The following is a 56,086-nucleotide window of genomic DNA, read 5'->3' as shown; positions in this document are numbered from 1 at the left end:
CGGCGACCATGAGGGCGAGCGCCAGCCAGAGCGCGGCCACCAGCGGCAGAAGAGTGTCCCCCAATTCCGCATGCTCCTCCACGAGGGAAGACCTGGCTACTTGATCTTCCAGGTGTTCCCCGCTTTCGGTGGCCAAGGGGATTACCAGGACGGTGACAGTGGCCAGCCCGAGAACCCAGGGGGCCAGTAGTCGTCGCGCCCTGGGCCATAGGGCCGTCGTCATTGCGGCCAGCACCGTCAATGGCACCAGAAAGACCACAACGTGGACGATGAGCGGATGGGCGGGAAGACCCCAGACAGTGGTCGGCATTCTCGACCTTTCAGGTGACCGTTGATCCGACGATCATGTCCGGTATCCGGGCCGAGCCACTACCTTCGTCCGGACATTCAGAGAGTTCTCATAGAACCCGCCCGCCCCTGGCGGTCACTCCCCGGCGGTGGCATCGGGGTCTCGGTCCAGTTCGAGGTCCTGGTAGGAGCGGGGATCTTCGAGAGGCTCGACGTGGGTGAAGACGGTGGCGTGCGGCAGCGAGCGGCGAACGTCGTCCTCCACGGCCTCGGCGAGGTCGTGGCCCTGCTGGACGGTCCAGTCGCCGGGGACGAGGATGTGGAACGAGACGAACGCGCGGCGCCCCGACTGCCGAGTGCGCAGCGCGTGGAAGTCGACCCCGTCCCGCGTGAAGGACGCCAGCACGTCGTTGACCAGCCGCCGCTCGGCGGAAGGGAGGGCGCGGTCCATCAGGCCGCCGGCGGAGCGGCGGATCAGCATGGTGCCGGTGTAGACGATGTTGACGGCGACGATGATGGCGATGACGGGGTCCAGGCGCTGCCAGCCGGTGACCGCGACGGCGGCGACACCGGCGATGACGCCGACGGAGGTCCACACATCGGTCATCAGGTGCTTGCCGTCGGCCTCCAGGGTGATCGACCGGTGGCGGCGTCCGGCCCGGATCAGCACCAGCCCGACGGCCAGGTTGATCAGTGAGGCGACCGCCGACACCGCGAGGCCGACGCCGACGTCCTGGATCGGCTGCGGGTGGAGCAGCCGGTCGACGGCGGTGCCGACGATCCCGATGGCGGCAACGAAGATCATCATGCCTTCGGCGCCGGCGGAGAAGTACTCGGCCTTGGTGTGCCCGTAGGCGTGCTCCTCGTCGGCGGGCCTGCCCGCCCACCGCAGCGCGACGAGCGCGACGAGGGCGGCGACCAGGTTCACCACCGATTCGAGGGCGTCCGACAGGAGTCCGACCGAACCCGTCAGCAGCCAGGCACCGGCCTTCAGGGAGATGGTCGCGACGGCGGCGCCGACCGACAGCCACAGCAGCCGCGTCAACCGCCGCTGCCGGTCGGCGGCGCCACCGGACGGAACCGTGAGTGAGGCGCCCAACGAGTGCTCCTTGGTACTTGGTACTTGGTAGGGCCGCACCGCTCCGGTGAATCGAGCGGCCGTTCATGGACGTGCAGGCGGGACCTTCGCCCCTGAAGGCCGGTGCTCGGTCGCCCTACGCTGGGCAGTGACAGCGCGAACGCCGGCCTCCGGGCCGTCTGCCCGGGGCCGTGTGCCGCACACGTCCACGGGAAGGAGGGGCCATGCCCCCGCACTGCGACTCACTGGATGGACCCGTCGTCACCGCCGCGCGCCAGGCGTTGGAATCCGATGACGTGCGGGTGGTCCTACCGTACGTGCCCCTCCGCGACGAGGACGAGATCCGGTCGGTGTTCGAGAGCGTGCGCGAGGCCCGAGGCTCGGACGAGCCGGCTCGCGACGTGGCGGACCGCCTGTTCTTCGAGACCGTCGTCCGTCTCCACCGCATGGGCGAGGGCGCCCCGTACACCGGGCTCAAGCCGGCCGGGCTGTCGGTCGGGCCGGTCATTCCACTCGCCGAACGCGCCATCGAGGCCGACTCGCCGAAACCCGTGGCGGAGTACCTCACCGAGGCGCTGAACCAGCAACTGGAGCGCAGGCTCGCGGAAGTGTCGAGGCTGGCCTCCGTCAAGGACCGGTCCATCGCCGATGCCCGGGCCTACGTGGAGGCGATGCTGGGCTTCCAGGTCTACAGCCACCACCTGTGGAAGGCGATGGAGGCCCCGGCGCACAGCGAGCACAACGGCGCCGGACACTAGCGGGCTCGGGCCGTCCCCCGGCCCTCAGCTGGTATTTCGTACGTTTCCGGCGGGGCGGACGGGACAGGTTACGGCCTGTGGGGCAACCCATCAGGGGAGGGAACATGCTGATCAGCAACGTGTACCGGCCGGGCGTCCTCAGCTGCCGGGCGGAGGACCGGCTGGACCAGGTGGCGCGGCGGATGGTGGAGGACGACGTCGGCGCCCTCGCCGTCCTCGACGGTGAGCGGGTCGCCGGGATCATCACCGAGCGGGACATCGTCGGCGCGCTGGCCGCGGCGGCGGACCCGGCGTCCCGGGCCACGGCGTACGCCTCGACCAGGCTCAAGACCGCCGCGCTGGACGAGGACTCGCGCGAGGTCGCCCGCCGGATGCTGGAGGAGGGCATCCGCCATCTGCCGGTCGACGACCACGGACGCCTGGTCGGCATGGTGTCGATGCGCGACCTGCTCGCTCTGGAGACATGGGCGCTGTGACGTCCGGCCGCGACGCGGGCGCCGGGCACGGAGACTTGTGCCTGGTCACGGGCGCCAGCGGCTACATCGGCGGGCGGCTGGTCCCCGAGCTGCTGGACGCCGGTCGGCGGGTGCGGTGCATGGCCCGTTCGGCGCGGCGGCTGCGCGACTACCCGTGGGCCGGGCGGGTGGAGATCGTGGAGGCCGACGCCACCGATCCGGAGGCGACCCGGCGTGCGCTGGAAGGCGTCGACGTCGCCTACTACCTGATCCACGCGATCGGCGGCGCGGGCGGTTTCGCCGAGAACGACCGCCGGGCGGCCCGCACGTTCGCCGGCGCGGCGCGGGACGCGGGGGTGAGGCGGCTGGTCTACCTCGGCGGCATGACTCCGGAAGAGGAGCTGTCGCCGCACCTGCGGTCCCGCGCCGAGGTCGGCAAGATCATGCTGGACAGCGGCGTGCCCACGGTGTGGCTGCGCGCCGCGGTGATCATCGGCTCGGGTTCGGCGTCGTTCGAGATGCTGCGCCACCTCACCGAGCGGCTGCCGGTGATGGTCACGCCGCGGTGGGTGCGCACCCGGATCCAGCCGATCGCGATCGGGGACGTCCTGCACTACCTCGTGGCGTCCGCGGACGTGCCCGCCGAGGTGAGCCGCGGCTTCGACATCGGCGGACCGGACGTGCTCACCTACGCCGGCATGATGCGGCGGTACGCCGCGGCGGCCGGGCTGCGCGGGCGCGTCATCGTCGCGGTTCCGGTGCTGAGCCCGTGGCTGTCGAGCCTGTGGGTGGGGGTCATCACCCCGGTCCCCGGCGCTCTCGCGCGTCCGCTGGTGGAGTCGCTGCGCAACGAGGTCGTGTGCACCGAGAACGACATCGCCGGGTACGTCCCGCCGCCGCCGGACGGGCCGACCGGGTTCGACCGCGCGGTCGAACTGGCGCTGCGCCGGGTCCGCGAGGCCGATGTGGCGACCCGCTGGTCGTCGGCCAGCACCCCGGGCACCCCGAGCGACCCGCTGCCGACGGACCCGGACTGGGCCGGCGGCAGCCTCTTCAGCGACGACCGCTCCTGCCGGGCGGACGCCCCGCCGGAGCGGCTGTGGGAGGTCGTCGAGGGGATCGGCGGAGAACGCGGCTGGTACTCCTTCCCGCTCGCCTGGCGGGCACGGGGCGTCATCGACCGGCTGGTGGGCGGGGTGGGGCTGCGGCGGGGCCGCCGTGACCCGCGCCGGCTCCGCATCGGGGAGACGGTCGACTTCTGGCGCGTCGAGGAGGTCGAGGCCGGGCGGCTGCTGCGGCTGCGCGCCGAGATGCGGCTGCCCGGCCTGGCCTGGCTGGAGTTCAGGGTGGCGGCGGAGGACGGCCGCGCCCGGCTGGAGCAGCGGGCGCTGTTCCACCCGCGGGGCCTCGCCGGCCACGCCTACTGGTGGGCGTTGCGGCCGTTCCACGACCGCGTCTTCGGCGGGATGTGCCGGGGCATCGCCCGCGCGGCCGGGCCACCGCGGCCGGACGGGCCCGCCGGGCCGCGCCGGCGTGTGCGCGCGCGGACGCATTCCGCACCGTAGCCCCTGGACGGCTGGGAGACCTGGACGGGCGGCACACGGGACGGACGGCACACGATGTCGTTCGTCCTCACCACCGACGCTGTCGACCAGGTTCGGCTCACCGGCCGGGCCATCAACGCGGAGTACTGCCCCTGCCCCCTCACCCGCCGGGGCGCGTGAGGGGGCGCTGCCGCACCGGCGGCACACCGGCCGCGGCAGTCAGCACGGAGTCGATCAGCATGTGCAGGTGGGAGCGGAACCGGTCGACGGCCTCCGGGGTGCGGCGGGTGCGGTGGCCGTGCGGCAGCGGAGTCGTGCCGCGCCAGCCGGCGGACGTGTCATCGTCGCCGGGGACGCCGTAGGTGACGAAGCCGGTCATGGTCCAGACCAGCGTCCACAGCATGTAGTCGACATCGACGCTCGGCGGCATCAGCGGCCGTACGGCGTCGCCGACCAGGTTCGTCAGCGGCCGATGGTACTGGGCCTCCAGATCGGCGCTTCCGGCGGCGTCGCCCAGCCACCGGTGCAGCCACAGCCGCGGGATGTGCGGATGCGACAGATGGAAGTCCAGGTAGGCGTCGAAGAAGTCGTGCAGGCCCTGCAGGGTCAGCGGCACGGTGATGGCCACGTCCTCCAGCATCGCCCGTTCCGCCTCATGCGCACGGCGCATGATGGTGTGGTAGAGCTGGAGCGTGCCGCCGGTCAGTTCCATCATCGTGGCGGCGTCCACCCCCGCGGCTTCAGCGATCATGCCGCCGGTCGTCCCGTCGAACCCGAGCTCGGCGAACAGCCGCGTCGCGACCTCGATGATCCGCTCTCGCGGAGATTCCTCCCCCATGGCAACAGCCTAGGAACCGCGTGCGCCGCGCTGCCCTGTCACCGGGTACGCAGACGGCAAAGGTAACGCCACCCAGTTCGGATGCTGCGCGGTTCACGCACACCTATGACGCTCCGGCCGAGCTCGTCTGGGAGCTGCTGACCACTGCCGCCGGCCTCGGGGAGTGGTTCGCCCCCGCCTCGCCTACCTGTCCCTGATCGCCGCCGCCTCCGGGCACGTCTCGTTCCGGCCGTCCGGCCCCGGTGCTACTGCCCTGGGGCCGGACGGCCGGAACGGCGCCAGACGGTGCCGATCTGAGTGCCGGCCCAGACGGTGGTGGTGTGCGGCACACGGGCCATCGAGTACGCGGTCACCCTGATGGGCGGGGTGGCGCGGGTCCAAAAGACGCCGTCGAAGTGCAGCAGGTGGGACGTGTCGTACGGGCTGGACAGCCAGACGCCGCCCCGCCCGTCGGAGGCCATCGAGCCGAGGAAGCCGACCGCGGACATCGGGCGCACCTCGCCGAGAGGGTCGGACGGGCCGGGAATCCGGTGGACGGTGAACCCGGAGCCGTCCCAGTGGTGCAGCGTCGGCGGCGGGAACAGCGGGTGCTGCTCAAGGGCGTAGAACCAGACGTCGTCGGGCGCGGTGTACTCGATCTGCAGGATCCAGTGCGCGTAGGTCGTCCCCCACGGCATGCGCGTCCACCCGGTGCCGTCGAAGTGCCAGAGCGGGGTCGGGCCGGTCTGCGATTCGCCCATTCCGCCGACCCAGACGTCCGAGGCGGTTCCGGCGGCGATGGCGTTGAGCCCGGACGGCTGCTCCAGCGTGAGCGTGTTCGCCCACCGGCCGTGCCGGCGCACGGACACCGTCGTCGCGTCCCCGGCCATCCCGGTCGCCCACAGGGCGCCCGTCCGGTCCAGGTCGATGGCCTGGAGCACCGTGCCGGCGGGACTGGACGCCGTCGCCCAGCGCCGGCCGTCCCAGTACAGCAGGTCCGTGCGCTCCTGGGGGTCCGGGCCGGCGGCGACGGCCCAGGCGCTCGCGGCGTGCCGGGCGCGGACCTCGTTGACGGCCGCCAGCCCCTCGGGCAGCGCGGCCCGCGTCCAGCCGCGCGGGGTCCCGTGCAGCATGACGGCACGCTGACCTGGCTGGAACACGTTCTCGGCGCCGCCGGTGAAGACGTGCGCCGGGTCCGGGGCGGCGATGCCGGTCAGGTTGCCGCGGCCTTCCAGCGGCGGGATGGGCACATCGGCCCATTCGCCCGGCGGCGGGCCGGCGGCGCGGGCGGTGCCGGTCAGCGGTCCGGCTACGGCGGCGCCGAGCAGCGCGGCGCCGCCGAAGGCGAAGGTACGGCGGGAGGGGCGGGGTGTCGGACGATCCACGGCGTCTCCTCGGGAGGGCGGACACTCATCGCCAGTATTTGCTGGCAAGGTTCGCCCGCTCCACACCCTGACCGGTTGCGGTCAGCGATCAACCCCGTCCCAGGAGTGCCCGGCGAGCCTCGTCCGGACGCCCCGCAGGCGTCCGGCACACGCGGGAACCAAGGTCAGAAGGGGAAATCGCGGTCCTGGTCGCGGACGGTGATCCACTGGAGTTCGCAGAACTCCTCGGCGGCGAAGCCCAGCCCGAAGCGGCCCCAGCCCGTGTCCTTGACCCCCCCGAACGGCATCTGCGGCTCGTCGTTGACGGGCTGGTCGTTGACGTGGACGATGCCGACGTCGAGCGCGGCCGCCAGGCGGAGGCCGCGCGGGCGGTCGCCGGTGATGACCGAGGCGACGAGGCCGAAGTCGGAGGCGTTGGCGCGGGCGACGGCCTCCTCGGCGGAGTCGACCGTCTCCAGCACGACGACCGGGCCGAACGTCTCGCCCTGCGCGATCTCGGCCTCGTCCGGGACGTCGGCGAGGACGGTGGCCGGGTAGCACGGTGGTTCGGGGACGCCGCCGGCGAGGACGCGGGCGCCGAGCCCGACCGCCTCCCGCACGCGGCGGTCGATGAGGGCGAGGGCCCACTCGTTGATCACCGGGCCGATGACGGTGGCCGGGTCGGACGGGTCGCCCACCGGCAGGGCCGAGGCCCTGGCGGCGAACCGGCCGGCGAACTCCTCGGCCAGCGGGCGCTCGACGTAGACGCGCCGGGCGCACATGCAGACCTGCCCCTGGTGGACGAAGGCGCCGAAGGTGGCGGCGTTCACCGCGTAGTCGAGGTCGGCGTCGCCCGCGACGATGAGCGGGTTCTGCCCGCTGAGCTGGAGCACCACCCGCTTCAGGTGGCGGCCGGCCTTCTCCGCGAGGCGGCGGCCGGTGGGGGTGGAGCCGGTGAAGTTGATCCGCTTGACCAGCGGGTCGGCGAGCAGCGCGTCGCCGATGCCGCCCGCTTCGCCGGGGGCGTGGGTGACGACGTTGAGGGCCCCGGCCGGCAGGCCCGCCTCGTGCAGGATCTCCGCCCAGAGCGCGCCGCCGGTGTACGGGGAGTCCTCCGACGGTTTCAGCACGACGGTGTTGCCGAGCGCGAGGGGGCCGATGATCGCCCGTCCGGCCAGGGTGAGGGAGGCGTTCCACGGGGCTATCGCCGCGACCACGCCGACGGGGCGGCGGACGGCCATCGCGGTGGTGCCCTCGACGTCGGACGGCAGCAGCTCCCCCGCCGGGCGGTAGGCGAGCTGGGCGGCCTGGCGGAGCAGCTTGATCGCGAAGCCGAGCTGGACGCCGCCGAAGGTGCGGCCGCAGCCGGTCTCGGCGGCGAGCGCGGCGAGCACCTCGTCGCCGCGCCGCTCCAGGATGTCGGCCGCGCGCAGGAAGACCAGCTGGCGCCGGTGCGGCAGCGTCCGCGCCCAGCCGTCGAACGCCGCGTGGGCGGTGGCGACGGCCCGGTCGGCGTCCTCGATGTCGCCGGCGGCGACCTCGCCGAGCTTCTCGCCCGACCACGGGGAGAGGTTCGGGTACGAGCGCCCGGAGGCGGAGTCCGCCCAGTCGCCGCCGATGAAGTGTCCGACGCGCGGCTTGCGCCAATCCGCCATGGGGCCCGTTCTCCTCGCTCGCGTCGCCGGCTACGGCCTAGAAGATTGCCATCACGGGTCCATCGGTCAAAAACGTTCGAACATATGGAACGATCAAGCCGTATCCTGACCGCTGTGACCGATGACCACCCCCCGAGGCGGCGCATACCGGCCGACCCCTCCTTCTCCGCCTCGCTGGACCGGGGGCTGCGCATCCTGTCCGCCCTCACCGGCGACCGCTCGGTGCTGGGCGTCGCCGACCTGGCGAGGGCCGTCGGGCTCAACAAGAGCACGGCGCACCGCTACGTCGCCACGCTGACCAAGCTGGAATACCTCCAGCAGGATCCGGAGACCAGGAAGTACTCCCTCGGCCCGCGCGCGGTGGACCTCGGGTTCGCCGCGATCGACTCCATGGAGCTCACGAGCACCGCCGGCCCGCCGCTCCAGGCGCTGGCGGACGAGACCGGCTACACGGCCAGCATGGGGCTGAGCGACGGCCTCGACGTCGTCTACGTCGACCGCAGGCGCAGCGGACGGCGCAGCGCGCTGGCCATGGACCTCAACCTGCACGTCGGGTCGCGCCTGCCGGCCTACTGCACGTCGATGGGCAAGGTGCTGCTGGCGTACAAGGACGCGGCGGAGCTGCGCCAGCTCCTCGACCGCACCGACATGGCCCGCCGGGGGCCGAAGACGATCACCAACCGGGAGCAGCTCACGGCGGCGCTCGCCAGGGTCCGGCAGAGCGGCGTCGCGGTCAACGACGAGGAGCTCGCGCCGGGTCTGCGGTCGTTCGCGGCGCCGGTGCGCGACCGCTCGGGCTCGGTCATCGCGGCGGTCAACGTGGCCGTCCACCTGACGGTCGCGCCCGCGTCCGTGGAGGCGCTGGCGGGACGCGTCGAACCGCCGCTGCGGCGCGCCGCCGCCGAGATCTCCCGGCGGCTCGGGTATCGCCCCACATCAGAGTCTCGTTCCACATAGCAAAGTTGCGTTCGAACTCTCGGAACGACCTGTTGCTCCTCTCGTAAACGGCTCGTACGGTCACCCCAACTTTCGCCATCCCGGCCGTGACCAAGGAGTTCAGCGTGAGCGAGATCTCGGCACGCGGTTTGAACCGCCGTTCCTTCCTCAAGACGGCCGCCGTCCTCGGCGGCGGGTCGCTGGTGAGCGCGTGCGGCGGGCTGAAGGGCACCGGCAGCTCGTCCTCGGACGTCCTCAAGATCGGATACGTGAGCCCGCAGACGGGCCCGCTCGCCGGGTTCGCCGCCGCCGACAACTTCGTGGTCCAGCAGATCCAGAACGCGCTCAAGGGCGGCTTCACCTCCGGCGGCAGGAAGCGCCGGATCGAGATCGTCGTCAAGGACACGCAGTCCAACCCGAACCGCGCCACCGAGGTCACCCGGGAGCTCATCAACAGCGACAAGGCCGACCTGATCGTCGGGTCGTCCACCCCGGACACCACCAACCCCGTCGCCGACCAGTGCGAGGCCAACGGCATCCCGAACGTCACCACGATCGCCCCCTGGGAGGCGTGGTTCCACGGCCGGGGCGGCAAGGACGGCGAGGGCTTCAAGTACACGACGCTGTTCTTCTTCGGCATGCAGGAGTTCGCCGACTGCTTCTTCCCCATGTGGGACCGCATGGACGTCTCCGGCAAGAACGTCGCGGCGCTGTGGCCCAACGACACCGACGCCAACGCCTTCCGCAAGGGCCTCGGCCCGATGATGAAGAAGGCCGGCTACACCCCGGTCGACGGCGGCGCCTACCAGAACGGCGCGACCGACTTCACCGCGCAGATCGCCAAGTTCAAGGACTCCGACGCCGAGCTGTTCACCTGCACGCCGATCCCGCCGGACTTCCAGACGTTCTGGAAGCAGTCCCGGCAGCAGGGCTTCAAGCCGAAGCTGGCCACGGTCGCGAAGGTCATGCTGTTCCCCTCCGAGGCCGAGGCGCTCGGGCAGCTCACCGACAACATCGCCACCGACTTCTGGTGGAGCCCGGCGCACCCGTACAAGTCCGTCCTGGACGGCCGGAGCGCCAAGCAGCTCGCCGACGACTTCGCCGCGTCCACCGGCAAGCAGTGGACGCAGGCGCTCGGCTCGGTGTACTCGCTGTTCGAGATCGCCGTCCAGGCGTTCAAGGACGCGGGCGACCCGAAGGACCGCGACGAGGTGGCGTCGAAGCTGCGCACGATGAAGATCGAGTGCATGAGCGGGAAGCTGGACTTCACCGCCGGCCCGCAGCCCGGCATCGCGATCCAGCACCCGGTCGGCGGGCAGTGGCGCAAGGGCGACAAGTTCCCCTGGGACGTCGTCATCGTGGACAACACGGCGAACAAGGACGTCCCGATCGGCGGCGACCTCAAGCCCACCAACGCCTGATGGCCCAGCCCCCCATGACGCAGCCCCCCATGACGCAGCCGCTCCTCCACCTGGACGGCGTCACCAAGAGCTTCGGCAAGGTGACCGTCGCCAAGGACCTGACGCTCCGCGTCGAGGCGGGCGAGGCCCTCGGCATCGTGGGGCCGAACGGCGCCGGCAAGTCCAGCCTGTTCGCGATGATCTCGGGCGACCTGCGTCCCGACGCCGGCGCGGTGCGGTTCGGCGGGCGCGACGTCACGGGCGTCCCGCCGCACGCGCGCACCCGCGCCGGGGTCGGCCGCACCTACCAGGTGCCGAGGCCGTTCGAGCATCTGACCGCGTTCGAGAACGTCCTGGTCTGCGCGTACCAGGGCGCGGCGCTGAAGGGCCGGCGGGCGCAGGCCCACGCCATGGACGTGCTGGACCGCACCGGCCTCGCCGACCTCGCCAACACCCCGGGAGGACGGCTCACCCTGCTCCAGCGCAAGCGCCTGGAGGTGGCCCGCGGGCTGGCGACGTCCCCGCGGCTCCTGCTGCTGGACGAGGTCGCCGGCGGGCTGACCGAGCCGGAGGTGCTGGAGCTCGTCGCGATCATCAAGGACCTGCACGCCGGCGGCCTCGGCATCGTCTGGATCGAGCACGTCGTCCACGCCCTGGTCAGGACCGTGGGCCGGATGGTGTGCCTGGCCGGCGGCGACCTCGTCGCCGACGGCGCGCCCATGGACGTGCTGGCCGACCAGAAGGTGCGCGAGCTGTACCTGGGCGGCGGCCCGGAGACCGGCCTGGCCGACGAGGAAGAGGGTGAGGGTTCGTGACGCTGCTGTCGATCCGCGACCTCACCGTCCACCACGGCCAGTTGCGCGCGGTGGACGGGCTCAGCCTGGACGTCGAGAAGGGCGAGGTCCTGGCGATCATCGGGGCGAACGGCGCGGGCAAGTCCACGCTGCTGCGCGCCCTGGCCGGGCTGAACCTGCCGACCTCGGGCTCGGTCCTGCTGGACGGCCGCGACATCACGCGGCTGCCCGCGCACAAGCGGGTGGCGGAGGGGATCGCCCTGGTGCCGGAGGGACGGCGGCTGTTCCACTCCCTCACCGTGGAGGAGAACCTGCTGGCGGGCGCCTACCGCAGGCGCCCCGGGCCCTGGACGATCGCCGCCGTCCACGAGCTGTTCCCGTGGATGGCCGACCGGCGCGGGCAGAGCGCGTCCCAGCTTTCGGGCGGCGAGCAGCAGGCGGTGGCCATCGGCCGGGCGCTGCTGTCCAACCCCGATCTCCTGCTCATCGACGAGCTGTCGCTGGGGCTCGCCCCGGTCATCGTCCGGCGGATCTACGAGCTCCTGCCGGAGATCGTGGGCGTCGGCACCACCGCGCTGATCGTCGAGCAGGACGTCTCGCAGGCCATGCGGGTCGCCGACCACGTGCACTGCCTGCTCGAAGGCCGGTCGGTGCTGCGCGGACGGCCCGCGGACCTGACGGCGGAGCAGGTCGAGCACGCGTACTTCGGCATCGGCGCCACGCCCGGCGCGGACACCGCCGCCGACACCGACACCGGCACCGCAGCCGGGACGGGCACCCGGGCGGCGCTCACCGGCCAGGAAGGAAACGAGTGACATGGGCTGGCTCAACGCCGTCGTCCAAGGGGTGCTGCTCGGCGGCCTCTACGCGCTGTTCGCGGCGGGCCTGTCGCTGATGTTCGGCGTCATGCGGATCGTGAACCTGGCGCACGGCGACCTCTCCGTGGTCGCGGCGTTCCTCGCGCTGGCCCTGGTCAGCGGGACCGGGCTGCCGCTGTGGGTCGTGCTGGCGGTGACCGTCCCGCTGTTCGCCCTGCTCGGCTACCTGACCCAGCGGGTGCTGCTGCAGCGCAGCCTCGCCGCCGGGCCGCTGGCCACCCTGCTCGTCACGTTCGGGCTGTCGATCGTGCTGCAGAACGTCCTGCTGGAGACGTTCTCCGCCGACACGCGCACCCTCGACGGCGGCTCCTTCGCCACCGGCTCGTTCGAGTTCACCGAGTCGATCTCGGTCGGCTACCTGTCGGCGGCCACGTTCCTGCTGGCGTGCGGCGCGCTGATCGGCATCCAGGTGTTCCTGTCGCGCACCGGCCTCGGCCGGATGCTGCGCGCCTCGTCCGACGACCGCGAGACCGCGAGCCTGATGGGCGCCGACAGCAGGCACGTGTACGGCATCGCGACCGCCATCGCGTTCGCGACCGTCGCGCTCGCCGGGCTGATGTTCGCCATGCGCTCCTCGTTCGACCCGTCCATCGGCCCGTCCCGGCTGATCTTCGCGTTCGAGGCGGTCGTCATCGGCGGGCTCGGCTCCCTGTGGGGGACGCTGCTCGGCGGCATGGTCCTCGGCATCACGCAGTCGCTCGGCGCGCAGGTCGACCCGGCGCTGACGCTGCTCGCCGGCCACCTCGTCTTCCTCGCCGTGCTGGCCTTCCGGCCGCAGGGCCTCCTCACGGGACGGACCGCATGACGATCTCCGAGATGGTGACGGCCCGCGCGGCGGGGGCCCTGCAGGTGGGCCGCGCCGCCCGCTCCTCGAAGCTGTCGTCCGCCGTCATGGCGGTGGGGACGGTCGTGCTCGTCGCCCTGCCGTTCCTCGTGTTCAGCTCGGTCACCGACGCGATGGTCAACCTGTTCGTGCTGATCGCGCTGGCGAGCATGTGGAACCTGCTCGCGGGCTTCGGCGGCCTGGTCTCGGTGGGCCAGCAGGCCTACGTCGGCATCGGCGCCTACAGCCTGATCGCGCTGGCGGACCTGGGGGTGCAGCCCTACCTCGCGGTCCCGCTGGCCGCGGTCACGTGCGTGGTCTTCGCCCTGCCCACCTCGTGGCTGGCGTTCCGGCTGCGCGGCGACTACTTCGCCGTCGGGACGTGGGTGATCGCCGAGGTGTACCGGCTGCTGGTGGTGCGGGTCGGCAGCCTCGGCGGCGGCAGCGGCAAGGGGCTGACCGGGCTGTCGGGCATCGGCCAGACGCTGCGCGGCGCCCTGACGTACTGGGTGGCGCTCGCGCTGGCGCTGTGCACCATCGCCGGCTGCTACCTGCTGCTGCGCGGCCGGCTCGGGCTGTCGCTCATGGCGGTGCGGGACGAGGAGACCGCGGCCGGCTCGGCGGGGATCGACGTGCGGCGCGCCAAGCTGCTGGTCTACCTCGTGTCGGCGGCCGGGTGCGGCGCGGCCGGCGGCGTGATCACGGTGAGCTCGCTCAGCGTCAACCCGGACTCGATCTTCAGCGTGCAGTGGTCCGCGTACATGATCTTCATCGTGGTGATCGGCGGCATCGGGTTCGTCGAGGGCCCGCTGCTCGGCGCGGTCGTCTTCTTCGGCCTGCAGCAGCTGCTCGCCGACTACGGCTCCTGGTACCTCGTCCTGCTGGGCGGCGTCGGCATGGCGGTGGCGATGTGGCTTCCAGGCGGGTTGTGGGGCCTCATTCGCGGAAGGACGGAAATGAGCCTCTTCCCCGTCGGCTATCACGTGCGGAGGCCGGATGTCGCTCAGTGAATCGGCCGCCGCCCTCGCCGCCGGGCGGCTGTCGCCGGTCGGCCTCACCGAGCGGATGCTGGCCGTGATCGAGGCCACCGAGCCGTACGTGCACGCCTACGCCACGGTCACGGCGGACGAGGCCCGCGCGCGGGCCGCCGAACTGGAGCGGGCCGGGAGGCGCGGCCCGCTGTACGGCGTACCCGTCGGGATCAAGGACCTGATCGACACGGCGGGCGTCCGCACCGCCTACGGGTCGCCGCGCTTCACCGGCCACGTGCCGGTGCGGGACGCGGAGGCCGTGCGGCGGCTGCGCGCGGCGGGCGCCGTGATCCTCGGCAAGCACACCACTCATGAGCTGGCCTGGGGCGGACGCACCGACAGCGCGTTCTTCGGCCCCACCCGCAACCCGTACCGGCGGGACCGCATCCCCGGCGGCTCGTCCGGCGGATCGGCCGCGTCGGTCGTCGCCGGCAGCTGCCTGGGAGCGGTCGGCTCGGACACCGCCGGGAGCGTGCGCATCCCCGCCGCGCTCAGCGGCTGCGTCGGATTCAAGCCGTCCCGCGGCCGCGTCCCGCTCGACGGGGTGCTGCCGCTGGCCCCGTCCCTCGACCACCTCGGCGTGCTCGCGGCCACGGTGGACGACGCGGCGCTGCTCATGTCCGCGCTCACCGGGCCGGTGGGCGGCTCGCCTGCGGCGCCGCGGGTGGGCTGGCTCGGCGGCTGGTTCGACGCGGTCCTGGCGCCCGAGGTGCGCGCGGCCCTCGCCGCCACCCGCGCCCGCCTCGAAGAGCACGGGGTGCGCGTCGAGGACGTCGCCGTCCCCGGCGAACCGCGCATGCCGGAGGCGGTCCTGAACCGGATCGTCGCCGAGGCGGGCGCGTTCCACCGGGACGCCTTCGAGCGGGACCCCGCCCTGTTCGGCCCCGACATCGCCGAGCTGATGCGCATGCCGCCGCGCACCGCCGGGCAGGCCGAGCAGGACGAGGCGGCGATCGGCCGCATGGCGGCGTTCGTGGAGCGGGCGCTCGGCGCCTACGACGTGCTGGCCGGCGCCACCGTGCCGATCACGGCGCCGCCGATCGGCGCGATGACCGTCGCGGCCGGAGGCCGCGAGTGGCCCGTCGAACTCGTGCTGACCCGGCTCACCTCGCTGTTCAACGCCGCGGGGCTGCCCGCGATCTCGGTGCCGGTGGCCCTGCCGGACGGCCTGCCCGTCGGGCTCCAGCTCGCCGGGGCCGCCGGGCGCGACGGCGCCGTCCTCGCCGCGGCCCGCCTCGTCGAACGGCTGACCCCGCGGCTGCCCCGTCCGGACTTCAGGAGCTGCACCGCCAGGGCCGCTTCCCCATCGACCGGCTCGTGCGCTTCTATGACCTGGCCGACATCGACCGGGCGCTCGGCGACAGCCGGCGCGGCGCGGCGCTCAAACCCGTGCTCCGCATGAAGCACTGACACACGACAGAAGAAGGAGGAACCGCCCGTGGGACTGCTCGACAGCGTCGACTGGCAGGGAAACATCTTCAAGAACGGTGCGTGGACGGCGGCGTACGGCGGCGACTACCCCGTGGTCGAGCCCGCCACCGGCGCCGAGCTCGGCCGGATGGGGCAGGCCACCGCGCAGGACGTCGCCGAGGCCGCCGCGAGCGCCGCCGAGGCGCAGCGGGAGTGGGCCGCGCTGCCGCACACCGCCCGCGCCGCCGTCCTGCGCAGGGCCGGCGACCTGTGGCAGCGGCACGCCGAGGAGATCAGCGGCTGGAACGTCCGCGAGGTCGGTGCGGTGCCCGGCATCGCCGGGTTCGCCCTGCACGTCGCGGCCGAGGAATGCTACGGCGCGGCGGGCCTGCCCGCCCTCGCGATCGGCACGATCCTGCCGTCGGAGGAGCCGCGGCTGTCCCTGGCGCGCCGCATGCCGGCCGGCGTGGTCGCGGTGATCTCGCCGTTCAACGTGCCCATCATCCTCGGCATCCGCTCGGTCGCCCCGGCGCTCGCGCTCGGCAACGCCGTGCTGCTCAAGCCCGACCCGCGCACCGCTGTCACCGGCGGCACGCTGATGGCCCGCGTGTTCGAGGAGGCCGGGCTGCCGCCGGGCGTCCTGCAGATGCTGCCCGGCGGCGCGGACGTCGGCGAGGCGCTGATCACCGACCCGAACGTCCGGGTCATCTCGTTCACCGGCTCCACCCCGGTCGGCCGCCGCATCGGCGAACTGGCCGGCAAGCACCTCAAGCGCGCCCATCTGGAGCTCGGCGGCAACTCCGCCCTGCTCGTCCTGGACGACGCCGACGTGGACGCGGCGGTGAACCTCGCCACCTGGGGCTCGTTCTTCCACCAGGGCCAGATCTGCATGACCACCGGCCGCCACCTGGTCGCCGACCGCCTCTACGACGACTTCGTGGAACGCCTCGCCGCCAAGGCCGGCGCCCTCGCGGTCGGCGACCCGGCCGGCGGCGACGTCGCCCTCGGCCCCGTCATCGACGCCGGCCAGCGCGACAGGATCCACGGCATGGTCACCGCGAGCGTCGACCAGGGCGGGAAACTCGCCGCCGGCGGCACCTACGAGCAGCTCTTCTACCGTCCCACGGTGCTGGCCGACATGCCGCTGACCGCGCCCGCGTTCGCCGAGGAGGTCTTCGGCCCGGTCGCCCCGGTCACCCGCGTCTCGTCCGTCGCCGAGGCGGTGGAGCTGGCCACCGCCGGCGAGTACGGCCTCTCGCTGGGCATCGTGACCCGGGACGCGATGCGCGGCCTGGCCGTCGCCGAGCAGATCCCGACGGGGATCGTCCACATCAACGACCAGACCGTCAACGACGAGGCCAACGCCCCGTTCGGCGGCGTGCGGGCGTCCGGCACCGGCTCCCGCTTCGGCGGCGCCGCGGCGAACGTCGAGGCGTTCACCGAGACCCGCTGGATCACCATGCGCGGCGAGCCCCCGCAGTACCCGCTCTGACCGCGAGGCTCTCGCCGTGTCTGCCGTGTCTGCCGCGTCTGCCGCGTCTGCCGCGTCTGCCGCGTCTGCCGGGCGCGCACGGCGAGAGCCGGAGATCTCGGTGACGGATCAGCCTGTACTCCGGGCGCGGCCGGGCGGTGCGGTGGCCGGGTGCGGACAGGACGCTTCCGCTCCCGGCGGCGGCGCGTGACTGTAGTCGCCGGGGGGCGTGCGGAAGTGCCCGGCGGCGCCGGGCCCGCCGTTCCGCGGGGGTTTGCGATGAGCGTGCTCATCACGGTCGACGAGGTGCCCGTGGCCGACCGGTCCGAGTTCTTCCGGCAGATGACGGCGACGACCTGGGTGCCGATGGAGTGCCGTCCGCCCGGGCACTGGGCCGGGTACCGGGGGGAGTTCCGCGCGAGCGGGTTCGGGCCGATGCAGGCGGTCGCGATGGACATCATGCCCATCACGGTGAGCCGCACGCCGAAGCTGATCTCGCAGGCCGACCCCGACCTGCTGAAGGTCTTCCTGGTGTGCGGGGGCGGCCGCTGCGGCATCGGCCAGGGCGGACGGCAGGCCGTCCTGTCGCCCGCCGAGTTCGCCTTCTACGACACCCGGCGCCCCTACGAGGTGGTCTGCGGAGTCGACGACCGGCCGACGCGGGTCATGACGTTCATGTTCCCGCCGGCGCTGCTGCCGCTGTCGCCCGGCCGGGTCCGCGGGCTGACCGCCGTCCGCGTGCCGCCGACGACCGGTCTCGGCGACCTCACGTCGCAGTTCCTGCTCCGGCTGGCCCGCAACATCGACCACCTCAGCCCCGCCGAGGCGGCCCGGGTGTCGGCCGCCGCGCTGGAGGTGCTCGCGACGCGGCTGGCCCGCGAGCTGGACGTGCGGGACTGGGGTACGCCGGAGGCCCGGCGGCACGCCCTGCTCACCACCGTCCAGGGCTTCGTCCAGCAGCACCTGGGCGATCCGGGGCTGACCCCGGCGGGGATCGCCGCCGCCCATCACATCTCCGTGCGCACCCTCCACCAGCTCTTCCACGACGAGGGCCTGACGGTCGCGGGCTGGATCAGGCGGCGCCGGCTGGAACGGTGCCGCGGCGACCTCGCCGACCCGGCGCTCGCCGCCCGCCCGGTCGCGGCCATCGCGGCCCGGTGGGGGTTCTCCAGCGCGGCCGACTTCAGCCGCGCGTTCCGTGCCGAGCACGGGCTGCCGCCGTCGGAGTACCGGAGGTCCGCGCGCATTGCCAAGGGCTCCGCGCGCTAGGCCAACGACAGCCGCGCCCCGTCCGGCCACGCTTGCCCTACAGCGAACGTACGGGGAGGAAAAGCGATGACATATCCGTTCGCGGACCGTGCCGCCGAGGACGAACGCCTGGTGGCGCAGGGCAGGCTCTTCGACCCGCTCACCCGGCGCGTCCTGCGCCATGCGGGGCTCGCGCCCGGCATGCGCGTGCTCGACCTCGGCAGCGGCGCGGGCAACGTGGCCAGGGTCGCCGCCGAACTGGTGGGACCGGACGGCGCCGTGGTGGGCGTCGAGCGCGACCCCGCGGCGGCCGAGCTCGCCCGGCGCCGCACGGACGCGCCCAACGTCGAGTACCGGGTGGGCGACGTGCAGACCCTCGACGGGATCGAGGACGACTTCGACGCCGTCGTGGGCAGGCTCTTCCTGATGTACCTGCCGGACCCGGCGGCGGTGATCCGCGGCGCCGCCGCGCACGTCCGGCCCGGCGGCCTGATCTGCATGCACGAGGCCGACCTGGCCTACCTGCCGGCCGTCCCCGAGACGCCCCTGTGGAACCGCGCGCACGGATGGTTCCTGGACGCGCTGGAGAAGGCGGGCTTCGAACCGCGCATGGGCCCGGCACTGTTCACGGCCTTCCGCGAGGCCGGCCTGCCCGCGCCGCGGTTGCAGGTCGAGACGTTCGCCGCGGGCGGGCCGGACGCCCCCGCCTGGGGCTGGGCCAACGTGATCGGCGCGACGGTACCGCTGATGGAGCGGACGGGCATCGCCTCCCACGCCGAGGTCGACCCCGCCACGCTCGCCGACCGGCTGCTGGCCGACACCCTCGCGCACGACGGCTGCGTCTTCGGCCCGCCGATGACCGGGGCCTGGACCACCGCACCATGAGGACGGCGATGAGCTCCGACGCACTGGACGTGCGGGCCGTCCGCCGGCACTTCGCGTTCCCCGGGCTCGGCCGGATCCCGACGAACAACGCGGCGAGCACCCAGCCGCCGCGCGAACTGGTGGACCTCTACCGGGTGCTCGCGCCGGGGTACGAGAACGTCCACCGGGGGCAGTCCACCGCGTCGCGGGAGATGACCGCGCTGTTCGAGGACGCCTACGACACGATCGCCCGGTTCATCGGCGCGCCCGGCCGCGAGTGCGTCGCGCTGTACCGCAACGCGACCGAGGCCATCAACGCGGTCATGTACTCGCTGCTCACCGAGTTCCGCGACGGCGACAACATGGTGACCACGCTGATGGAGCACAACTCCGACTACGTCCCGTGGCACGCGCTGTGCCGGGAGCTGCTGCCGCGTCTCGGACGCCGGGTGGAGCTGCGCCTCGCGCGGTTCGACCCGCGCACCGGGGAGCTCGACCTGGCGCACCTGGCCTCGCTGATCGACGCGCGCACCAAGCTGGTCTGCTGCACCGGGGCGTCCAACTTCCTCGGCACGCGGGTCCCGCTGCCCGCCGTCCGCGCGCTGGCCGGCGGCAGCGGCTACCGGCAGCCGGGCGGCGAGCGGCGGTCCCTGCTGCTGGTCGACGCCGCCCAGCTCGTGCCGGGGACCTTCGTGGACGTGCGCGCCCTCGACGTCGACTACCTGGCGTTCTCCTTCCACAAGCTGCTGGCGCCGTTCGGCGTGGGCGTCCTGTACGGCAAGGCGCACCTGCTCGCGGCCGCGCCGCCCTTCCTGTACGGCGGCGACATGATCGCCGAGGGGCGGGTGTTCCCCGACCGCGTCGACTACAACGCGCTGCCCTGGAAGTACGCCGCCGGGACGCCGAACATCCTCGGGACGATCGTGTCCGCGCAGGCGCTGCGCGTCCTGCTGGACCTGGCGCTGTCACCGGACCGGCCGGCGTACTTCGGGACGGCCGAGCCCATCGGCCGGGCCGCCGTGCACGCCGCGATGGACCGCGTGTCGGCCTGGACCCGGCGGCTCACGGCGCACGCGCTGGACGCGCTCGGCGCCATCGACGGAATCACGGTCTACGGGCCGCGGGACCCGTACCGGCGCACGTCCCTGGTGTCGTTCAACCTCGCGGGACGTGATCCGGTCGGGGTGGCGGAGGAACTGAACGCGAGGGGCGTGGAGTCGCGGGCCGGGTGCCACTGCGCCACCCTCGCGCACCACGCGCTCGGGCTGACGCCCCCGGCGAGCTGCCGCCTCAGCTTCTACCTCTACAACACCCTTGAGGAGGTGGACGCGGCCGTACAGGCGGTCGCGTCCATCGCAGCAGGGGACGCGCGCAACGATCCGGTGCCAGCATGACGCGGGCGGGGTTCGGCCAGGAGCGGAGTCGGCGGACGCGATCGGGGCGATGCTCCGCGTCTCTCGATCGCGCGTAGGGAGAGGCCGGGCGTCGCCTTGGGTTGGCGGATGGCCAATAATGCCGGTCATGCGTACCAGCGGGGTGGGGGCCGGGCCAGGGCCCGCGGAGTTCGGTCCGGGGACGGCGCAGCGCTGGGCGTGGGGAGTCGCCGCCTTACTGCTCGCCGGAGGCGTGGCGGCGTCGACCCTTCTCCTGCCCGACGTTCTTCTCGTCGTACTGGTGTCGGCGACCCCGCTCGCCCCCATCGTGGTCGGCGGGCTCGTCGGGCGGATGCGGCCGCCGACCTCGGTGGCGCAGGACGGGATCCGCTGCCACGCGGTCTTCTCGGTCCAGTTGCGGCGGCAGTTCGTGCCGTGGCCGGCGATCGCGCGGGTCGACGTCCGGAAGCGGGGGCGCCGGGCCTTCGCGATGCTTCAGCTGACGGACGGCGGCCGGATCGTCCTCCAGCACCCCGCGGGCCGGCGGGTGCACGAGGCGGTGGCCTTCATGCAGCGGCAGCACCTGGCGGCGTGCGGCGGAAGGCCGCCGGCGGTCGACCGGGTCCCTCTCCCCTGGCGCCGGTTGCGCATCCCGGTGCGGGTGGTCGCGGTCGCGCTGCCCGTTGCCGGCGTGGCCGGGCTGGTGGCGTGGATGTCCGCCGAGGCGGGGGGCATGAGGTCCCCCGACGATGTCGCCGCCTGCGACCAGATCCCCCGGCAGGTCGTCACCCGGATACTGCCGGAGGGAAGCGCGCACGGTTACGGCAACCGGGCGGCCTGCCGGTGGAGCGGCGATTCGACGCGGGAGAACGCCACCTGGATCGACTTCCACATCGGCTCCTGGACGCCGTCCCACTCCGAGCGGTCCTACCAGGAGACCCTGAAGGCGATGCGGGCCGCCGGGCGCACACCGCACCTGCTGCGGGACGGCGACGCCTACACCATGGCATGGCGGGACAGCTGGGGATTCACCGCTCACGGAAGGGCGCACGTGAAGGGGTATCTGGTGGTCATCGCGCTCCACAGCGGGCGAGCGGCCTCCGTGGACGAGGCGGAGCGGCAGGCCGCCGCCGTCCTGCGTGCGGTGCTGGAGAGGCTGGCATGAGGCTGAACAGGCGCGAGAGCGGACTGATCATGGGCATGCTGATGCTGTCGGCGTTCCTGTGGGCGCCGTTTCTGACGATCAAGGCCGCCCTCGGATCGGACGACGACGAACTCGTCCCGCAGCGGACGCCGCTGGTCGATCTGTGCATCTGGTTCCCGTACCCCAAGGTCGCGCAGTTGGTGCCCGAGCCGCGCGCCCCCCTCTCCCAGTCCATCTTCTACGGAGTGGTGCAGTGCGACTGGGCCAGTGCGGACGACCGCACCCTGTTGAGCTTGAGCGCCTACCGTCCGTCCGGGGCGCTGACCCGCGAAAAGGAGTCGTCCGAGGTACTGGACTTCTACAGCCGGGCGCTGCCGGACGACGGCGAGCCCGCCGGGATCGGTGAGATGAGCACGGTCGGCGTCCGGCAGGAACCGGACTACGCCGAGGCCCACGTCGTCGTCCGCGACGGCCTGCTCGTCACGCAGGTCACCTACCGCGTGCCGGGCAAGGGGGCCGGCGTCGCCGCCCAGGCCAAGGAGGCCGCCGTCGAACTGCTGCGCCTGCTGCCTCCCAAGGGCCGCTGACCAGGGTCAGCTGAGCCGCGCGACTCCCAGTACGGGTCGCGCGGCCGCCGTCCGAGTGTCACATGGGCCGGTGGGCCAGGGCGCGCTCCAGCCGCTCCTGGGCGCGGGCCGCCTGCCGGGCGCGGTAGGCGATCGGCATGTACCGGACGCGTTCCGGCAGCAGCGGCGTGCTCCGCCCGATGACCTGCGCGACCAGCCGCAGCCGGCGCTCGTCCGCCGCGCTCCACGACAGTCCGAGCTTCTCGCGCGCCGCCTCCGGCAGGGTGCCGACCGTGATCAGCCGTCCGAGCCGCCCACCGGCCTCGCTCAGCGGGGCGACCGCGGGGCGCAGCAGCTTCGGCACGTTGGGCGGGACCTCGCTCATCTGGGCGAGGACCTCGTGCGCCACCTTGTGCGGGACGAGGGTGTTGGCCACCATGTCGTCGAAGTAGTCCCAGTACTCCGGGATGCTCGCCGGGAGCATCCGCTCGGGCACCCGCAGGATTCGCCCGAGCTGGAGGAACTCGTCGAAGATCCGCTGCTCCTCCTCCTGCGTCATCGGCGCGGGAGCGAAGTACCTGGACGCGGTGACGGCGGCGTAGAAGCCGGTGAGGTGCACCCACGCCCAGGGTTCGGCGGACAGCGCGTGATGGCGCGTCCCCTCCTCGTCGACCGCGCTGAGCGACTTGTGCATCTCGCGCAGCCGCTTGCCCTCCTCGATGGCGGTCCGTCCCCCGTAGACCCAGGTCTGCACCGACGCGAAGCTGCGCGCCGCGCGGCCGAGCGGGTCGGTGCGGAAGCTCGACCGCTGGTCGACCACGGTCCCGATCGCGGGGTGCATCACCTGCAGGATGAACACGCTGTTGCCCGCGATCGCCGACGTGTAGAGCCCCATCTGCTCCCACATCAGCGACCCGGGTCCGAACGGGACGGGCTCGTCGCGCCGCTCCGGCCCGGCCGACCGGGTCGCGGGCGTCCCATCGGTCACCGTCATATGCGATACCTCCTGAAAAGCTCCTCCTGTAAGTTGAACGCGAATAAGGAGTCGCTTACAAGTCGCGTTTGATAGGGAACCGCCGATGGCCTCCTCACCCGGGCTTTCGCCCCGCAGAACCCCCACCCAGGACCGTTCGCGCCGGACGGTCGAACGCATCATTGAGGCCGCCACTCGCGTTCTGTCGGAACGCGGATACGACGGCGCGTCCACCAACCGGATCGCCAAGGCCGCAGGCATCAGCAACGGGTCGCTCTACCAGTACTTCCCGAACAAGGACGCGATCGTCATCGCCGTCCTGGACCGCTTCGCCGACCACCTCGCCGACCGCCTCGGCACCGAGATCGAGGCCACCATGCGGCTCCCCTGGGAGGACGCCGGCCGCGCGCTCCTCGACACGCAGATCCGCCTGTTCGAGGAGGACGCCGACCTGCTGCGCATCATCGTCGAGCAGGTCCCGCGGCTCGGCCCGTTCGACAAGCTCGCGTCCCTGCAGCGGCGGCTGACCGACCTGATCCGCGTCTACCTCCTGGTCAACCGCGCCGAGTTCCGCGACGACCTCGACATCGACGCGACACTGTGGATCATCACCGAGACCGTGGGCCTGCTGTCCATCAAGTACGTCCTGGACCGCCCGCCCATCCCCCACGAGCGCATGGTGGACGAACTCGCCCAACTGGTCATCGGCTACATCCGGGGACACGCGTGAGCTCCGCCGGGGAGCCGGCCGGGCAGTGCCGGCCCCCCGGCGGGGCCTCGCGGTCCGGCCGCCGCTACGCCGGGACCGTCCATTTCTGGTTCGCTCCGCCGGTGCAGGTCCAGATCTGCAGCCGGCTGCCGTCTGCGGCATCGTTGCCGGTCACGTCCAGGCATTTACCGGAGTACGCGTTGACCAGGTCGTGGCCGGAGGTGTACGTCCATTGCTGGGACGAGCCGCCGTGGCAGTCCCACAGATGCGTCCTGGCGCCGTCGGCCGTGCTCGGGCCCTCCACGTCCAGGCATTTGCCGAGCGCGCGGAGTGTCCCGTCGGCGGCGCGGGTCCACTGCTGGGCGCCGGTGCCGTTGCACGTGTAGAGCTGGACCGGCGTCCCGTTCGCCGTGTTCGCGCCGGCCACGTCGACGCATTTCCCGGCGAGCCCGGTGATCTGCCCGGTGCCCGGTTGCGGTCCCGACTGCGTGCCGGACCAGGTGAAGGTCGCCGTGGTGCGCGCGGGCAACGTGTAGGTGAACGACTGGCCGCCCCACACCACGCGAATCGCCTGCGCGGACGTCCCGCCATTGTGGGCGATCAGGGCCTTGGAACCGTCGGGGTTGACGTAGGCGACGTTCCGCACGGTCGAATCGGCCGTGGAATCGATCCGGTACGCGCCCGGCTTCACGAACTTGGTCAGGTGGCCCATCGTGTAGTACTCGATGGTGTAGTCGACCTGACCTGCCCGGGAGCCGCCCTCTTGGACGGTGACGAGCCCGGTGCAGGTGCCGCAGCCGCCATTGTGCGGCCCCATGTTCTGGTTCAGCGCCAGGCTCCATTTCACCTCGGCGCTGGACCAGTTGCGGGCATGCTCGATGATGTCGCCCATATCTTCGTTGTGCTGATCGCCGACCCAGGTCCCGCCAGAGTGCTCGGTGTTGAACTGCGTCATGGACGGATACTGGTCGTGCACCTGCGTGCCCACAGCCGGGCTTCCGGCGTAGTCATGCCATCCGATACCGGCCGACAGTGGGTCGTTCCGAAGCGTCGAATCAGCGACGATCTGTGACCCGAAACTCCCGTAGTCCCCGTAGTTCCAGTCGAAGTGGATGACCTTCGTGCCGACCCCGGCGGCCCGGAACGCGGGATACACATGGTTCTTGGTGAACTCCACCAGGCCGGACGGGTTCCACGACATCCCGGGATAGTTCATCGCCGTGGGATTACCCGCCTGACAGCAGTTCGGCTCGTTCTGCACCGAGAGGTAGTCCACCGGAACGCCGGCCGCCTGATAGGACTGAATGTACTTGACCAGGTACTGGGCGTACGTGGGGTAGTACTCCCATTTCAGCCAGCCCATCTGGTCCATGCGGCCGTTGTCCTTCATCCAGCCCGGCGCGCTCCACGGCACCCCCATCACGTGCAGTGCGGGGTTGAGCTGCTTCGCCTGCTGCGTCAGCAACCGGACATTCGTGTCGTATCCGTTGGCGCCGAAGTCGTTGAGATCGCAGCACGTGTCGTCCAGCGAGACGTTCCCCGGACGAGATAGATCGGAGGCTCCGATCGGATTGCGGACGAACGACAGCCCGATGCCGTCCACCGGATCGAAGAGCCGCCGCATCACCGCGTCCCGCGTGGCGGCATTGATCGCCCCGCCCCGGAACAGGTAGGCCGTCGTATCCGTGATCGACGCGCCGCCGCCCACGAACCGCTGGTAGCGCACACCGTCGTCGACGGCGATCGTGTGCGCCGCGCCCGGACTGCCCGACGCGAAGCTGATCGACGGCTGCCGCTCCAGCCCGCGGGTCACGACCCGCCCCCCGGAGTCGGGCGTCGTAGTGAGGTAGACGTTCACGGTCTCGCCTGCGGCGAGCGCCGGCCGCGCGACGGGCACCGCCGGGGCCGCGGCGAGAGCGACCACGAGGCCGCCGGCCGCGAGCAACCGTCGTGGACTTCGCTGCGCAGGTGGGGGGCTGCCTGCAGTGGGCATCGATGCACTCCCTCGGTGGGACGGGGCGGAACCGCCGCCGGACGCTGCCCGTACACCCGGCGCGGCTACAGGAAGGAAACCTTGCACTGAGACCCGTGTCAATGACTTGGAGCTACTTTCTCCAAACCTTAGAAAAAGTACTGTACGCACCCCCGCGCCGGATACCGTCCACTCCAGGTCACGCGCCATACGCCCCTTCGCGCGTCGGGAACGTGCTTACCCGGGCGAGCTCCGGCGGCCGGCGTCCGGGCGGTCCAGGTGGTAGTCGGCAGGGTTCAGGTGGCGGGTTCGGCGGCGGTAGCCGGTCATGTAGCCGGGCCAGTTGTTGGTGTTGCGGTGGTCGGTGTCGAGGTACCAGCTGTCGCAGCCGCCCTGGTTCCAGACGGAGGTGGCCAGGCGCTGCTGGGCGGCGGCGTCGAAGCGGTCGAGGACGTCGGCGCGGACGTCCAGGGACGTGACGCCGGAGGCGAGCAGGCGTGCGGCCTGGACGATGTAGGCGATCTGGCTTTCGAGCATGTGGACGATGGAGCCGGAGCCCACGTTGGTGTTCGGCCCGTACATGAGGAAGAAGTTCGGGAAGCCGGTGACGGCGAGGCCGAGGTAGGCGCGGGCGCCGTTCTTCCAGGCCGCGTTGAGTTCGGTGCCGTGCAGACCGGTCACGCGCATGGGGGCGATGAAGTCCTGGGAGCGGAAGCCGGTCGCCCAGATGATGGTGTCGGCGCGGTGGTGGGCGCCGTCGGCGGTGCGGACGCCGTCCGGGGTGACTTCGGTGATCGGGTGGTCGACGACGTGCACGTTGGGCCGGTTGAGGGTCGTGTAGTACTCGCTTGAGGTGAGGATGCGCTTGCAGCCGGGCTCGTAGCGGGGCGTCAGCCGGGCGCGCAGGTCGCGGTCACGGACGGAGCGGAGCGCGAACCGGCACAGCGCGCGGATGTGCGCCGACAGCAGGCGGCGGCCGTGCGGGGTGACGAGGGCGGGGTTGAGCAGCAGCTCGAACCACAGGAAGATGCCGAGTCTCGACAGCTTCTGCGTGACGGGCAGGCGGCGGTTGAGGGCCTGGCGCCAGCGCGGGTAGACGCGGTCGGGCTTGCGGCTGATCCAGTGGGCTTCGAGCTGGAAGACGGTGAGGCCGGCGGCGTCGGGGGCGATGCGCGGGACGAACTGGATGGCGCTGGCGCCGTTGCCCACGACGGCGACGCGGGCGCCTTTCAGGTCGTGGTCGTGGTCCCAGCGGGCGGAGTGGAAGACCTTGCCGGTGAAGACGTCCAGGCCGGGCAGGCTGGGGACGGCCGGATTGCTGAGCTGCCCGCAGGCGGCGACCAGGAGGTCGAAGTCGTGCGAGGCTCCGTCCCGGGTGTGCAGGCGCCATCGGCCGGGCGGCAGGTACTCGGCGTGGACGACCTCGGTGCCGAACCGGAAGTGCGGCGACAGCCCGTACTTGGTGGCGCAGTGCCGCAGGTAGTCGAGGATCTCGGGCTGCTCGGCGAACCTGCGCGACCAGTCGGGCTTGGGTTCGAAGGAGTAGGAGTACAGGTGGGACGGGGCGTCGCAGGCGGCACCGGGGTAGGTGTTGTCCCGCCAGACGCCGCCGAGGCCGGTGGCCTTCTCGAAGATGGTGACATCGGTGAAGCCGGCTCTCCGGAGGCCGACGGCGAGGCCGATCCCGCTGAACCCGCTTCCGACGATGGCGATCGATGGCCGTCCGCGCCCCATGTGCGGCTCCCCGGGGTCGTCATTACCGACACTCATGTCGGTTAGGGTGGACGGAACAGGACGAGGGAGTCAAGACGATGGCGGAAATCGCTCCGAAGGCCCGCATGCGCGGACCGGCCCGCAAGGCGCTCATCACCGAGGCGGCGCTGAAGCTGTTCGCGAGCAAGGGCTACCACGCGACGTCGCTGGGCGAGATCGCCGCGGAGGCGGGCGTGGCGCGGACGGTGATGTACGACCACTTCCCGTCCAAGCGCGTGCTGCTGCTGGCCGTCATGCAGGAGCAGAACGCGGCGCTGGTCGAGTACGTCGGCTCCCGCATCACCGGCTCGGGCCCGCCCGAGGCGAGGATGCGCTCCACCATCGACGCCTACTTCAGCTTCGCCCAGAGCAAACCCGCTGCCCGGAGGCTGCTTTTCGACCGCACCGACGAGGACGACCCGGAGATCCGGACCGTCCGGCAGGGCATTCGCGAGTCGCGCACGCGCGCCGTCGCGGCACTGCTGGGCGAGGACATCCGGACGATGGGCGTCGACCCCGGCGAGCCGATCGCCGAGGCGATGGTCGAACTCATCATCACCGGACTGGACGGCGTCGCGCAGTGGTGGCGGCGCCACCCCGAAATGCCCAGGTCGATGCTGGTCGAGGGCGCCATGCGGATGCTGTGGACGGGCCTGGGCCACGCGGAGTAGGCCGCCGGATCGCGCGAGCGGAAGCCGCCGCGGGGCTTGACGCCTCGCGGCGGCTTCCGCATAGTGGGGGCTCATCCGCAACCGACACTAGTGTCGGTTAGCACCATCCCCCCAAGGAGTGCGCCATGGAGGACAGGACTCCATCGCAGACCGAGCAGACCGGGTCGGCCGACCGGACCGGGCCGGCCGAGACGCCGGGCGCGAACCGGGTCGGCCGCCGCCAGTTCGTCACCGGGGCGCTGGCGGCGGCCGGCGCGGTCGCCGCCGCCGGAGCGCTGGGCGCCGGGACGGCGTCGGCCGCCACCCCGTCCGCCCGCCGGGCGCCGCGGCTCGGCAGGGCCGCGGCCGGCCGCCGCGTCGCGATCTTCGGCGGCGGGATGGGCGGGCTGTCGACCGCCCACGAACTCGCCGAGCGCGGATTCCAGGTCACCATCTACGAGCGCAAGGCGTGGGGCGGCAAGTGCCGCAGCATGCCGGTCCCCGGCACCGCGAGCGGCGGCCGGCAGGATCTGCCCGCCGAGCACGGGTTCCGCTTCTTTCCCGGCTTCTACCAGAACCTCCCCGACACCATGTCCCGCATCCCGCTGCCGGGCGGCGGCAAGGCGTTCGACAACCTGGTCGCCGGCACCGAGGTCGCCGCGTTCTACAACGGGACCAAGCTCGTCCTGCCCGCGCGCGGCACCATCGAGGGCACGCTCAGCCCCGACTCGCTGCTGACGTTCCTGTCCACCGGGCTCAACGTGCTCGGCACCGTCCCGGCGTGGGAGGTCGGGTACTTCCTGCAGAAGATGATCGCGTTCGTCACGAGCGGCCCGCTGCGCCGGTACCAGCAGTGGGAGAACATGAGCTTCGCCCAGTTCGTCCACTCCGACAAGATGTCCAAGCAGTACCAGGAACTGCTGGTGCAGATGTTCACCGGCACGCTCGTGGCGGCCAAGCCCGACAAGGCCAACGCCCACACCATGGGCCTCATGGCGGAGGCGTGGGTCTACAGCACTCTCGGCCTGGGCGGCTACAAGGCCCCCGACCGGCTGCTGAACGCCCCCACCAACGAGGCGCTCATCGACCCCTGGGTCGCCTACCTCAAGTCCCTCGGCGTGGTCTTCCAGCCGGACGCGACGCTGACCGGGCTCAGCGTCACCGACAAGAAGATCAGCGGCGCGCAGGTCACCGGCCGGAACGGGACGAGCAGCGTCGACGCGGACTACTACGTCCTCGCGGTGCCGGTCGAGCGGGCCGTCCCGCTGCTGAACGACGACATCCTGGCCGCCGACCCGTCCCTGAAGTCGCTGCGCGAGCTGACGACCGACTGGATGAACGGCATCATGATCTACCTGCGGCAGCCGATCGACCTGGCGAAGGGGCACGTCGCCTACGCCGGGCAGCCGTGGGCGCTCACCTCCATCAGCCAGGCCCAGTTCTGGAAGAAGAAGTTCGGCACGACGTACGGGAACGGCCAGGTCAACGAGTGCCTGTCGATCGACCTGTCCGCGTGGGACACCCCCGGCATCCTCTACAACAAGCCGGCCCGCGACTGCACGTCCGACCAGATCTTCAAGGAGGTCGTCGCGCAGCTGCGCAAGGCGCTCCCGTGGGGCCCGGTCCTGCTCAACGACGCCAACATCCACTCCTACTTCATCGACCCCGCCATCACCGGCAACGGGACGCCGCAGGTCGCCAACGACGAGCCGCTGCTCATCAACAAGCCCAGTTCGTGGAACTACCGGCCCGAGGCCGCCACCGGCCTGCCGAACCTGTTCCTGGCCTCCGACTACGTCCGGGCCGACATCAACCTGGCCACGATGGAGGGCGCGAACGAGGCGGGACGCAAGGCCGCCAACGCCATCCTGGACGCCTCCGGCGCCGGCGGCACCCCCGCCAAGCTGTTCGAGATGTACCTGCCCAACGAGTTCCAGGGCTTCTACGACGACGATGACCGCCGGTACAAGGCCGGCCAGGCCAACGCCTTCGACCTCTGGGACCCCGCCAAGCCCTGACCCCTTCCCCCGGGAGCCGCCGCCCGCGGTCCGGTCCAGCGCGCCGACCGGCCGGACCGCGGGCGGCCGGAAGGCCGCACCATGTTCACGAGCCTCCACGCCCTGGCCGCCCTGTCGACCGGCATCTACTTCAGTGGTCTCACCTACTTCAAGCTGGCCGCGGCCGAGATGCGGCCGCTGCGCGGGGACCGCCCCCTGCTGCTGACGCGGGAACTGCTCGGCAGCCGGACGTGGCTCGCCGGCGCGTCCGTCCTCGGCGTCGGCGCCGCCGTCCAGGTCGCGGCGCTGACCAGGCTGTCGCTGTTCCAGGCGCAGCCGATGTTCCTGGCCGGGCTGGCGATCCTGCTCGTCCTCGCGATCCCGGTCCTGCGCGAGCGGCTCACGCCGCGCGAGTGGGGATGTGTGGCGCTGCTGGCCATCGCGACGGCGCTGTTCGCGCACGCCGCGTCCGCCGCGCCCGCCGTGCAGGCCGTGCAGGCCGTGCAGGGCGTGTCCGTCGGCCACGCAGCGTCCGCGGGCTTGACCGGCTCGTCGGTGACCGGCGCGGCCGCGATCGCCGCGCAGCCGGACCGGGCGCTGGTGGTGGCCGTCGCGCTGCCGTCCCTGCTGGTGCCGTGCATCGGCTTCCTGACCGTCGACCTGGCGCGCGAGGGCGCGCATGCCCGGCCGCTCACCGGCGTCGCGCTGGCCGTCAACGCGGGCCTGCTCACCGGGACGGCGGAGATGATGCTGACCGGAGCCGCCGGCCTCGGCGCCTCGCCCCGCGCGCTGCTCACCGCCCCCTACCTCTACGCCTTCGCCGTCGCCGCACCGCTCGCGCTGGGGCAGCTGCAGATCGCGCTGCAGCGCAGCCGGCTGGCCATCGTCGGGCTGGTCGCCACCGCCACCGCGAAGACCTACCTGCTGATCGTCGCGACGACGCTGTACGGGGAGCGCCGGCCGGACGACGGCGGGCAGACCGTCCTGGCGCTGGCGCTGTCGGTGCTGGCCGTCGCCGCCGTCCCGCATCACGAGCGGCGGGCGGCGCGGGCGCGGCTCCAGCGCGTCCCGTAGCGAAGCGAGTCCGGTAGCGAGGGACGGCCCGCGCCCGGGGGTGGCGGGCGCGGGCCGTGCGGGTCCGGCGGGCCGTCAGCAGGTGAGGTTGCCGCCGGCCGGGACGCCGAGGATCTGCGTGAACCGCTGGTAGGCGTTCACCCGGCTCTGGACCTGGGCCGGGTTCCGGCCGTCGCATTCCAGGCTGCCGTTGATGCTGCGGATCGTCTCGCCGAAACCGCGGCCGTCGACCATGGCGTTGTGCCCGGTCATGGTGCCGGGACCGCTCTGGGTCATCCAGTACCAGAGCCCGGTCTTCCAGGCCACGGCCGCGTCCCGCTCGACGAGCCACGGGTTGTTCAGCAGGTCGATGCCGAGGGCGTCGCCCGCCGCCCTGTAGTTGAAGTTCCAGCTCAGCTGGATCGGACCGCGGCCGTAGTAGGCCGCCTGGCCGGCGGGGCAGCCGTACGGCCGGCCGGCATCGCAGTAGTGCGGGTAATTGGCGGTGTTCTGCTCGACGATGTAGACGAGTCCGCCGGTCTCGTGGTCGACGTTGGCCAGGAAGGCCGCCGCCTCCTGCTTCTGCACGGTGGCGCCGCCGGTCTTGGCGAAGGCCGGGAACGCGGCCATCGCCGCGGTGAGCCCGGCGTAGGTGTAGAAGGAGTTGCGGCTCGGGAACATCTGGTTGAACTGGGTCTCACTGACCACGAAGCCGCCGGGGTCGGGCGGGTCCCCGGGTCCCGGGTCGGTCGGGCCGTCGCAGGCGTACGGGTCCCAGTACCAGTTGCTGATCACCGGGTCGTAGCCCGGGTTCTCGTGGACGGCGATGTAGTACTCGCCGTCGGTGTACCGGACGACGCTGCCCACCGGGTACGTCTGCCCGGCCACCCAGTCGGGGGCGGAGCAGCCCGGTCCGGGCGTCCCGCCACCGCCGCAGGCGCCCTGGTCGGTCCAGACCTCGGCGCCGCCCGGGGTCTCGCTCCGCGTCCACCATCGCGCCGACCAGTTGTGCCCGCCGTAGGACACGGACGCGCCGCCGTTGTAGACGGCGGACGCGTTCCACGCCGCCGCGCACTGCGCGGCGGACGCGGACGCCGCCGGCAGGACGGCCGACAGCGTGCCCGCCGCGAGCAGCACGGCGCCGAGCAACGTCAGAACACGGTGCACCTGATCACTTCCTTCGGGGTCGTTCGCTGGGGGATCACTGCACCTGCAGGTCGATGCAGGCGTAGAAGGCGTTGGCCGTGTCGGCGATGTTCCAGACCGCGAGCACCTTCTGCCGGCCGGTCACGCCGCCGAGGTTCACGGTGTGGGACACGCTGGAGGGCGGCGAACCTGCGTCCTGGTTTCTTCATGGCGGGGGGTCCTTGCTCGGGCGGGGTGGTCATGGGGGTGTGTCGCTGCCACCCGGCGATGGAGGGGCGCGGGGCATGGGGAGTCTCGCGGCGTCCCGGATATTGGCAGGATCTACCGGGCACCGGGCCGTCCATTGGCATCATCTGCCCGCACATGAGAAAGCCGGGAGAGCGGCGTCGGCTCTCCCGGCTCTCCCGGCTCTTTCGGCTCTTTCGGCTCCTGCGGGTCTCAGCGCACGTAGATCTGCGGCTGAGGCGGAGCGGACATGCGGTCGCCCAGGAAGAAGCTCGGGTGCGGCGGCTGGTTGTAGGCGGTGTTCTGCCAGGCCAGGGCCGTCCGGTACTGGGTGTCGTGCAGGAGCGTGTAAAGCTTGCGGTCGGTGACGTCCCGCGTGGTGTAGATGCGGAGCCGGGTGTTGTCGCCGGTGGGCCAGACGACCTCCTCGCGCCAGTCGCCGAACAGGTCGCCGCTCAGCGACGGGACGGACTTGGTGCCGTTGTTCGAGTGCACGCCCGAGGCGGTCAGCAGCCTGGTGTCGCCGGACGGGCCGTACTTGTCGATGTGGGTCCCGTCCAGCAGTTCGCGGACGGGGTCGGCGTCCCACCACACGAGGAAGTTGGCGGACGACGGCTTGCGACCCGCGTTGTTGCCGGTGACGCTGCGCAGCTCGGAGACCCCCGACGACCAGAACTCGGCGCCGATCCGCCCGTTCCAGATGTCCCCGGCGACGCCGCGCCCGTTGTCGCAGCAGGGCGAGGTCTGCCACAGGATCTGCCCGTTGCGAGGGTCGATGTAGAGCGAGGACGGCTGGCCGGACGACTCGCTGACCTTGAAGTACTCCAGCCCCGGCCGCGCCGGGTCGAAGTCGCCGAGGTGCTGCGCGTCGCCGTGGCCGGTGCGGGTCGTCCACAGGCCGTAGCCGTTGTCGTCGACCGCCATCGCGCCGTAGACGATCTCGTCCCGGCCGTCCTGGTCGATGTCGCCGACGGACAGGCTGTGCGAGCCCTGGCCGTCGAAGCCCCGGCCGGAGTTGGTGGAGCTGTTGGTGTCGAACGTCCAGCGGCGGGTGAAATGCCCGTCCCGCCAGTCCCAGGCGGCGATCACCGTGCGGGTGTAGTAGCCGCGCGCCATGATCAGGCTGGGCCGGGATCCGTCCAGGTAGGCGGTGCCGGCGAGGAAGCGGTCGACGCGGTTGCCGTACGAGTCGCCCCAGGACGAGACGCTGCCGCGCGGCGGGACGTAGTCGACGCTCTGCATCGCCGCGCCCGTCCGGCCGTCGAACATGGTGAGGTACTCGGGTCCGCTGAGGATGTATCCGCTGGAGTTGCGGTAGTCGGCGCCCGCGTCGCCGATGACCCTGCCCGTGCCGTCGACGGTGCCGTCCGCGGTCTTCATGGCGATCTCGGCGCGGCCGTCGCCGTCGTAGTCGTACACCTGGAACTGGGTGTAGTGCTGGCCAGCGCGGATGTTGCGGCCGAGGTCGATCCGCCACAGGCGGCTGCCGTCTAGCCGGTAGGCGTCGATGTAGACGTCGCTGGTGTAGCCGCTCTGCGAGTTGTCCTTCGAGTTGGACGGGTCCCACTTGAGGACGATCTCCAGGCGTCCGTCGCCGTCGAGGTCGCCCACGCTCGCGTCGTTGGCGCTGTACTCCGATCCCGGCCGCTGGATCGGCACGTCCAGGTACCCGTCGCCGAAGCGCAGGGACGACTCCGAGGCGGCCCCTTCGCCGCCGCTCACGATCGGCCGGACGGTGTAGGAGGCGTCCGCCGGTGCGCCCTGGTCCCAGTAGTTGGTCGACCCGGTGACCGTGGCGATCCTGGACGACCCCCGGTAGAGGGCGAACGTCGTGCCGGCCGGGTCGGTGCCGAGCAGGCGCCAGCCGACGTAGTTGCCGTCGCCCGACCGGACGCTGATCAGCCCGCGGTCGAGGTCCTCCGCCTGGCGGGCGGCGGCGGCCAGGTGCGCGGCCTCGGGCCGGGCCGCGCCGGCCGCGACGCCGGGCAGGGTCGCGGCGACCGCCGCGGCGACGGCCGCGGGCAGCAGGAGATGGCGGACGGGGGGCCGCATGCGTCGGCCTGGAGGTCTCACGGGGGACTCCCTCGGGGGTTGGCGGGGGGCTCACGAGAAAGCGCTTTCCGATTGACCGTACGGAGCGGCGCGGACGGCCGTCAACACTCCTTTCGCAATCACCACCGGTCGGCCGCCACCGCCGGTGCGCCCCCCGCATCCACCCGCCGGCCGGGCGAGAATCACCCGTCAAGCGACTGGGCGACCCCGGGTCGGTGGCATAAATCACAGCCGCCGGTAGAGAAAATGGCTCTGGTCCCGCGAGGTGTCAGGCGGCGATGGCGGCGGCCGCGAGGAGCAGCGCCGAGGACGCGATCTCGACGATCCCGATCTGCTTCGCCGAGTACTGGCGGCGGCGCAGCACGACGGCCCGGACCAGGTACCAGGTGAACGGGACGGCGTACACGGGGTTCAGCCACGCCGCCACCACGGCCGCACCGACGTGGAAGCCGGCCGACATCGCGTACAGCCCGGCGTTGTCACGCTCGCGGATGCACGACTTGACGAACAGGACCGTCCCGGCGAAGTACAGGAACGTCACCGCGGCGACCTCGTTCGTGCTCCAGGGGGACTCCCCGGCAACCACCGCGACCACGGGCAGGATGAGCGTGGCGGCGGCGACCGACACCAGCCCGTTCAGCAGCGCCCGGTCGTCGCGGCGGGCCGCGAACAGGCCGTTGACCAGCAGCGCCACGGCGAAGACCGGTGCGAACGCCAGCAGTTCCGGGCGGGCGAGCAGCACCGTCGCGCCGGCGGCCAGCGCCGTCCCCCCGTAGACGAGGACCTGGGGCCGGAACTTGCCGAGGCGGCGGGTCTTGACCGCGAGCAGCGCGTAGTACGACAGCAGGTACCCGGCGATCCACGCGACGAGCAGCGGCAGGTCGGGCCAGGCGAACCCGGCGGTGAGCAGCCCCGCCAGGTACGGGACGAGCAGCATCGCCCACGCGCCGTGCTGCGGCGGGACCCAGCGGCGCCTGCGCCGGGAGGGCGCCCGGCGCGTCCCGGGTGCGCGCCGGGAGGGCGCCCGGTGCGAAGGTGCGCGGCCGGACGCGTCCGGCGCCGGTGCCGCGGCGTTTCCTGCCATCGATCCCACCCCCGAGGCGGAGTTAATACAGCATGGCAGTGTAAAAACTACGTCATGTCGGGCCCGGCTGCCGAATCCCTCAGGATGCGCCGAGCTCGCCGGCCTCACGGAGGCGCCCGGCCTCCAGGTGCAGGACCTGATCGACGGTGTCCGGCGGCGGGGGTCTGTGGGTGATCAGCAGGAGGCCCGCGCCGGACGTGCCGGCCAGGACGTCCGCCAGCAGCTCGCGCGCGGTGGCGGGGTCGAGGTGGGCGGTGGGCTCGTCGAGGATCAGGATGCGGGCGCCGGACAGGAAGGCGCGGGCCAGCGCGATCCGCTGGCGCTGGCCGCCGGAGACGCGGGTGCCGTGCTCGCCGACGTGGGTGTCCAGGCCGTCCGGCAGCGTGCGGATCCAGTCCCAGGCGCGGGCCCGGCGCAGCGCGTCCGCGATCTCGGACTCCCCGGCGTCCGGCCTGGCAAGGGCCACGTTGGCGCGGATCGTGGTGGCGAACAGGTGGGCGTGCTGGTCGACGAGGCAGACCACGCGACGGACGTCGTCCTGGGCGTAGTCGCGCAGGTCGTGGCCATCGAGGGTGATGCGCCCCCGGTCGGGGTCGCGGAACCGGACCAGCAGGTGGGCGAGGGTGCTCTTGCCGCTGCCGCTCGGGCCGAGCAGCGCGATCCGGCGGCCGGGCCGCAGGTCCAGGTCGACGCCGTCCAGTACCCAGGGTGAGCCGGGCGCGTAGCGGGCGCGGACGTCCCGTACGCGCAGCAGGTCGCCGCGAGGGGCGGGCAGCGGCCGGGGCGGTTCGGCGGCGGGCGCCGGGTGGTCGGTGAGCGCGGCGAGGCGGGCGGCGGCGCCGTGCGCGGTGAGCAGGTCGCGGGCCGCCTCCGGGAGCGGGCGGACGGCCTCGAACGCGGCCGTGGCCGCGAGCGCCACGGCGGCGAGCAGCACGCCCGGCAGCGCGTCCCGGTGGACGGCGTGCAGGCCCGCGACCAGGACGGCCAGGGTCGTCGCGGCGGTGAGGAAGGTGGTCGCCGCCGTGGTGAACCCGGCGGTCAGGGCGTCGCGGCGGGCCGTCCGGGCCAGGGCGGCGTCGGCGGCGGCGATCCGGGCGAGCTGGTCGCCCGCCCGGCCGAAGGCGACCAGGTCGGGCGCGCCGTGCAGGAGCTCGACGGTCTCGGCGTCGCGCGCGGCGCGGGCCGCGGCCCGGCGGGACGCGGCGGCGCGGGTGAGCGCGACGGTCGCGGCGGGCAGGACGAGCGCCGCCGGCAGCAGCCCGAGCGCCAGGCAGAGCCCGCCGGCGGGCAGCAGCCGGGCGATGGCGGCGACCGTCCCGGCGCCGGCGGCGAGCGCGACGAGCGGCGGGGCGAGACCGCGCAGGTACAGGTGCTGGACGGCCTCGACGTCGGCGGCGAACCCGCTGAGCAGGTCGCCCGAGCGGGCGCCCGGCAGGCCCGCCGGGACGAGCGGCTCCAGCCGCCGGAACCACCGCACCCGCAGCTCCCGCAGCAGCCGCAGGGTCGCGTCGTGGGAGACGAGGCGCTCGGCGTAGCGGAACACGGCCCGCGACAGGCTGAGTGCGCGCACCGCGGTGATCGTCACGGCCAGCGCGATGACCTCGGGGCGAAGCGCGGCGCGTGAGATGAGGTACCCGGAGGCGCCCATCAGCGCGACGGCCGACCCGGTGGCGAGCACACCGCACAGTGCCGCCCCCGCGAACCGGTGCGCGACCGGGCGCGCCGCGACCAGCGGCCCGGCGAGCGGACGGCCGGTCATGTGAGGGCTCCCGCGCGGGCGGCGGCCAGGTCGACGACCTGGTCGGCGGCGGACGCCAGGCGCGGGTCGTGCGTCGCCACGACCAGCGTGCGCCGGGGCAGCGCGAGGATCGCTTCGGTGACGGTTTCGGCGGCCGCGGAGTCCAGGTGGGTGGTGGGCTCGTCCAGGAGCAGGAGCGGGGCGGGGCGGGCCAGCGCCCTCGCGAGGGCCAGGCGGCGCAGCTCACCGGCGGAGAGGCCCGCGCCGGCCTCGCCGACGGTGCGGTGCAGCAGCGGTGTCACGCCGGCCAGTTCGGCGGCGGCGGCGGGGGTCAGGTCGCCGGACTCCGGCGGGGTGATGGCGTCCAGGACCGGGCCGGGGCTCAGGCGCGGGCGCTGCGGAAGCCACGCGACGAGGCGGCGCCAGTCGTCGGGGTCGAACGCGGTCAGGTCCGCGCCGTCCACGGTCACGCGTCCGGACGACGGGTCGATGAAGCGCATGAGCAGGGCCAGCAGGGTGCTCTTGCCCGCGCCGCTGTCGCCGGTGAGGGCGATCCGGTCGCCCGGACGGATCTCCAGGGAGATGTCCGTGAGCACGGGTGGGCCGTCGTATCCGGCGGTGACTCCGGACAGGTGGACGGCGCCGAACGCGACGGGGCGCGGCCGGCGCGGAGCCGCGACGGCCGGGGGCAGTGCCAGCAGGGCCGACAGGCGGCGGGACGCGGTCAGGCCGTCGGCGCCGGCATGGAACTCGGCGGCGAGGGCGCGCAGCGGGCCGTAGAGTTCCGGCGCGAGGACCAGGACCGCCAGGCCGGTGCGCAGTCCCAGGTCGCCGGCCGTCAGGCGGAGGCCGACGCCGACCGCGACCAGCGCCGTGCCGAGGGTGGCGGCGAGTTCCAGGACGAACGCCGACAGGAACGCGACCCGCAGGACCCGCATCGTCTCCCGGCGGTAGCGGTCGGTGGTGGCGGCGATCGCGGCGGCCTGGGCGGGGCCGCGGCGGTGCGCGCGCAGGGTCGTGAGGCCGTTCACGATGTCGAGGAAATGGCCGCTCATCAGGGCCAGGGCCTGCCACCGCTCCCGCGTCCGGGCCCTGGTCGACCGGCCGATCAGCGCCCCGAACAGCGGGACCAGCGGCAGCGTGACCGCCATGACCAGCGCTGACAGGACGTCCTGGAACGCCACCCAGAGGAGGATCGCGGGCGGTGCCAGCGCGGCGGTCGCCAACTGCGGCAGGAACCGGGCGATGTAGGTCTCCAGCGCCTCGACGCCGCCGGTCGTGACGGTCACCGCCTCACCCGACGCGACGGCTCCGGGGCGGGCGCGCGTCACCCGGCCGAGCACGCGCCCGCGCAGGTCGCGGGTCATCCGGGACGCGGCCAGCCGGCCGCCGGCCTCCCGCAGCCAGGCGAGCGCGGCCTGCGCCGTCCCGGCCAGCGCGAAGCAGGCCAGCGCCGGCAGGACGTCCCGCACGTCGCGGTGCCCGAGGAACCCCGCGACGACGATGCGGGAGAGCAGCACGGCCTGGGCGATGGTGAGCGCCGCGGAGCAGGCGGCGAGCGCCGCGGCCGCCGCGAGGAAGCGGCCGGTGCCGGGGACGTCGCGCGGCAGCCAGGGAGCGAGCCCGCGCATCCCTACTCCCCGCCGGCGGCGGACGCGCCTCCGGACGAGGCGTCACCCCGCTTCGACCCCCGCTCCCGGGTGATCATGTGCAGCGGGCTCGGCGGGCGGGCGAAGTCCGCGCGGGAGAGCCGCTGCCGGAAGACCCAGAGGGCCCAGGCCTGGTACGCCAGGACGACGGGCACGAACACCGCCGCGACGATCGTCATCGCGACCAGCGAGTAGTGGTTGGAGGCGGTGCCGTAGATCGTCAGGCTCGGCGAGCCCTGCGTGGACGACACCATGACGCGCGGGTACAGCCGGGCGAACAGGGCGGCGACCAGCAGCACGGTCGCGGCGGACGTCCCGGCGAACGCGGCCATGGGGCGGCGCAGGAGGGCCAGCGGCCCGGACGCGGCGGCGGCGAGGATGCCGAGCCCGAGCAGCACGAGCACGGGCACCGGGTACGGCGCCGTCGAGTACGCCCGCACGGCCGTCCAGACGGTGAACGCGATCAGCAGCACGGCCGCGACCGGCCACAGGGCCAGTGCGAGGCGGCGCGCCCGCACCTCCAGCCCGTCCTCGGTGCGGATGGCGAGGAACAGTGCTCCGTGCAGCGCGAAGGCCGCGACGAGCGCGAACCCGGTGAGCACCGAGTAGCCGCTGAACAGCGCCGCCTCACCGGCGGTGATGTCGCCCGCGGCGTCCATCGGCACGCCCTGGGTGACCGCGGCGAACACGACGCCCAGCAGGAACGGGATCGCCGCGCTGGAGATCGGCATCGCGACGTCCCAGCGGCGCCGCCAGGACAGGTCGTCGTGCTTGTTGCGGTACTCGACGGCGACGCCGCGCACGATCAGCGCGAGCAGGATCGCGAAGAAGATCAGGTAGAAGCCGGAGAACATGCTCGCGTACCAGCCGGGGAACGCGGCGAACGTGGCGCCGCCGGCCACGATGATCCACACCTCGTAGCTGTCCCAGACGGGCAGGATCGTGGCGAGCAGCGCGTGCCGCTCCGGGTCGTCGCGGCCGAGGAAGGGGTAGAGCATCCCGACGCCGAAGTCGAAGCCGTCGAGCAGGAAGAACCCCATCCAGAGCACCGCGATCAGCACGAACCACAGCGTCTGGAGGTCGAAATGCCCCGTGCTCTCCACCACGGTCGTCCCCATCACGGTGGTCCCCATCACGGTGGTCTCCATGGGCGATGCGCCTTTCGACGGGCCGGGTCAGTAGAGCATCGGGGGCAGCGCGTCCTCGCGGGTCACGCCGGGGGCCGGGCGTTCCGGGCCGGCCTTGATCGCGCGGACCATCAGCCAGCCCATGATCACGGCGAGCACCCCGTAGACGGCCCCGAATCCGGCGAACGTCGCGATCACCTGGCCGCTCCCCACCCTCGGGGAGATCGCGGCGTGGGTCTTCAGCAGTCCCTGGACGATCCACGGCTGGCGTCCCATCTCGGTGAGCAGCCAGCCGGCCGTGTTCGCGAGGAACGGCAGCCCGAGGAACGCGTAAGCCGTCCAGGCGAACCAGCGGGACCCCGTCCATCCGCGGCGGCGGACGAACCACAGCCACAGGACGCTGTAGATCAGCGTGAGGAACCCGATGGTGATCATCACCCGCCAGGACCAGTAGATGCTGCCGATGATCGGCGTGTAGTCGCCGGGGCCGTACCGCTGCCGGTACTCGCGCTGGATGTCGTTGATGCCGCGGATCTCGCCGTTCCAGTCGTTGGTCGACAGCACCGACAGCCCGTGCGGCAGGACGATGTCGACGTTGGTGCGCTCCGGGTGCTTCTCCCAGGGGCCGATCGCCAGCAGGGAGAGCGGCGCCGGCGCCTGCGTCTCGTAGAGCGCCTCGGCCGCGGCCATCTTCATCGGCTGGTCCTTGACGAGGATCTGCGCCTGGAAGTGCCCGACGCCGATCACCACGACGGACGCCGCGGCCGTCACCCACAGCGCTCCGCGCGCGGCGGCCCGGAACAGCGTCGCGTCCGGGTCGCCCGCGCCCTCGCCCTCGCGACGCTTCCTGCGCAGCCGGTAGGCGGACGCGGCGATCACCAGCAGGCCCGCCGTGATCAGCGACGCGGCGATCGTGTGGAAGAAGTGGGTGATCTGGAGCGGCTGCAGGAGGACGTCGCCGAGCGAGGTCATCTCGGCGCGCCCGTCCCGCATCGCGTAGCCGACCGGGCGCTGCATCCAGGTGTTCGCCGCCAGGATGAAGTAGGCGGACGACGTCGTGCCCGCCACCACGAGCCAGATCATCGCGAGGTGCACGCGCGGGGAGAGCCGGTCCCAGCCGAAGATCCACAGCCCGATGAAGGTCGACTCCAGGAAGAACGCCACCAGGCCCTCGATCGCCAGCGGCGCCCCGAAGACCGATCCCACGAACCGGGAGTAGACCGACCAGTTCATGCCGAACTGGAACTCCTGCACGATCCCGGTGACGACCCCGAGCGCGAAATTGATCAGGAAGAGCTTCCCGAAGAACCTCGTCATCCGCAGGTAGTGCTCCTTGCCGGTGCGGTGCCAGGCGGTCTGCATCCCGGCGACGAACCAGGCCAGGCCGATGGTGATCGGCACGAACAGGAAGTGGTACACGATGGTGACCGCGAACTGCCATCGGTCCAGGACCGCCGTCGTCTCCACCGGGCCCCTTCCTCATCGCCGGAGATGCCGGCGGCAGAGCACGATGGCCGGCCGTCTGCATGGGGATGTACCGACCAGCGTTCCCCCGCGGACGGGCCGGAAAGGCCAGCGCCGGTCAATCGTTGATCAAGTTCCCGCACAGTGAGGGCGGCGGCCGGGCCCGTCGGCCGCCGCGTCAGTCCTGGATGCCGGCGGCGAGCATCGCGGTGAGGGTCAGGTCGGGGTGCTCGCGCTGGAGGGCGCGCAGCCGCCACTTGTCGGTGAACACCGCGACCAGGGAGCCGTCCAGCGGGCGGGCGAGGACCTCGACGCCGCGCCGGCCGGCGAGCGTCTCGGCGGACTCCTTGTCGGTGAGCCGCGCGGTCGAGTACTCCAGCCGGGTCAGCTCGACCGGCGCGCCGAACTCGTCGGCCATCCGGGCGCTGACCACCTCGAACTGCAGCGGCCCTACCGCCGCCAGCACCGGCGCCTGGTCGCCGCGCAGGTCGCTGCGCAGCACCTGGACGACGCCCTCCCCGCCGAGCTGCTCGATGCCGCGGCGGAACTGCTTGGCGCGCCCGTTGTCCTTGGCGCGCACCACCATGAAGTGCTCGGGCGCGAACGCCGGGATGGGCGGGAACTCCACCGGGTTCCTCGCGTAGAGGGTGTCGCCGACGGTCAGGCCGGAGGTGTTGGGCAGCCCGATCACGTCGCCGGGGTAGGCGGCGTCCACCGTCGAGCGGTCGCGGCCGAACATCGTCTGCGCGTACTTCGTCGCCAGCGGACGCCCGGTCGGGGCGTGGGTGAGCGTCATGCCGCGTTCGAACCGGCCCGAGCACACCCGGATGAACGCGAGCCGGTCGCGGTGCGCCTTGTCCATCCCGGCCTGCACCTTGAAGACCTGGCCGGCGAACGGCGCCTCCACCGGACGCTCGGCGCCGCCCGCGTCGGCGCGCGGGGACGGGGCGGGCGCCAGCCTCCGCACGGTCTCCAGCAGCGCGCCGACGCCGAAGTTGGGCAGCGCCGCCCCGAACAGGACGGGCGTGCAGACGCCGGCGCGGAAGGCGTCCATGTCGAGGACGGCGCCGATCTCGTCCAGCAGCTCCAGTTCCTCGACCGCGGCCCGCCAGGCGTCGCCCTCCTCGCGCGCCGCCTGCTCGGCGGGCACCCGCTCCTCGATCGCGCGGGTGGCGCCGCCGGGGGTGCGGCGGAACCGGGTGAACGTGCCGCCGGCGCGGTCGATCAGCCCGCGGAAGTCGCCCGCGGCGCCGACCGGCCAGGTCAGCGGGGCCGGGCGCAGCCCGATCCGCTGCTCGACCTCGTCCAGCAGCTCCAGCGGCTCGCGGCCCGGCCGGTCCCACTTGTTGACGAACGTGATCACCGGGATGCGGCGGTGCCGGCACACGTCGAACAGCTTCAGCGTCTGGGCCTCCAGGCCCTTCGCGGAGTCCAGCAGCATGACGGCGCCGTCGACGGCCGCGAGCACCCGGTAGGTGTCCTCGGAGAAGTCGGCGTGGCCCGGGGTGTCGAGCAGGTTCAGCAGCGCGCCGCCGAACTCGAACCGCAGCACCGACGAGGTGATCGAGATGCCGCGGGACCGCTCGATGTCCATCCAGTCCGACCGGACGCCGCCGCGCCCGGCCTTCCCGTGCACGGCGCCCGCCTGCTCGATCGCCGCCGCGTGCAGCGCGAGGGCCTCGGTCAGCGTCGACTTCCCCGCGTCCGGATGGCTGATCATCGCGAACGTCCGCCGCCGCGCCGCCTGCGCCGCGATGTCCCGTGCCGCCGCGTCTCCCGGCGTCGCCGTACCGCCGCTCACCGCGGCCCCTTTCCCCGTCCGAACTGCCCGTCCGAGTTTATGTGCCGCCGCCGCCCTGACGGGCCGCGGCCGCGGTGCCGGCCAAGTGTCGCATGAGGCAATGGTCGCGCCGCCGGGTGCCCGGGGCGGAATGTACCGCTGCCAGGGCTTTCGCGGCTTCGGGGGTCGCGGAGGAGGGCGCCCGGACATGTACTACGGTTCGTAGTACACCATGCGTCCGGACACCACGACCGACAGGATGCGCGCCGACGGCGGTATGAGGCTGCTGAGGTCGGCGGCGTTCGCGGCCGTGTGCGCCGCCGTGTCGGCGTCCGCGCACGCGGCGGCCTCCGGGGCCGGCGTCCCGTGGTGGTCGCTGCTCGCCGGGTGGGCCGTCACCCTGTGCCTGGCGGCGCCGCTGGCGGGACGGGAGCGGTCGCGACCGGCCATCATCGCCATGCTGCTGTGCGGGCAGACGGTCCTGCACGCGGTGTTCTGCTTCGGGCAGTCACCGGCGCCGTCCGGCCCGGTCATGCCCGGCCATCACGGCATGGGCGCCGAGCTGATGCCGGGACCCGGCATGTTCGCCGTGCACCTGGCCGCCGCGTTCCTGCTCGGCTGGGTCCTGCATCGCGGAGAGGCCGCCGTGTGGCGGCTGGTGCGGGTCTCGCGCCGGACGGCCGGCGCCCTCCTCGCGTTCGTCTTCGTGCGCCGCGCGGTCGTCCGGCCGCCGGAGGCGCGCGTCCGGACGCGCCACCGCACCGATGCGGAGACGGGACGGGGCGAGACCCCGCTGCTGGACCATGCCGTGGTCCGGCGCGGCCCGCCCGTCCCGGCGATCGCCTGAGCTGATCCCTGACGCCGTGTCCCGGTGGGCGCGGCGTGCTCGACCGTGCGTCGCCGACGCTCCTCATTCCTGGAGGCTTCATGCCTGCCCCCTCCCGCCCGACCGCGGGCGCCCGGACGACCGCGGCCGCCCGGCTGGCCGTCGCGGCCGCGGCGGTCTCGCTGACCGCGGCGGTCTCGCTGACCGCGGCCGCGTGCGGCGGCACCCCGTCCGCAAGCCGCCCGGCCGCCGCGGCGGCCTCGTCCCCGTCCGGCAGCGCGATCCGGCTCGACCGGCCGCTGCCCAAACCCGACCTGACGCTGACCGACGACCAGGGGCGCTCGTTCGACCTGGTCGAGCGGACGGCGGGCCACCCGGTGCTGATGTACTTCGGCTACACCCACTGCCCGGACGTGTGCCCGACGACGATGGCCGACATCGCCAACGCGGTGAAGAAGCTGCCGGAGGCGGAGCAGCGGAAGCTGCGGGTCATCTTCGTGACCACCGACCCGGCGCGCGACACTCCGAAGCGGCTGCACGCGTGGCTCGCCGCGTTCGACTCGCGCTTCGTCGGGTTGAGCGGCGACTTCGGCGCGATCCAGAAGGCGGCCCGCGGCCTCGGCATCGCCGTGGAGAAGCCGGAGAAGAACCCGGACGGAAGCTACGACGTCACCCACGGCGCGCAGGTGGTCGTGTTCTCCCCGTCCGACGACAAGGTCCACATGCTCTTCACCTCGGGGACCAGCACCGCGCAGTACTCGGCCGAGCTGCCGGAGATCATCGAGGGGGCACCGTGAAGCGGCCCGCCGCCGCGCTCGCGGCGCTGATCCTCGCCGCCGGAACGGCCGCCTGCGGCTCGGACGACCCGGACGGGCCGCGCCTCGCGGTGAGCGGCGCCTACGTCAAGGAGCCGCCGATGTCCGACATGACGGCCGGATACGTCACCATCGCCAACACCGGGACGGACGGCGACACGCTGACCTCCGTGACCAGCGACCTCGCGAAGCACGTCACCGTCCACACCACGAAGCCGAACGGGTCGATGGCCCCGGCCGGGCCGCTGGCCGTGCCCGCCGGCGGCCGGCTGGTGCTGCGCACGGGCGGCTACCACGTGATGTTCGTCGGCCTGAACCGCAAGCCGAAGACGGGCGAGACCGTCACGTTCACCCTGCGGTTCGCCGCGTCCGCGCCGATCACCGTGCGGGCGCCCGTCCGCCCCGCCGGTTACCGGCCCGGGGAGCGGTGACCGATGGAAGAACGCACACGCGGCGTCACCCGGCGGTGGGTCCTCGGCACGGCGGGCGGCGCCGGCGTCGCGGGGCTGGCCGCCGGCGGCCTGGCCGGGCAGCACCGGGCGGGCGGCGACGGCCCGCCGCTCACCGCGGTCGGAGCGACCGCCGTCCCGTTCCACGGGCGGCACCAGGCCGGGATCACCACACCGGCCCAGGCATGCGGCCACCTGGCCGCGTTCGATCTGCGGCCCGGCGCCGGACGGGCCGGCGCGGCGGCGCTGCTGCGGCGCTGGTCGGCGGCGGCCGAGGCGATGACGGCCGGACGCCCGCCCGCCGGCGACGACCAGGTCGCGCTGGACGCCGGGCCGTCCTCGCTCACCGTGACGTTCGGTTTCGGCCGGTCCTTCTTCGGCAAGACCGGGCTGGCGGACCGCATGCCGGACGCGCTGGTGGAGATGCCCCCGTTCGCCGCCGACGCGCTCGACCGCTCGCGCGGCGACGGCGACCTGTGGGTGCAGATCGGCGCGGACGACCCGCTGGTCGCCGTCCATGCCCTGCGCATGCTGGAGAAGGGCGCGGCCAGGACGGCGAAGGTCCGCTGGATGATGAGCGGCTTCAACCGGGCGCCGGGCGCCACCGACCGGCCGAAGACCGTCCGCAACCTGATGGGGCAGGTCGACGGCACCGGCAACCCCCGTCCGACCGAGTACGACGCCAAGGTCTTCGTCGCGGACGCCGGCGGCCCGCACGCGTGGATGAACGGCGGCTCGTACGCGATCGTCCGGCGCATCCGGATGCTGCTGGACGCGTGGGACCGGCTGCCCGCCGCCCGTCAGGAGCGGGTCATCGGCCGCCGCAAGTCCGACGGCGCCCCGCTGTCCGGCGGGACGGAGACCACGCCGCCGAACCTCGGCGCGGTCCGGCCGGACGGGTCGCTCGCCATCCCCGGCGACGCCCACGTCCGGGTGGCCGCGCCGTCGTCCAACGGCGGCGCGGCGATGCTGCGCCGCGGGTTCTCCTACCACGACGGTCTGCGCCCGGACGGCGCGCCGGACGCCGGGCTGCTGTTCATCGCCTGGCAGGCCGACCCGACGACCGGCTTCATCCAGGTGCAGCGCAAGCTGGACGGCGCGGACGGCCTCACCCGCTACCTGCGGCACGAGTCCAGCGCGGTCTTCGCCGTGCCCGGCGGCGCCGTGCCCGGCGGCTATGTCGGGCAATCGCTGCTGGAGGCTTGACCTTCGAGCCGGGTCGAAGGTTTAGCGTCGAAGCATGACGACGATGCTGATCTCACAGCTCGCCGAGCGCAGCGGCGTCCCCGCGACGACGCTGCGGTACTACGAGAGCGCGGGCCTGCTGACCGCGGACCGCTCCCCGTCCGGCTACCGGGCGTACGGGGAGGACTCGGTCACGCGGCTCGCGTTCATCGGCTCGGCCAAGCACCTCGGTCTCCCCCTGGACGAGATCGGGGAACTGCTCACGGTCTGGGAGTCCGGCGCGTGCGCCGACGTGAAGGCCGACCTGCGCCCCCGCGTGGCCGCCCGCCTGACCGAGTCCGAGCAGCGCCTCACCGAACTGGAGGCGTTCACCCGCTCCCTGCACGACGTCCTGCACCACCTGGACGCCCTGCCCGACCGGGCGGACCCCTGCGACGCCGAATGCGGCTTCCCCTCCGGCCCGCCCGAGGCCGGGGAACCGGCGGCGGCCGCCGCCCAGGAAACTCGCCCCCTGGGCGACGGGGACGAGCCGCCGATCGCCTGCTCGCTCAACGGGGACGGCGTGGCTCAGCGGGCCGCCGAGTGGCGAGCCGTCGTCGGGGCCGGCCGGGTGGAGGAGACCGGCGACGGGGTGCGGGTCACCCTGCCCGCAGGCAGGGCCGCGGCGGTGGCCGAGCTGGCCGCGGCCGAGCAGCGGTGCTGCCCGTTCTTCGGCTTCCGGCTCTGCTTCGATGGTGACGTCGTTCAGCTGGAGGTGCGCGCCCCCGCGGACGCCGCCGAACTGATCGACGCGTTGTTCACCGCCTCGACCTAGGACGCCGCCGTGCTCGTCGCCCGCTCCATCGCCCTGTTCGCCGTCGCCGCCGTCCTGGAGATCGGGGGCGCCTGGCTGGTCTGGCAGGGCGTGCGCGAGCACCGGGGGTGGATCTGGGCCGGCGCCGGCGTCATCGCGCTCGGCCTGTACGGTTTCGCCGCCACGTTCCAGCCGGACGCCCATTTCGGCCGCGTCCTCGCCGCCTACGGCGGGATCTTCGTCGCCGGGTCGATCCTGTGGGGCGCGGTCGCCGACGGCTACCGCCCGGACCGCTTCGACATCGCCGGCGCGCTGGTCTGCCTCGCCGGCATGGCCGTCATCATGTACGCCCCGCGCGGCCACTGACCTGGAAGGCCCCTCATGTCATCGACGAACGTCCTGGTCACCGGCGCCTCGTCCGGGATCGGACGGGCCACCGCGCTGCTGTTCGCCGAGCGCGGCGCCCGCGTGTTCGGCACGTCCCGGCAGGTACGCCCGGACGAGGGCGGGGTGCGGATGCTCCGCTTGGACGTGCGCTCAGACGCGTCCGTGCGGGAGTGCGTCGGCGAGGTTCTCGCCCAGGTGGACGGCCTTGACATCCTGATCAACAACGCGGGCGTCATGCATGAGGGCTTCGCCGAGGAGACCTCACCGGAGGAGGCCCGAGCCGTGTTCGAGACCAACTTCTTCGGTGCCGTCCGCCTCGTCAACGCGGTCCTGCCGGGCATGCGCGAACGCCGCCGGGGCCGCATCGTCAACGTGGGGTCGCTGGCGGCGTGGGTCGGGGAGCCGGGCGAGGGCTTCTACGCCGCGTCCAAGGCCGCCCTCGCCCGCTACACCGAGTCCCTGCGCCACGAGGTGTGGCATCTGGGGATCAAGGTGTGCCTGGTCGAGCCGGGCGTGTTCACCACCGCGGTGCTGAACGGGTCCACCGCCACCGGCGCCGCCATCGCGGACTACTACGGGCCTCGGGAGAGCGCCCGCGCCACCCTCCACAGCGCCCTCCGGAAGGGGGAGGACCCGCGCGAGGCGGCCCGGATCATCTGGAAGGCCGCGACCCGGCCGGCGCCGCGCGGACGCTACGGCGCCGGCCGCCAGAGTTTCGTGGTGCCCCGGCTCAAGACGCTGGCGCCGCAGCGGCTCGTCGACATCGCGCTCCGCCGCGCCTACCGGCTGCCCTGAACGTGGTCGTCCTTCAACCGCGCCTTGTGGATCTTTCCGACCGGGGTCAGCGGGACCTCCGCGGTGATGACGAACTGGCGGGGCACCTTGTAGTCGGCCAGGCGTTCGCGGCAGTAGGCGGTGAGCTCGTCCTCCGTGGGCGGCTCGGCGCCGGGGCGCGGCACGACGTAGAAGCGGCCGATCTCGCCGAGCACGTCGTCGGGGACGCCGATCCCGGCGGCCATCGCGACGCCGGGGTGGGCGGTCAGCACGTTCTCGATCTCGACCGGGTACACGTTGAAGCCGCCCTGGATGTACATCTCCTTCTTCCGGCCGCGCAGGACGAGATGGCCGTCCGGCTCCATCTCGACCATGTCGCCGGTCGCGAGCCAGCCGTCCGGGAGGAACACCTCGGCGGTCTCGGCGGGCATGTCCCAGTAGCCGGCGGCCACGCAGCCGCCGCGGATCTGCAGCTCGCCGGTCTCGCCGGGCGGGAGGACGGCGCCGTCCGGGCCGGCCACGCGGGCCTCGAAGTCGCCGATGATCGCGCCGAGGGTGCGGGCGACGGTCTCCGGGGCGTCGTCCAGGGGCGACAGAACGCAGGCGCCCGACGACTCCGACAGGCCGTACAGGCCGTACAGCGGCGCGCCGGGGAAGCCGCGCCGGATCGACTCCGCCAGCGCCGGTTCCACGTTGGAGCCGCCCGCCATGCACAGCCGCACGGACGAGACGTCATGGTCGGCGAAGTCCGGGCGGCCGAGCATCAGCACGTACATCGTCGGGACGGCGCCGAGGAACGTCACCCCGTGCCGTTCGATGGCGCGCAGGGCGCCGTCCGGGGAGAACGCGGGCAGCAGCGCCACGGAGCCGCCGCTGACCAGCGCGGCCATGATCGTGCAGGTGATGCCGCCGACGTGGTTGAGCGGCAGATGTCCCAGCAGCACGTCCGCGTCGGTCATCTCGAAGTGATCGGCCTGCGCGCGCGCCGAGGCCAGGATGCTGCCGTGCGTGATCACCGCGCCCTTGGGGCGTCCGGTGGTCCCCGAGGTGTAGAGGATCATCAGCGGGTCGGCCGGGGTGACGGCGTCGCGCGCCGCCTCCAGCCCGGCCGGGTCGGCGGGCGCCGCCGCCAGCTCGTCGAAGTCCGCGCCGAAGAAGAGGTGATCGGTCACGCCCGGTGCCTGCGGACGGAACTTCTCGAAGAAGGCCGCGAAGTCGAAATCCGGAATGGCGGGGGTGCTGATGACCATTCGCGCGCCGCTCTGGCCGAGCATGTACGACAGCTCGCGTTCCCGATAGCGGACGTTGAGCGGGACGATGACGGCGCCGATCCGCGCCGCGCCGAAAAAGGCGGCGAGCCATTGCGGGGTGTTGAGGCCGAGCAGGCCGATCCGGTCGCCGCGCTTGATTCCGCGCGCGAGCAGCCCGCCCGCGACACGGTCGGTCAGCTCGTCGAACTCGGCGAACGTGATGGCGCCGTCACCGTCGTGCAGGAATGCCTTCTCGCGTGCCGCCGCGTCCGCCAGCGCCGCCCCGACCGTATCCGCCCGCATGCCGCCTCCCCTTTGTGGCCCGTCCCGCCCCAACGATCACGCATCCAGGACGTTCTGCCCATGGCTAGGGTTTACGGCCGACACCCGCGTAGAACCAGACCGGAAGCGCCTCCGCCAGTGTGATGGACCGTTCCGGCCGCCAGAGCGGCGCCCACACGAGGCCCGGGTCGAGGAGCTCGAAGTCGCCGAACAGCGCGGTCACCTGCTCCCGGGTGCGGGGGGTGCCGGGCGCGTTCGTCCGCTTGTAGACCTCGACGACCTTGGCGACCACGTCGGGGACGCCGTCGGCCGAGGCGTGGGTCAGCACGAGGTGGCTGCCGGACGGGAGCGCGTCGCGCAGCTCGGCCATGATGCCCTGCGGGTCGTCCTCGTCCGGGATGAAGTGCAGGGTCGCGACCAGCAGCAGCGCGATCGGCCTGCCGAAGTCGAGCAGCCGCCGCACCTCGGGGTCGGCGAGGATCTCGCGCGGGTCGCGGACGTCGCCCACGATCATCCGGGTGCCCTCGGCGGCGGCGAGCAGCGCGCGGCCGTGCGCGACGACCTGCCCGTCGTAGTCGACGTAGGCGACGCGGGCGGCGGGGTTCACCGACTGCGCGATCTGGTGGACGTTCTGCTGCGTGGGCAGCCCGGTGCCGATGTCGAGGAACTGGTCGATGCCCTGCTCGGCGAGATACCGCACCGCGCGTCCGAGAAAGGCGCGGTTCTCCCTGATCAGCGTGACCAGCGTCGGATCGGCCGCGATCGCCGCGTCGGCGGCCGCGCGGTCGGCGGTGTAATGGTCCTTGCCGCCCAGATAATAATCGTACATCCGGGCGATATTCGGGACGTCCGGATCGAAACTGCTCGGCTGCGGCCTCTCAGCTGCCACCTTTTCTCCTCACAGCCGCGAGTGCGGGGGGCTCCCGGCCCCTGACAGGCTACGCGATCATGAACGCCTCTCGTGCTCGGCGGGTTCGGCCGGAATCTCGTCGAAGATCAGCCACGTGCGGGTCGCGCGGACGCCTTCCACCGCATGGATGCGGGCCAGCACGATGTCGCGCAGCGAGGCGTTGTCCGGGGTGCGGACCAGCATGACCAGGTCGACGTCACCACCGACGAAGGCGAGGTGCTCGATATGGGCCACCTTCCGGAGTTCGGCCGAGACCTTGCGCCAGGAGTTCTGCTCGATGTTGACCAGGACGTAGGCCGCCGTGCCCAGCCCGGCGCGGACGGGGTCGACCTGCGCGGTGAACCCGGTGACGACGCCGTCGGCGATGAGCCGCTCCACCCGCGTGTAGGCGTTGGAGCGGGAGACGCTGACCTTCTCGGCGAGGGCCCGCATCGAGATGCGCCCGTCCGCGCGCAGCTCGCGGATGATCGCATGGTCGAGGTCGTCGAGGGGCGCCGCCGAACGTCCGTCGGGGCCCGGAGGCGGCGCGGGTTCTGGAGACAGATGGTCCATACGAGCTCCCCTGCTCAGCCGATCGTCCCGTGTTTTGGTCGTCTATTGAGACCTATGGCCGACCTGGTTCATATTCCTAGCACCGATCGAGTGCGGAGGTGGAGGCGGATGGCGACGGGTCGGATTGAGGCGGGCCGGGTTGAGGCGCTGCTCCCCTCGGCGGAGCCCGTGCGGTTCCTGACCGACGGCGGCGCGGCGGTACGCGGGAGGCAGCGCTACGCGGTGCCGGATCCGGAGCTGCTCCGGCGGGCGCACCGGGCGATGGTCGTCGGGCGGCGGTTCGACGCGCAGGCGACCGCGCTGACCAAGCAGGGCCGGCTGGCCGTGTACCCGTCCAGCCACGGGCAGGAGGCGTGCCAGGTCGGCGCCGCGCTCGCCCTGGCGGACGGCGACTGGTTCTTCCCCACCTACCGGGAGTCGATGGCCCTGGTGGCGCGCGGCATCGACCCGGTCGAGGTGCTGTCGCTGCTGCGCGGCGACGCGCACTGCGGGTACGACCCGCGGCTCCACCACACGGCGCCGCAGTGCACGCCGCTCGGGACGCAGACCGTCCACGCGGCGGGGCTCGCGTACGCGGAGCAGCGCAAGGGGACGGGACGGGTCGCGCTCGCCTGCGTCGGCGACGGCGCCACCAGCGAGGGCGACTTCCACGAGGCGCTCAACTTCGCCGCCGTCTTCAAGGCGCCGGTGATCTTCTTCGTCCAGAACAACGAGTACGCCATCTCGGTGCCGCTGGAACGGCAGACCGCCGCGCCCTCCCTCGCCTACAAGGGCATCGGGTACGGGGTGCGTTCCGAACGGGTGGACGGGAACGACCCGGTCGCGGTGCTGGCGGTGCTGGCGGCGGCCGTCGAGCACGCCCGGTCGGGCGGTGGACCGTTCCTGGTCGAGGCGCACACGTACCGGCTCGAATCGCACACGAACGCCGACGACGCGTCCCGCTACCGGACGGACGCCGAGGCCGACGCATGGCGGAAGCGCGACCCGATCGCCCGCCTGGAGGCGTATCTGCGGCGGCGCGGGCACCTCTCGGACGAGGACGTCGCGGCGGCGTCCGCCGAGGCGGAGGAGTTCGCCGGACGCCTCCGGGACCGGATGAACGCCGACCCCGAACTCGTCCCGATGGGGCTGTTCGACCACGTCTACGGCACCCCGGACCCGCAGCTGGACGAGCAGCGGGCGCAGCTGCGGACCGAGATCGAGGCCGAGGAGGCGCTGTCATGACCACGATGGCCCAGGCGCTCAACACGGCGCTCCGCGAAGCGATGGACGAGGACGAGCGGGTCCTGGTGTTCGGCGAGGACGTCGGCACGCTCGGCGGCGTCTTCCGCGTCACCGACGGCCTCGCCGCGAAGTTCGGCGACGACCGCTGCTTCGACACGCCGCTCGCCGAGGCGGGCATCGTCGGGTTCGCCGTCGGCATGGCGATGGGCGGTTTCCGGCCCGTCGTGGAGATGCAGTTCGACGCGTTCGCCTACCCGGCGTTCGAGCAGATCGCCTCGCACGTCGCGAAGATGCGGAACCGCACGCGCGGGCGGGTCGAGCTGCCGATCGTCATCCGCATCCCCTACGCGGGCGGGATCGGCGGCGTCGAGCACCACTGCGATTCCAGCGAGGCGTACTACGCGCACACCCCGGGCCTGAAGGTCGTCACGCCGGCGACGGTCGAGGACGCGTACTCCCTGCTGCGGGAGGCGATCGACGACCCGGACCCGGTCGTGTTCATGGAGCCGAAGAAGCTGTACTGGTCGAAGTCGGACGTCGAGCGGCTGGAGCGGGCGGAGCCGTTCGGCCGCGCCGCCGTCCGCCGCCCCGGCCGGGACGCGACGCTCGTCGCGTACGGGCCGAGTGTGCCGGTCGCGCTGGAGGCGGCCGGCGCCGCCGCCGGCGAGGGCTGGGACCTGGAGGTCGTCGACCTGCGGACGATCGTCCCGTTCGACGACCTGACCGTGGCCTCTTCCGTGCGCAAGACGGGCCGGTGCGTCGTCATCAGCGAGGCCGCCGGGTTCGCGGGGGTCGGCGCGGAGATCGCCGCCCGCGTCCAGGAGCGCTGCTTCCACAGCCTGCAGGCGCCGGTGCTGCGCGTGACCGGGTTCGACATCCCGTACCCGCCGCCCATGCTGGAGCACCACCACCTGCCGAACGTCGACCGCGTCCTCGACGCGCTGGACCGCCTCCAGCGCGACGACCGGCCCGACACCCGCTACCTCGGCGGTGCGGCATGAGCGAAGCGAACACGGAGGTGCGGGCGGCCGTCCCTCCGCGGGATGCGGGCGCGGGCCCGACGGTCTTCAAGCTGCCCGACCTCGGCGAGGGCCTCACCGAGGCGGAGGTCGTGGAGTGGAAGGTCTCGGTGGGCGACACCGTCACCGTCGACCAGATCATCGTCGAGGTGGAGACCGCGAAGGCCGCCGTGGACGTCCCCATCCCGGTCGCCGGCACCGTGACCGAGCTGTACGCCGAGCCCGGCACGGTCGTGGACGTGGGCTCCCCCCTCATCGCCGTGACCGCCGGGCATCCGGCCGCCGAGCGGTACCGGGAGGAGGAGCGCGCCGGCTCGGGGAACGTGCTGGTCGGCTACGGGACGTCCGAGACGCGGCGCTCCCGCCGCCGCGCCGCCCGTCCGGCTCCCGCCGCTCCCGCCGCGCCCGCCGCTCCGGCGGCGCCGTCGCGCGACGAAGTGGTGCGGGTCATCTCGCCGGTGGTGCGGCGGCTGGCGCGGGAGAACGGGATCGATGTCGGCGTGCTCAGTGCGACCGGTCCCGGCGGGGTCGTTCTACGCCGGGACGTGGAGAAGGCGATCGCCGAAGCCACACCGGCGCCGGGCCCGGAGGAGACCGACGCCGTGCGCATCCCGCTGAAGGGCGTCCGGCGGACGATGGCGGAGAAGCTGTCCCGCAGCCGTCATGAGATCCCGGACGCGACCACCTGGGTCGACGTGGACGCGACCCGCCTGGTCAAGCTCAAGAAGAAGATCCAGGAGGCCGACCCGGACGCGCACGTCGGCATGCTGGCGCTGTTCGCCGCGATCTGCCTGACCGGCCTCCGGCGCTTCCCCGAGCTCAACGCCTACGTGGACACCGAGCGGCAGGAGATCGTCCAGCTGCCGCACGTGCACCTCGGGTTCGCCGCGCAGACCGACCGGGGCCTGGTCGTGCCGGTCGTCCGCGACGCGCACCAGATGACGCTGGCCGAACTCGCCGCCGCGCTGCGAGAGCGCACGGAGGAGGCCCGCGAGGGGCGCCTGGCCCCGAGCGGCCTCACCGGCGGCACGTTCACGCTGAACAACTACGGAGTGTTCGGCGTGGACGGCTCGACCCCGATCATCAACCATCCCGAGGCGGCCATGCTCGGCGTCGGGCGGATCGCCGAGAAGCCGTGGGCGCACAAGGGGAAGGTGAGGCTGCGCAAGGTGACGCAGCTGTCGTTCACCTTCGACCACCGGGTCTGCGACGGCGGCGTCGCCGGAGGTTTCCTGCGGTTCGTCGCCGACTGCGTGGAACGTCCGGAAGTGCTGGTCACCCACCGCTAGCCGCCGTGCGGCGGCGCGGTCCGCCGACCGCTGCGCAGGCCGTCGAACGCGACCTTGCAGAGCGCGTCGGCTATCTCCTCCCCGCTCGCGCCGCCGCGCGGCCGGTACCACTCGATCAGCGAGTTGACGAGGCCGAACAGCAGCCGGGCGGCGATCGCCGGCGCGACGTCGGGGCGGATGTCGCCGTCCGCCTCGGCCTCCGCGACCAGCCCGGACACCAGGTGGTCGAACTCGCGGCGGCGGGCCAGCGCCCGCTTCTCCACGGCGGTGTTGCCGCGCACCCGCAGCAGCAGGGTGACGAACGGCTGCTGCTCGACGAGGACGGCGACGCTGGCCCGGACGAGGTGCTCCAGCCGGTCGATGGCGCGTCCCTCCACGGCCGCGGTCTCCGCGGCGGCGGCGAACAGCCCGTCGAGCGCGCGGTCGACGGCGAGCTGGAGCAGTTCGTCCTTGCCGGAGACGTGGTGGTAGATCGCGGACTTGCCGATGCCGAGCCGCTTCGCCAGGTCGTCCATGCTGGTGCCGTCGTAGCCGCGCTCGTTGAACACCGTCACCGCGACCCGCAGCAGCGACTCCCGGTCGTAGCCGGGCCGTCCCCGCCGGTTCGCCCGCCCGCCGCCCACAGTGCTCACGGCGGTCATTATCGCAGCGCCGGAGCCGTCCCAGCTCTTCTCCCGGGCCCCTCCCCCGGGTTAATATCTGACTGAACGGACGGTCAGTAATTCGAGGAGGTCGGATGGCTCCGCTGCCCAGCTACGTGTCCGGTGCCCGGCATGTTCCGCCGGACGGGGGCGCGCCGCTCGCCGACGCCGTCACCGGCGAGGAGGTCGCGCGGATCTCCTCGTCCGGCATCGACATGGGCGCGGCGCTGGAGCACGGACGCCGGACGGGCGGCCCGGCCCTGCGCGAGCTGACGTTCCACCAGCGCGCCGCGCTGCTGAAGAAGCTCGGGCTCCACCTGCGCGAACACCGCGACGAGCTGTACGCGCTGTCGGCGCGCACCGGCGCGACCCTCGGCGACTCGAAGATCGACGTGGACGGCGGCATCGGCGTCCTGCTGGCG

52 protein-coding genes (2 of these 52 only partly in view) are annotated in these 56,086 nt (G+C 72.8%); 31 read left to right on the top strand and 21 right to left on the bottom strand.

Annotated features, from left to right (window positions below; all coding sequences use genetic code 11):
• Positions 1 to 310, bottom strand: partial view of a DUF2231 domain-containing protein gene (locus AL2_RS40005; RefSeq protein WP_067628910.1) — the 5' portion only. It extends 182 nt beyond the left edge of the window; 310 of the gene's 492 nt are visible here — the first part of the coding sequence; the start codon lies at positions 308 to 310; its stop codon lies off the left edge, out of view.
• 114 nt (positions 311 to 424) lie between these two features.
• Positions 425 to 1,387 (bottom strand): cation diffusion facilitator family transporter, encoded by a 963-nt coding sequence (locus AL2_RS03145; RefSeq protein ID WP_067628908.1) that lies wholly within the window; start codon positions 1,385 to 1,387, stop codon positions 425 to 427.
• A 203-nt stretch (positions 1,388 to 1,590) separates the two neighbouring features.
• On the opposite strand from AL2_RS03145, the gene AL2_RS03140 reads away from it, so the two are divergent.
• The 3 genes from AL2_RS03140 to AL2_RS03130 all read left to right on the top strand — a co-directional run bounded on the left by AL2_RS03140 (position 1,591) and on the right by AL2_RS03130 (position 4,144).
• A complete protein-coding gene (locus AL2_RS03140; protein WP_247611693.1) occupies positions 1,591 to 2,124 on the top strand; it encodes a DUF6448 family protein in 534 nt (177 codons plus the stop codon).
• Positions 2,125 to 2,228: 104 nt separating this feature from the next.
• Positions 2,229 to 2,600, top strand: coding sequence for a CBS domain-containing protein (locus AL2_RS03135; RefSeq protein ID WP_067628906.1), 372 nt, complete (start codon positions 2,229 to 2,231; stop codon positions 2,598 to 2,600).
• Positions 2,588 to 4,144: an SDR family oxidoreductase gene (locus AL2_RS03130; RefSeq protein WP_083945881.1), complete on the top strand. Its 1,557-nt coding sequence runs from the start codon at positions 2,588 to 2,590 to the stop codon at positions 4,142 to 4,144. Before AL2_RS03135 ends, AL2_RS03130 begins: the two co-directional genes overlap by 13 nt.
• 139 nt (positions 4,145 to 4,283) lie before the next feature.
• Here AL2_RS03130 and AL2_RS03125 read toward each other — a convergent pair whose 3' ends face one another.
• The 3 genes from AL2_RS03125 to AL2_RS03115 all read right to left on the bottom strand — a co-directional run bounded on the left by AL2_RS03125 (position 4,284) and on the right by AL2_RS03115 (position 7,959).
• Positions 4,284 to 4,961, bottom strand: a complete 678-nt coding sequence (locus tag AL2_RS03125; protein WP_067628904.1) for a TetR/AcrR family transcriptional regulator — start codon at positions 4,959 to 4,961, stop codon at positions 4,284 to 4,286.
• A 245-nt stretch (positions 4,962 to 5,206) separates the two neighbouring features.
• The gene (locus tag AL2_RS03120; protein ID WP_067628903.1) at positions 5,207 to 6,325 is read right to left on the bottom strand and encodes a hypothetical protein; all 1,119 of its coding nucleotides are present in this window, start codon (positions 6,323 to 6,325) and stop codon (positions 5,207 to 5,209) included.
• 164 nt (positions 6,326 to 6,489) lie between these two features.
• Positions 6,490 to 7,959, bottom strand: coding sequence for an aldehyde dehydrogenase family protein (locus tag AL2_RS03115; protein WP_067628901.1), 1,470 nt, complete (start codon positions 7,957 to 7,959; stop codon positions 6,490 to 6,492).
• A 114-nt stretch (positions 7,960 to 8,073) separates the two neighbouring features.
• Between AL2_RS03115 and AL2_RS03110 the strand changes: the two genes are divergently transcribed.
• The 13 genes from AL2_RS03110 to AL2_RS03050 all read left to right on the top strand — a co-directional run bounded on the left by AL2_RS03110 (position 8,074) and on the right by AL2_RS03050 (position 21,918).
• Positions 8,074 to 8,916 carry an IclR family transcriptional regulator gene (locus AL2_RS03110; protein ID WP_245666274.1) on the top strand — a complete coding sequence of 281 codons (843 nt, stop codon included), beginning with the start codon at positions 8,074 to 8,076 and terminating at the stop codon, positions 8,914 to 8,916.
• A 104-nt stretch (positions 8,917 to 9,020) separates the two neighbouring features.
• Positions 9,021 to 10,316 (top strand): ABC transporter substrate-binding protein, encoded by a 1,296-nt coding sequence (locus AL2_RS03105; protein ID WP_168444533.1) that lies wholly within the window; start codon positions 9,021 to 9,023, stop codon positions 10,314 to 10,316.
• Between the two features lie 29 nt (positions 10,317 to 10,345).
• Positions 10,346 to 11,110, top strand: coding sequence for an ABC transporter ATP-binding protein (locus tag AL2_RS03100; RefSeq protein WP_067628899.1), 765 nt, complete (start codon positions 10,346 to 10,348; stop codon positions 11,108 to 11,110).
• Positions 11,107 to 11,904: an ABC transporter ATP-binding protein gene (locus AL2_RS03095; protein ID WP_083945879.1), complete on the top strand. Its 798-nt coding sequence runs from the start codon at positions 11,107 to 11,109 to the stop codon at positions 11,902 to 11,904. Before AL2_RS03100 ends, AL2_RS03095 begins: the two co-directional genes overlap by 4 nt.
• A 1-nt stretch (position 11,905) precedes the next feature.
• Complete coding sequence (locus AL2_RS03090; protein ID WP_067628897.1) at positions 11,906 to 12,772, top strand: branched-chain amino acid ABC transporter permease; 867 nt, start codon at positions 11,906 to 11,908, stop codon at positions 12,770 to 12,772.
• Positions 12,769 to 13,800 carry a branched-chain amino acid ABC transporter permease gene (locus tag AL2_RS03085; protein WP_083945878.1) on the top strand — a complete coding sequence of 344 codons (1,032 nt, stop codon included), beginning with the start codon at positions 12,769 to 12,771 and terminating at the stop codon, positions 13,798 to 13,800. Before AL2_RS03090 ends, AL2_RS03085 begins: the two co-directional genes overlap by 4 nt.
• Entirely contained in the window at positions 13,787 to 15,223 is a 1,437-nt protein-coding gene (locus AL2_RS03080) for an amidase (RefSeq protein ID WP_067628894.1), read from the top strand. The genes AL2_RS03085 and AL2_RS03080 overlap by 14 nt, the downstream gene beginning before the upstream one ends.
• Positions 15,224 to 15,259: 36 nt before the next feature.
• Positions 15,260 to 16,723: a benzaldehyde dehydrogenase gene (locus AL2_RS03075; protein WP_067628892.1), complete on the top strand. Its 1,464-nt coding sequence runs from the start codon at positions 15,260 to 15,262 to the stop codon at positions 16,721 to 16,723.
• 258 nt (positions 16,724 to 16,981) lie between these two features.
• Positions 16,982 to 17,971, top strand: a complete 990-nt coding sequence (locus AL2_RS03070) for a helix-turn-helix domain-containing protein (protein WP_067628890.1) — start codon at positions 16,982 to 16,984, stop codon at positions 17,969 to 17,971.
• A 66-nt stretch (positions 17,972 to 18,037) separates the two neighbouring features.
• Positions 18,038 to 18,835, top strand: a complete 798-nt coding sequence (locus AL2_RS03065; protein ID WP_067628888.1) for a class I SAM-dependent methyltransferase — start codon at positions 18,038 to 18,040, stop codon at positions 18,833 to 18,835.
• Between the two features lie 8 nt (positions 18,836 to 18,843).
• Positions 18,844 to 20,208 (top strand): aminotransferase class V-fold PLP-dependent enzyme, encoded by a 1,365-nt coding sequence (locus AL2_RS03060; protein WP_067628886.1) that lies wholly within the window; start codon positions 18,844 to 18,846, stop codon positions 20,206 to 20,208.
• Between the two features lie 127 nt (positions 20,209 to 20,335).
• Positions 20,336 to 21,352, top strand: a complete 1,017-nt coding sequence (locus tag AL2_RS03055) for a PH domain-containing protein (protein WP_168444534.1) — start codon at positions 20,336 to 20,338, stop codon at positions 21,350 to 21,352.
• Positions 21,349 to 21,918, top strand: a complete 570-nt coding sequence (locus AL2_RS03050; RefSeq protein WP_067628882.1) for a hypothetical protein — start codon at positions 21,349 to 21,351, stop codon at positions 21,916 to 21,918. The genes AL2_RS03055 and AL2_RS03050 overlap by 4 nt, the downstream gene beginning before the upstream one ends.
• 58 nt (positions 21,919 to 21,976) lie before the next feature.
• On the opposite strand, the gene AL2_RS03045 is transcribed toward AL2_RS03050, so the two are convergent.
• Complete coding sequence (locus tag AL2_RS03045; RefSeq protein WP_067628878.1) at positions 21,977 to 22,891, bottom strand: oxygenase MpaB family protein; 915 nt, start codon at positions 22,889 to 22,891, stop codon at positions 21,977 to 21,979.
• 85 nt (positions 22,892 to 22,976) lie between these two features.
• On the opposite strand from AL2_RS03045, the gene AL2_RS03040 reads away from it, so the two are divergent.
• Positions 22,977 to 23,600, top strand: a complete 624-nt coding sequence (locus AL2_RS03040; RefSeq protein WP_067628876.1) for a TetR/AcrR family transcriptional regulator — start codon at positions 22,977 to 22,979, stop codon at positions 23,598 to 23,600.
• 64 nt (positions 23,601 to 23,664) lie between these two features.
• Here AL2_RS03040 and AL2_RS03035 read toward each other — a convergent pair whose 3' ends face one another.
• A complete protein-coding gene (locus tag AL2_RS03035) occupies positions 23,665 to 25,572 on the bottom strand; it encodes a lectin (RefSeq protein WP_067628874.1) in 1,908 nt (635 codons plus the stop codon).
• 216 nt (positions 25,573 to 25,788) lie between these two features.
• Positions 25,789 to 27,321 (bottom strand): flavin-containing monooxygenase, encoded by a 1,533-nt coding sequence (locus AL2_RS03030; protein ID WP_245666272.1) that lies wholly within the window; start codon positions 27,319 to 27,321, stop codon positions 25,789 to 25,791.
• 41 nt (positions 27,322 to 27,362) lie between these two features.
• Between AL2_RS03030 and AL2_RS03025 the strand changes: the two genes are divergently transcribed.
• From AL2_RS03025 to AL2_RS03015, 3 genes are all read left to right on the top strand, one after another.
• Positions 27,363 to 27,974 carry a TetR/AcrR family transcriptional regulator gene (locus AL2_RS03025; RefSeq protein WP_083945877.1) on the top strand — a complete coding sequence of 204 codons (612 nt, stop codon included), beginning with the start codon at positions 27,363 to 27,365 and terminating at the stop codon, positions 27,972 to 27,974.
• A 125-nt stretch (positions 27,975 to 28,099) separates the two neighbouring features.
• Positions 28,100 to 29,971, top strand: a complete 1,872-nt coding sequence (locus AL2_RS03020) for a hydroxysqualene dehydroxylase (protein WP_083945876.1) — start codon at positions 28,100 to 28,102, stop codon at positions 29,969 to 29,971.
• Positions 29,972 to 30,052: 81 nt separating this feature from the next.
• The gene (locus AL2_RS03015; RefSeq protein ID WP_067628868.1) at positions 30,053 to 31,024 is read left to right on the top strand and encodes a DMT family protein; all 972 of its coding nucleotides are present in this window, start codon (positions 30,053 to 30,055) and stop codon (positions 31,022 to 31,024) included.
• 75 nt (positions 31,025 to 31,099) lie between these two features.
• Here AL2_RS03015 and AL2_RS03010 read toward each other — a convergent pair whose 3' ends face one another.
• The 9 genes from AL2_RS03010 to AL2_RS02975 all read right to left on the bottom strand — a co-directional run bounded on the left by AL2_RS03010 (position 31,100) and on the right by AL2_RS02975 (position 43,289).
• The gene (locus tag AL2_RS03010; RefSeq protein WP_067628866.1) at positions 31,100 to 32,170 is read right to left on the bottom strand and encodes a glycoside hydrolase family 19 protein; all 1,071 of its coding nucleotides are present in this window, start codon (positions 32,168 to 32,170) and stop codon (positions 31,100 to 31,102) included.
• Positions 32,171 to 32,204: 34 nt separating this feature from the next.
• Positions 32,205 to 32,321 carry a lytic polysaccharide monooxygenase gene (locus AL2_RS36015; RefSeq protein ID WP_439951354.1) on the bottom strand — a complete coding sequence of 39 codons (117 nt, stop codon included), beginning with the start codon at positions 32,319 to 32,321 and terminating at the stop codon, positions 32,205 to 32,207.
• Positions 32,322 to 32,587: 266 nt separating this feature from the next.
• Positions 32,588 to 34,426, bottom strand: coding sequence for a rhamnogalacturonan lyase (locus AL2_RS03005; RefSeq protein WP_157437979.1), 1,839 nt, complete (start codon positions 34,424 to 34,426; stop codon positions 32,588 to 32,590).
• Positions 34,427 to 34,694: 268 nt separating this feature from the next.
• The gene (locus AL2_RS03000; RefSeq protein WP_067628862.1) at positions 34,695 to 35,510 is read right to left on the bottom strand and encodes a YwiC-like family protein; all 816 of its coding nucleotides are present in this window, start codon (positions 35,508 to 35,510) and stop codon (positions 34,695 to 34,697) included.
• Between the two features lie 79 nt (positions 35,511 to 35,589).
• Positions 35,590 to 37,269, bottom strand: coding sequence for a thiol reductant ABC exporter subunit CydC (gene cydC, locus AL2_RS02995; RefSeq protein ID WP_083945875.1), 1,680 nt, complete (start codon positions 37,267 to 37,269; stop codon positions 35,590 to 35,592).
• Entirely contained in the window at positions 37,266 to 38,879 is a 1,614-nt protein-coding gene (cydD, locus tag AL2_RS02990) for a thiol reductant ABC exporter subunit CydD (protein ID WP_083945874.1), read from the bottom strand. The genes cydC and cydD overlap by 4 nt, the downstream gene beginning before the upstream one ends.
• Positions 38,880 to 38,881: 2 nt before the next feature.
• On the bottom strand, positions 38,882 to 40,045 hold the full coding sequence (gene cydB / locus AL2_RS02985) for a cytochrome d ubiquinol oxidase subunit II (RefSeq protein WP_067628860.1): 1,164 nt from the start codon (positions 40,043 to 40,045) through the stop codon (positions 38,882 to 38,884).
• Between the two features lie 27 nt (positions 40,046 to 40,072).
• Positions 40,073 to 41,491: a cytochrome ubiquinol oxidase subunit I gene (locus tag AL2_RS02980; protein WP_067628858.1), complete on the bottom strand. Its 1,419-nt coding sequence runs from the start codon at positions 41,489 to 41,491 to the stop codon at positions 40,073 to 40,075.
• A 175-nt stretch (positions 41,492 to 41,666) separates the two neighbouring features.
• On the bottom strand, positions 41,667 to 43,289 hold the full coding sequence (locus tag AL2_RS02975) for a peptide chain release factor 3 (protein ID WP_067628856.1): 1,623 nt from the start codon (positions 43,287 to 43,289) through the stop codon (positions 41,667 to 41,669).
• 211 nt (positions 43,290 to 43,500) lie between these two features.
• On the opposite strand from AL2_RS02975, the gene AL2_RS02970 reads away from it, so the two are divergent.
• The 7 genes from AL2_RS02970 (at position 43,501) to AL2_RS02940 (ending at position 48,518) form a co-directional block, all read left to right on the top strand.
• Positions 43,501 to 44,115, top strand: a complete 615-nt coding sequence (locus AL2_RS02970; RefSeq protein ID WP_067628854.1) for a hypothetical protein — start codon at positions 43,501 to 43,503, stop codon at positions 44,113 to 44,115.
• Positions 44,116 to 44,195: 80 nt separating this feature from the next.
• The gene (locus AL2_RS02965; RefSeq protein WP_083945873.1) at positions 44,196 to 44,891 is read left to right on the top strand and encodes an SCO family protein; all 696 of its coding nucleotides are present in this window, start codon (positions 44,196 to 44,198) and stop codon (positions 44,889 to 44,891) included.
• A complete protein-coding gene (locus tag AL2_RS02960; RefSeq protein ID WP_067628852.1) occupies positions 44,888 to 45,340 on the top strand; it encodes a copper chaperone PCu(A)C in 453 nt (150 codons plus the stop codon). Before AL2_RS02965 ends, AL2_RS02960 begins: the two co-directional genes overlap by 4 nt.
• Before the next feature lie 3 nt (positions 45,341 to 45,343).
• Entirely contained in the window at positions 45,344 to 46,564 is a 1,221-nt protein-coding gene (gene efeB, locus AL2_RS02955) for an iron uptake transporter deferrochelatase/peroxidase subunit (RefSeq protein WP_067628851.1), read from the top strand.
• Positions 46,565 to 46,598: 34 nt separating this feature from the next.
• Positions 46,599 to 47,357: a MerR family transcriptional regulator gene (locus tag AL2_RS02950; protein ID WP_067628849.1), complete on the top strand. Its 759-nt coding sequence runs from the start codon at positions 46,599 to 46,601 to the stop codon at positions 47,355 to 47,357.
• A gap of 9 nt (positions 47,358 to 47,366) precedes the next feature.
• Positions 47,367 to 47,702, top strand: coding sequence for a YnfA family protein (locus tag AL2_RS02945; RefSeq protein ID WP_067628848.1), 336 nt, complete (start codon positions 47,367 to 47,369; stop codon positions 47,700 to 47,702).
• A gap of 15 nt (positions 47,703 to 47,717) precedes the next feature.
• The gene (locus AL2_RS02940; RefSeq protein WP_067628846.1) at positions 47,718 to 48,518 is read left to right on the top strand and encodes an SDR family NAD(P)-dependent oxidoreductase; all 801 of its coding nucleotides are present in this window, start codon (positions 47,718 to 47,720) and stop codon (positions 48,516 to 48,518) included.
• Here the strand turns inward: AL2_RS02940 and AL2_RS02935 are convergent.
• The 3 genes from AL2_RS02935 to AL2_RS02925 form a co-directional block, all read right to left on the bottom strand.
• Positions 48,503 to 50,050: a class I adenylate-forming enzyme family protein gene (locus AL2_RS02935; RefSeq protein WP_067628845.1), complete on the bottom strand. Its 1,548-nt coding sequence runs from the start codon at positions 50,048 to 50,050 to the stop codon at positions 48,503 to 48,505. The two genes, AL2_RS02940 and AL2_RS02935, sit on opposite strands and share 16 nt — an antisense overlap.
• A gap of 64 nt (positions 50,051 to 50,114) precedes the next feature.
• Positions 50,115 to 50,918, bottom strand: a complete 804-nt coding sequence (locus AL2_RS02930; protein WP_281181566.1) for an SAM-dependent methyltransferase — start codon at positions 50,916 to 50,918, stop codon at positions 50,115 to 50,117.
• 57 nt (positions 50,919 to 50,975) lie between these two features.
• Entirely contained in the window at positions 50,976 to 51,491 is a 516-nt protein-coding gene (locus tag AL2_RS02925; protein WP_067628841.1) for an Lrp/AsnC family transcriptional regulator, read from the bottom strand.
• A 108-nt stretch (positions 51,492 to 51,599) separates the two neighbouring features.
• Between AL2_RS02925 and pdhA the strand changes: the two genes are divergently transcribed.
• Genes pdhA through AL2_RS02910 form a run of 3 tightly spaced genes read left to right on the top strand, consistent with a single transcriptional unit; the run spans position 51,600 to position 55,023 of the window.
• On the top strand, positions 51,600 to 52,715 hold the full coding sequence (gene pdhA, locus AL2_RS02920) for a pyruvate dehydrogenase (acetyl-transferring) E1 component subunit alpha (RefSeq protein WP_067628839.1): 1,116 nt from the start codon (positions 51,600 to 51,602) through the stop codon (positions 52,713 to 52,715).
• Positions 52,712 to 53,716 carry an alpha-ketoacid dehydrogenase subunit beta gene (locus AL2_RS02915; protein WP_067628837.1) on the top strand — a complete coding sequence of 335 codons (1,005 nt, stop codon included), beginning with the start codon at positions 52,712 to 52,714 and terminating at the stop codon, positions 53,714 to 53,716. Before pdhA ends, AL2_RS02915 begins: the two co-directional genes overlap by 4 nt.
• The gene (locus tag AL2_RS02910) at positions 53,713 to 55,023 is read left to right on the top strand and encodes a dihydrolipoamide acetyltransferase family protein (protein ID WP_083945872.1); all 1,311 of its coding nucleotides are present in this window, start codon (positions 53,713 to 53,715) and stop codon (positions 55,021 to 55,023) included. The genes AL2_RS02915 and AL2_RS02910 overlap by 4 nt, the downstream gene beginning before the upstream one ends.
• Here AL2_RS02910 and AL2_RS02905 read toward each other — a convergent pair.
• On the bottom strand, positions 55,020 to 55,664 hold the full coding sequence (locus AL2_RS02905) for a TetR/AcrR family transcriptional regulator (RefSeq protein ID WP_067628835.1): 645 nt from the start codon (positions 55,662 to 55,664) through the stop codon (positions 55,020 to 55,022). The genes AL2_RS02910 and AL2_RS02905 overlap by 4 nt on opposite strands.
• A 95-nt stretch (positions 55,665 to 55,759) precedes the next feature.
• On the opposite strand from AL2_RS02905, the gene paaZ reads away from it, so the two are divergent.
• Positions 55,760 to 56,086: the 5' portion of a phenylacetic acid degradation bifunctional protein PaaZ gene (gene paaZ, locus AL2_RS02900; RefSeq protein WP_067628833.1), read on the top strand. It continues 1,710 nt past the right edge of the window; only the first 327 of its 2,037 coding nucleotides appear in the window; the start codon lies at positions 55,760 to 55,762; its stop codon lies beyond the right edge, outside the window.

This window comes from Actinomadura latina NBRC 106108, from assembly GCF_001552195.1.
In the GTDB taxonomy this organism is placed as follows: Bacteria; Actinomycetota; Actinomycetes; order Streptosporangiales; family Streptosporangiaceae; genus Spirillospora; species Spirillospora latina.
The sequence above is the reverse complement of the archived record's forward strand: the minus strand, read 5'-3'. Positions and strand labels throughout refer to the sequence as shown.

What these genes read in the sequence shown, in the direction of transcription:
- AL2_RS03085 (WP_083945878.1), top strand. Translation starts at nt 12,769, where the DNA reads ATGACGATCTCCGAGATGGTGACGGCCCGCGCGGCGGGGGCCCTGCAG.
- AL2_RS02970 (WP_067628854.1), top strand. Translation starts at nt 43,501, where the DNA reads ATGCGTCCGGACACCACGACCGACAGGATGCGCGCCGACGGCGGTATG.
- cydC (WP_083945875.1), bottom strand. Translation starts at nt 37,269, where the DNA reads ATGACCGGCCGTCCGCTCGCCGGGCCGCTGGTCGCGGCGCGCCCGGTC.
- AL2_RS03005 (WP_157437979.1), bottom strand. Translation starts at nt 34,426, where the DNA reads ATGCGGCCCCCCGTCCGCCATCTCCTGCTGCCCGCGGCCGTCGCCGCG.
- AL2_RS03130 (WP_083945881.1), top strand. Translation starts at nt 2,588, where the DNA reads ATGGGCGCTGTGACGTCCGGCCGCGACGCGGGCGCCGGGCACGGAGAC.
- pdhA (WP_067628839.1), top strand. Translation starts at nt 51,600, where the DNA reads ATGGCGACGGGTCGGATTGAGGCGGGCCGGGTTGAGGCGCTGCTCCCC.
- AL2_RS03030 (WP_245666272.1), bottom strand. Translation starts at nt 27,321, where the DNA reads ATGAGTGTCGGTAATGACGACCCCGGGGAGCCGCACATGGGGCGCGGA.
- cydB (WP_067628860.1), bottom strand. Translation starts at nt 40,045, where the DNA reads ATGGAGACCACCGTGATGGGGACCACCGTGATGGGGACGACCGTGGTG.
- AL2_RS03065 (WP_067628888.1), top strand. Translation starts at nt 18,038, where the DNA reads ATGACATATCCGTTCGCGGACCGTGCCGCCGAGGACGAACGCCTGGTG.
- AL2_RS03060 (WP_067628886.1), top strand. Translation starts at nt 18,844, where the DNA reads ATGAGCTCCGACGCACTGGACGTGCGGGCCGTCCGCCGGCACTTCGCG.
- AL2_RS03040 (WP_067628876.1), top strand. Translation starts at nt 22,977, where the DNA reads ATGGCCTCCTCACCCGGGCTTTCGCCCCGCAGAACCCCCACCCAGGAC.
- AL2_RS03100 (WP_067628899.1), top strand. Translation starts at nt 10,346, where the DNA reads ATGACGCAGCCGCTCCTCCACCTGGACGGCGTCACCAAGAGCTTCGGC.
- AL2_RS03135 (WP_067628906.1), top strand. Translation starts at nt 2,229, where the DNA reads ATGCTGATCAGCAACGTGTACCGGCCGGGCGTCCTCAGCTGCCGGGCG.
- AL2_RS03115 (WP_067628901.1), bottom strand. Translation starts at nt 7,959, where the DNA reads ATGGCGGATTGGCGCAAGCCGCGCGTCGGACACTTCATCGGCGGCGAC.
- AL2_RS02950 (WP_067628849.1), top strand. Translation starts at nt 46,599, where the DNA reads ATGACGACGATGCTGATCTCACAGCTCGCCGAGCGCAGCGGCGTCCCC.
- AL2_RS03025 (WP_083945877.1), top strand. Translation starts at nt 27,363, where the DNA reads ATGGCGGAAATCGCTCCGAAGGCCCGCATGCGCGGACCGGCCCGCAAG.
- AL2_RS03020 (WP_083945876.1), top strand. Translation starts at nt 28,100, where the DNA reads ATGGAGGACAGGACTCCATCGCAGACCGAGCAGACCGGGTCGGCCGAC.
- AL2_RS02915 (WP_067628837.1), top strand. Translation starts at nt 52,712, where the DNA reads ATGACCACGATGGCCCAGGCGCTCAACACGGCGCTCCGCGAAGCGATG.
- AL2_RS03080 (WP_067628894.1), top strand. Translation starts at nt 13,787, where the DNA reads ATGTCGCTCAGTGAATCGGCCGCCGCCCTCGCCGCCGGGCGGCTGTCG.
- AL2_RS02940 (WP_067628846.1), top strand. Translation starts at nt 47,718, where the DNA reads ATGTCATCGACGAACGTCCTGGTCACCGGCGCCTCGTCCGGGATCGGA.
- AL2_RS03045 (WP_067628878.1), bottom strand. Translation starts at nt 22,891, where the DNA reads ATGACGGTGACCGATGGGACGCCCGCGACCCGGTCGGCCGGGCCGGAG.
- AL2_RS03070 (WP_067628890.1), top strand. Translation starts at nt 16,982, where the DNA reads ATGAGCGTGCTCATCACGGTCGACGAGGTGCCCGTGGCCGACCGGTCC.
- AL2_RS03015 (WP_067628868.1), top strand. Translation starts at nt 30,053, where the DNA reads ATGTTCACGAGCCTCCACGCCCTGGCCGCCCTGTCGACCGGCATCTAC.
- AL2_RS03035 (WP_067628874.1), bottom strand. Translation starts at nt 25,572, where the DNA reads ATGCCCACTGCAGGCAGCCCCCCACCTGCGCAGCGAAGTCCACGACGG.
- AL2_RS02905 (WP_067628835.1), bottom strand. Translation starts at nt 55,664, where the DNA reads ATGACCGCCGTGAGCACTGTGGGCGGCGGGCGGGCGAACCGGCGGGGA.
- AL2_RS02935 (WP_067628845.1), bottom strand. Translation starts at nt 50,050, where the DNA reads ATGCGGGCGGATACGGTCGGGGCGGCGCTGGCGGACGCGGCGGCACGC.
- cydD (WP_083945874.1), bottom strand. Translation starts at nt 38,879, where the DNA reads ATGCGCGGGCTCGCTCCCTGGCTGCCGCGCGACGTCCCCGGCACCGGC.
- AL2_RS03050 (WP_067628882.1), top strand. Translation starts at nt 21,349, where the DNA reads ATGAGGCTGAACAGGCGCGAGAGCGGACTGATCATGGGCATGCTGATG.
- AL2_RS03090 (WP_067628897.1), top strand. Translation starts at nt 11,906, where the DNA reads ATGGGCTGGCTCAACGCCGTCGTCCAAGGGGTGCTGCTCGGCGGCCTC.
- AL2_RS03000 (WP_067628862.1), bottom strand. Translation starts at nt 35,510, where the DNA reads ATGGCAGGAAACGCCGCGGCACCGGCGCCGGACGCGTCCGGCCGCGCA.
- efeB (WP_067628851.1), top strand. Translation starts at nt 45,344, where the DNA reads ATGGAAGAACGCACACGCGGCGTCACCCGGCGGTGGGTCCTCGGCACG.
- AL2_RS03125 (WP_067628904.1), bottom strand. Translation starts at nt 4,961, where the DNA reads ATGGGGGAGGAATCTCCGCGAGAGCGGATCATCGAGGTCGCGACGCGG.
- AL2_RS02910 (WP_083945872.1), top strand. Translation starts at nt 53,713, where the DNA reads ATGAGCGAAGCGAACACGGAGGTGCGGGCGGCCGTCCCTCCGCGGGAT.
- AL2_RS02925 (WP_067628841.1), bottom strand. Translation starts at nt 51,491, where the DNA reads ATGGACCATCTGTCTCCAGAACCCGCGCCGCCTCCGGGCCCCGACGGA.
- AL2_RS03140 (WP_247611693.1), top strand. Translation starts at nt 1,591, where the DNA reads ATGCCCCCGCACTGCGACTCACTGGATGGACCCGTCGTCACCGCCGCG.
- AL2_RS02965 (WP_083945873.1), top strand. Translation starts at nt 44,196, where the DNA reads ATGCCTGCCCCCTCCCGCCCGACCGCGGGCGCCCGGACGACCGCGGCC.
- AL2_RS03055 (WP_168444534.1), top strand. Translation starts at nt 20,336, where the DNA reads ATGCGTACCAGCGGGGTGGGGGCCGGGCCAGGGCCCGCGGAGTTCGGT.